Genomic DNA, 55534 nt, shown 5'->3' on the forward strand with positions numbered 1-55534 from the left:
ACCTCTTCAACACCCCCAAGCTGATCGGCGTCAAGCCCTACGCGGACGTGCTGGCCGATCCCTCGTTCCGGCGGGCGCTGGGCAACTCGCTGATCTTCGCTATCGTGACGACCACGCTGCAGACCGTCGGGGCGCTGCTGATGTCGGTGGCGCTGAACAACAAGATCCGCGGCATGGGCTTTTTCCGCTCGGCCTGGTATATGCCGTCCATCACCTCCAGCGTGGTCATCACCCTGATCTTCCTGTGGCTGTTCCAGCGCCGCGGGATCGCCAACTACCTGATCACCCAGTGGCAGTCGTACCAGCCGCTGATCCTGACCTTCCTGGGCGTGCTGATCGCCGTGCAGATCGTGCAGGTGTTGTGGGAGCGCTCCCGGAAGTTCCCGGCCGGCTGGTTCGACCCGGCGCTGGCCGCCACCTCCGCCCTGGTCGCGCTGGCCGCCACGGCCGCGCTGTCGCTGACCGGCGCCGTGCAGCCGCGTGACGTCCAGCTCTTCGACTACCAGTACTTCGCGGACAAGTGGATCTCGGTCGGCGGCGTGCGGATCCTGAGCATCCCGCTGCTGGTCATCATCATCCAGAACACCTTCACGACCATCCCCACGCTGATGCTGTTCTTCCTGGCGGGGCTGCAGAACATTCCCGGCGCGCTCTACGAGGCGGCCGACATCGACGGCGCCACGCCGTGGCAGAAGCTCATGAACGTGACCGTGCCCATGCTGCGCCCCGTGACCTTCTACGTGATCACGGTGGGCCTGATCGGCACCATGCAGATGTTCGACCAGGTGGCGGTGATCGGCTCGGCGGCGCCCGGCGACACCCTGATCACGCTGGCCTACTACGTGTATCAGAACACCTTCAAGGCCGGGGCGGCGCCCGTGAACCTGGCGTCGGCGGCGGCGATCATCCTGGCGGCCATCATCCTGGTGATGGTCTTCGTGCAGCGCAAATTCTTCCCCTCGGAGGCCGTATGACCACCTCGCTGGAACAGGTCAGGCAGACCTCGGCCGACAACGAGCGCTGGCTGGCGCGGCGGCGCTGGGCGCGGGCCGGCTGGCTGTACGCCTTCATGATCGTGATGAGCTTTTTCTTCCTGGGGCCGTTCACCATGGGCCTGCTGAGTTCCATGAAGGACAACCCCAACGAGTACCCGCCCAGCCTGCGGATCGCGCAGCTGACCCCGCAGTTCATCTCGCGCGCCTACAACCTGGGCGTGCAGGGCGGGGGCGACGGCTGGAACGGGGGCCTGACCCCCGGCCGATCCGTGAGCTTCGACGTGCAGGTGCGTTCCCCCCAGGGCGCGCCGCAGGAGGCCCCCAGCGTGGCCCTCTTCCCCTACCAGCCGGTGAGTCTGGTCGCCATCGCCAAACAGGCGCAGGCCAAGGACTACGCGCAGGTGAAGACCGAGGAGGTGGGCCGCGCGGGTGATCTCCGCAGCTACCGCGTGACCGTGACCGCCCCGGTGCTGACCCGCCAGCAGGGCGACATCGTGCGCGCCACCATCGCCACGCCGGACAGCGATGTGCGCGCCAAGTTGCCCAGCGGCGAGATCGTCAAGGTCACGCTGGACACCCCCGAGGCCCAGCAGCGGCAGTACGAGCTGAACGAGACGCAGGCCGTGGAACTGGTCAGGGCCGGGAACGCCTACTACCTGCGCGGCCCGCTGTTCCAGCGCACGCCCATGCAGGTGGACGTGCAGCGCGGCCAGACCATCGTGTCGAGCACCCTGCCCCCCAGCGACCGGCAGAACTTCGGGCGCTCCTTCGCCTACCGCAACATCACGCCGGGGGTCATCGGCTACACCTTCAACAACTACCGCCGCGCCTTCAACGAGACCCTCGATCCCAAGACGGGCCGCAGCCTGTTCTTCTCCTGGGTCCTCAACTCGTTCCTGTACGCCTTCCTGCGGGTCTCGGCCGCCGTGCTGTTCTGCTCGCTGGCCGGCTACGCCCTGGCGCGGCTGCAGTTCCCCGGCAAGTTCCTGATCTTCATCGTGGCCGTGCTGTTCGTGCAGATGGTGCCCGGGCAGGTCAACCTGGTCAGCAACTACGTGCTGCTCAAGGACTGGAACCTGCTGAACATCTGGGGCCTGTGGTTCTCCGGTCTGGTCGCGGCGGGCGGCGTGTTCCTGATGAAGCAGTTCTTCGAGGGCATGCCCAAGGAGCTGGAAGAATCGGCCGCCATCGACGGTGCCGGGCCCTTCACCACCTTCTTCCGGGTGATGCTGCCGCAGGCCGGCCCGGCCCTGATCGCGCTGGCCATCACGCAGTTCCAGGGCGCCTGGAACGACTTCTTCTGGCCGCTGGTGCTGCTGCGCCAGAACACCGACTTCACGCTGACCGTGGGCCTCTCGAACTTCCGCGAACTGTACGGCGGGCAGGGCGACTACGGCCTGATCCTGGCCGGCGCGGTGCTCAGCGCCATTCCGGTGATCATCCTGTTCATCGTGTTCCAGCGCTACTTCGTGGACACCGGAGCGGACAGCGCGGTGAAGGGCTGAGCGCGTACCACCCCACGCCCCCGGCCCGCCCTGTGCCGCCTTGTCCCCGGCGGGCCGTGATAAAGGAATGACCATGCTCGATAGCGAATCCCCCACGCTCACCACCCGCACCGTCCTGAAGGAGAACGACCTGTATCTGGTCGGCAACCGCCACTACAAGGTCGCCCAGGGCGAGAGCGGCCTGTACCGACGCGACACCCGCTTCCTCTCGCGCTACGAGTGGCGCCTCGACGGTCAGCGGCCCCAGCACCTGCTGCAGCACGAACGGTACCCCTTCTGGCTGCACGAGCAGAGTTCGAACGCCAATGTCGGCTACACCATGAAAGTCGGCATCAACCGCGACCTGCAGCTGCTGGCGACCGAGCTGCGCGACACCCTGTGCGTCACGCGCTACGTCGGTGACGGCCCGCATGTCCTGACGCTGGCCCTGAAGGCCGACTTCGTGGACATGTTCGAGGTGCGCGGCTGGCCCGGCGGCGTGGCCGAGCGCACAGTCCAGGTCGAGGAGCGCCCGGGGGGCCTGGAGTTCCGCTATACGGCGCAGGACGGACTGGAACTGCGGGCGGCCGTGGAGGTCTCACCGCCCGCCCGCTGGGACGGCGAGCAGCTCAGCTGGACGCTCACGGAGGCCGTGACCGAGATCCGGGTCAGCGTCTTTCCGCTGCAGGCCGATGAATCCCCCACCCGCGGCGACCCGCACGCGCTGGCGGGCGAGTACGACGCCCTGCGTGGGCGGGTGCGCGGCGACCTGACCCTGCCCGATCCCTATGACCAGTCCGTGCTGGAGCGTTCGGTGGCCGACCTGCGGAGCCTGTCCTTCGCGACCGCGCAGGGCGCCTTCCCGGCGGCGGGGCTGCCGTGGTACGTGGCCCCCTTCGGCCGCGACTCGATGATCATCGCCCTGATGGTCAAAGACCACCTGCCCGAACTGGCCCTCACGGTGGCGCGTTTCCTGGCCGCGCACCAGGGGCGCACCCACGACCCCCGGACGCTGGAACAGCCGGGCAAGATCCTCCACGAGATGCGGAACGGCGAGCTGACCCGTATCGGCCGCACCCCCCACCGCCCGTACTACGCCACGGCCGACGCCACGCCGCTGTTCGTCTGGCTGATCGGCGAACTCAGCGCCGCGCATCCGGGGCTGGCGAGCGAACTTCGCCCGAACTGGGAGGCGGCCCTGCAGTGGTGCCTGACCGACGGCGACCCGGACGGCGACGGGTTCATCGAATACACCCCGGATCCGGGCGGGATCACCAACGCGGTCTGGAAGGACTCCGGCGACAGCACCTTCACCCAGGAGGGCGTGGACGTCAGCGGCCACGTGGCCGTGATCGAGGTGCAGGGCTACGCCTACGCGGCCTACCTCGCGGCGGCCAGGATGTACCGCCTGCTGGGCGAGCCGGAGCGGGCCCCCGAGTGGGAGGAGCGGGCGGCGCGGCTGCGCGAGCAGTTCCACGCGGCCTTCTGGTGGCCCGAGCGTGGCTATTACGTGCACGGCCTGAACGGCGACAAACGTCCGCTGCGGGTGCTGGTGAGCAACCCGGCGCACACCCTCTGGACGGGCATCATCCCGCCCGAATACGCCGCGCAGGTGGCCCGCACCGCGCTGGACAGCGAACTCTGGAACGGCTGGGGCATCCGCACGCTGGGCACCCGGGAGGTGCGCTACAACCCGGTGTCGTACCACAACGGCTCGGTCTGGCCGCACGACACCGCCGCCGCCGCGCTGGGGATGCTGCGCTACGGCCTGACGAGCGAGGCCCGGCAGATCACCCGCGCCCTGTTCGACGCCGCCCGCGCCGCCCACGACGGCCGCCTGAGCGAACTCTTCGCCGGCTTTCCGCGCGAGCAGGACACGCCCCCGGTGCCCTACCCCGCCGCCTGCCACCCGCAGGGCTGGGACGCCGCCATCCCGCTGGCGCTGGCCCACGCGCTGGAGCAGGGCACCCTGACGCCGGCCGGCAGCCTGGGCTGAGCGCCCGCTCTGGGTCACCGACTCGAGAGACCGGCCGCCAGCGTCCGTACGATCTTTAAACGCGCCCTCACCCCGCCCAGGGAGTGGGGGCGCACACTGTAGCCATGCTGGATAACATTCTGAATACCGTCAAACGCGGGGCCGAAAAGGTGCAGCGCCGTGGCGAGGAGGTCGCTCAGGCCGCCCGCCTGCGGGTCGAGGTCTTCCAGCTCGGCCGCGAGCTCGATGGACACTTCGCCCGGCTGGGCCGCTCGTACCATTCAGGCGCCCAGATCGACGTCCTGCAGGGCGTGCAGGAGGACATCCGGCGGGTCGAGGAGGAGATCCGCGCCCGCGAGCGGCTGATCCAGGAGCTGGGCGACCCGGCCGATCTGGTGACCGACGAGCCGGCCTCGCCTCCCGAAGTCCAGCGGCTGGCCCCCGGCCCCCGCCCCGCCTCCGCGGCCTCCACGCCGACCGTCCCCGCCGCCGTGCCGCACCCCGGCCAGGAGGTCTCCATGACCCACTCAGACAAACCCGCCGTGCCCACCAGCCCCAACCCCACCGTGCAGCACAGCGACGAACTGGAAACACCCAAGGGCGACACCGCCAGCATGGGCAATGAGCCCGGCCGCGACCCGGTGCGCCGTGACCACACCCTGGGTCAGGCCGAGGTCATGAAGGGCCACAACGACCCGCTGGACAAGTAACCTCCCAGTCCAACAGGGTTCGCGATCAGGAAGGCCGCCCACATGCTTGGGGCGGCCTTTCCTCCTGTCGGTTCCGTGGCTGCGGCATCTCGCAGAGCGGTGAACGGATACGGCCCGCTCTCCCCTCCTGCACCGTGCCGACGATCCGCGCCCGGCGGCGGGTCATACGCACTGCGCTCTATTCCGCCCCCACCAGGAAAGCACCGGATGTTCCTCCATACCGCACAGCACGTACTCTTTGCTCCTCCCTCTGGTCGGGCCCAGTCGCTAAAGTTTGAGCGACTGGGCCGCAATTGGTATCAGCCCTGACGACGGAACGCCGGCGCCCGCTTCTCCTTGAAGGCCGTCACGCCCTCGGCATGTTCCCAGGAATCGCCGGCGAGCTGCTGCAGCGCGGCCTCCTGATCCAGCGCCTCGTCGAGGGTGGAACTCAGGGCGGCCTGCAGGGCCTGTTTGGTCAGCTTCAGGGCATGGGCGGGGCGGGCCGCCAGCCGCTCGGCATAGGCCTGCACGTCGGCCTGGAAGGAGTCGTCGGGAAAGACCCGCTCGCACAGGCCCGCCCTCAGGGCGTCCTCGGCGGTGACCTTCTCCGCGAAAGCCATGAGTTCGAAGGCCCGCTGGTAGCCCACCGCGCGGGGCAGGAACCAGGTGCTGCCGCTGTCGGGGATCAGGGCGATGTTGGAGAACACCTGGGTCAATGCGGCGCCCTGCGCCCACAGGCGGATGTCGCCGGACAGCGCCAGACTGGCCCCCGCCCCGGCCGCGATGCCGTTCACGGCGCTGATGACGGGCTTCTCCAGGCCCCGGATGGTGCGGATCAGGGGGTTGTAGGTGTGGTTCAGGTGCTCGGTGAAGGTCATGCCCCGCCCCGACACGTCGCCCAGATCCTGCCCGGCACAGAAGCCGCGCCCGGCGCCGGTGATCACCACGACCCGCACCTCCGGATCGGACTCGGCCTTCCTGAGTTCCCCGGTCAGGGTGAGTAGCAGGTCGTCGTTCGCGGCGTTCAGCTTCTCCGGGCGGTTGAGGGTCAGGGTACGCACGCCCGCGTGGGTCGCGGCCAGAATTACGCTCGTGGCGGTCATGGCCCCAGCGTAGCGCGCTACACTCGCCCGCGTGACCCCGCCCCTTCCCACCATCCTGGCACTGGACATCAGCAAGTCGCGCATCGGCTTCGCGGTGAATGCGGGGCGGCTGGCCTTCGGGCGGGGCAGTCTGGATCGCAGGCGGCTGCCGCTGGATCTCAAGGCGCTGCGGCAGAAGGTGGCCGAGACCGGCGCGACCGCCCTGCTGCTGGGCCTGCCCCTGCGCACCGACGGCGCCCCCAGCCCCGCCGCCGACCGCGTGCGCGCCTTCGCCAGAATCCTGCAGGAGCAGGGCTACACGGTGCTCTTCCAGGACGAGCGCTTCACCACCCGCCGCGCCCGCGACCTGGGCGCCGCCGATCTGGACGAGGCGGCGGCCGTGCAGATCCTGGAGCTGTACCTGCTGGGGCTGGCGCGGGTGGAGAACGATGCGGACGATAGCGGCGCGGAGGATGACTCCGACGATCCAGAGAACGCCTGAGTACGCGCCTCACCGCACATCTGTGCTTGCATCTCCGCCGCGTGGAGCGCACCCTGGAGCATGTTGAAGAGACTGAGCGCCTGGTTGCTGCGCCGCGCTGAGCGGCAGGTGGTTGTGCTGGCACCTCAGCGGCCCCGTCGCCCAGGCCCGGACGATGCCGACGACCACGTGGGCGTCCCTGTCCCGGTCGGCCCCGGACCCCGGCGGGGCGGTGCCCAGGCGCGCCCCCCACAGCCCGAAGAGATTCTGGGCACCGACCGCTGAGCAGGGTCATCCGGCAGCTGAGCCCCGGCCTGACGGAGCCGCTGGCCCACCCGTGGCCGCGCCGCCTATACTCTTCCCACTGACACGAACTGCACCGCCGGCCTGACCGTGGGCCGCCTCTTTCGTCTGTCTCGCCAGGAGGGCACGATATGCAAGGCAACATGATGGACGTCCAGCTCGGGGTTCCCTTCATTCTGGAGCGCGCACGCACCCTGTACCGGCACCGCGAGGTCGTGAGCCTGCTGGTCGCCGGCCGCGACGAGGCCGGGAATCCCATTCCCCGCAAGCACCGCACGAACTACGGCGAGGTGGCCGACCGGGCGCGGCAACTGGCGGGCGGCCTGCTCGCGCTGGGGCTGAATCCGGGCGACCGGGTGGCCACGCTGGCCGTCAACTCCTTCCGGCACCTGGAGGCCTATCTGGGCGTGCCCAGCGCCGGGCTGGTGCTGCATACCGTGAACATCCGCCTGCACCCCGAGCAGGTCGCCTGGATCCTCAACCACGCCGAAGACCGCGTGCTGCTCATCGAGAACGTGTTCGCGGCGATGATCCCGGCCCTGAAGGCCGCCTGCCCGAAACTGGAGCACGTCTTCGTGCTGGGGCCGACCCCACAGCCCATTCCCGGCGTGGGCGACTACGACGCCCTGGTGGCCGGCAGCGCGCCCCTGGAACGCTACCCCAAGATCGACGAGAACGCGGCGGCGGCCATGTGCTACACCTCCGGCACGACCGGCAACCCCAAGGGCGTGGTGTACTCGCACCGCTCGACCGTGCTGCACTCGATGGCCAGCGCCCCCAAGGACTGCCTGAACGTGGGCGAGCGCGATACCGTGCTGCCCATCGTGCCGATGTTCCACGTGAACGCCTGGGGCCTGCCCTACACCTGCGCCATGTACGGCGCGCAGCAGGTCTACGGCGGCGTGTTCAGCGACGGCCGGAGCCTCGCGGGGCTGCTGCAGGACGAACAGGTCACCATCACGGCCGGCGTGCCGACCATCTGGATGGGCCTGCTGGGCGAACTCGACCGCGCGAAAAACGAGGGCACCCCCTACGACCTGAGTCGCCTGGACAGCCTGATCGTGGGCGGCAGCGCCGCGCCCGAATCCCTCATCCGCGCCTTCCAGGATCGCCACGGCCTGAGCCTGCTGCACGCCTGGGGCATGACCGAGACCCACCCGCTGGGCACCGCCAGCTCCATTCCGGCGGGGGTCGATCCCCAGAGCGACGAGGCGTACGCCCTGCGCGCCAAGCAGGGCCGCGCCGTGCCCCTGATCGAACTGGAACTCCTCAGCGACGACGGCGTGCGCCTGCCCCACGACGGCAAGACCATGGGCCGCCTGATCACCCGTGGCCCCTGGGTCTCCAGCTCCTACTTCAAGGGCGAGGGCCAGGACAACTTCTTCGAACTGGACGGCGAGATGTGGTTCGATACCGGCGACATCGCCACCCTGGACGAACGCGGATACATGCACATCCAGGATCGGGCCAAGGATCTGATCAAGTCGGGGGGCGAGTGGATCGGCTCGGTGGATCTGGAGAACGCCATCATGGCCCACCCGGCGGTCGCGCAGTGCGCCGTGATCGCCATGGACGACCCCAAGTGGGACGAGCGGCCGCTGGCCGTGGTGGTGCCGCGCCCCGGCCAGACCGTGACCCACGAGGAACTGATGGCGTTCATCGCGCCGAGGTTCGCCAAGTGGTGGCTGCCCGACGCGACCGTGCTCACCGACAACATTCCGATCGGAGCGACCGGCAAGTTCCTGAAGCGTGAACTGCGCGAGGAGTACCGCGGCTACGGCCTGCAGAACTTCCCCGTGCGCGCCGACACGGTGTAGGCCACCCGCTCCACGCAGCGGCCGGGGGTGACCGATTCCCGGCCGCTGCCGTGTCGGCTCCCCTCCCGGCGAAGCAGCGGCAGTGTCGACCGCATCCCACACGCAGACAACGCTATCCTGACAGGATGCGCGTGGCGACCCTGGAGCAGCTGCTGGACACCCTCGACCGGCTGTTCGACGACGGCTCGGACTGGACGAGGCGGAACCCCCGCGAGCCGGTGGCCGACCACAGGGTTGACCACTGGGCCGAGCTGTTCAGCCGCCCGGATCACCCCCTCACCTCCGACCTGCCGGACAGCAACCTGGTGGACTGGCGGCGGCGCGGCCTGCTGCCCGGCGGCGCCGGCCGCACGGCGCTGGGTCTGGGGTGCGGGCTGGGGCGCAATACCCGCTGGCTGGCGCGGCAGGGCTACGCCGCCACCGGCATCGACCTCTCGCCCTACGCGGTGAGGCACGCCCGTGAGCGCTCGCCCGCACCCGACTCGACCTCCGACGCGATCCCCGGCCCGACCCCCGACCCGATCTACGCCGAGTGCGACCTGCTGCGTGAGGCCATTCCCGGCGGACTCTACGATCTGGTCTACGATTCCGGGTGTTTCCACCACCTGCCGCCCCACCGACGGCTGTCCTACCGCACGGCGCTGGCCTCCTGCCTGAAACCGGGCGGCCTGTTCGGCATCTGCACCTTCGCCCCCGGCCGGATGGGCACGGAGGCCGACGACCTGACGCTGCTGAGGCGGGGCCGGCTGGAGGGCGGCGTCGCCTACAGCCCGGACGACCTGCGGGCCGTGTTCGCCGATCTGGAGCCGCTGGACGGCGGCCCCCTGCCCTCTCCTGAAGCGGGAACCGAGCCGGTGTTCTGGATGGACTTCCTGAACGCGGCGCTGTTCCGGCGGCCGGGCTGAAGCGGGGGCTGGACGCGACGCCGGCGGCCCCAGCCCATACAATTCCCCGCATGGCCGTTTCGGTAGATGGGCAGCAGGTGACCTTCACGCCCCCGGCGGGCGCCGTGGGACTTCTCGGAGACATGACGGACTGGCACAAGCAGCCGCCGATCCCCGTGACGGGCGGGCCGGTCACCCTGACCCTGCCGCGCGGCGCGTGGGTCGAGTACGCCTGGGTGGACGCGGCGGGGGAACCCTTCGCCGACCCGGACAATCCGGTGAAGTCCCTCAATCCCTGGTGGCCGTATCCGCGCGCGGCGGTGGTCGGCGAGTACGCAAAGCACCCGCTCTGGCTCTTGCCCGACGCCGCCCGCCGGGGCACCGCGCACCGCCTGAGCTGGCCGGGCGAGGTCTTCCCCGGCACGCGCCGCGCCATCGTGTACACCCCACACGGCCACGATCCGGCCACGCCGACGCCCGTGTACTACGTGCAGGACGGTGTGGCCTTCTACCGCACCGGCCGGCTGGCCGAGGTGATGGATCGGGCGGTGGAGGAGGGGCTGGCGAGCGGCGCCGTGCTGGTCTTCGTGGAGCCGGCCGACCGCAACGAGGAGTATTACCTCAACGACCGCTACCTAGACTTCCTGCGCCAGGAGGTCTTTCCACGCGTGGAAGGCGTGCACGTCTCGCCCGGTGTGCGGGGCCTGTGGGGCGCCAGCCTGGGCGGACTGATCAGCCTGTATCTGGGCAGCCGGCACCCGGAGCTGTTCGGGCGCGTGGTCAGCCACAGCGGCGCGTTCATCGCCCGGCCTGGCGCGGCGTCCCCGGACGGTGTGATCGACACCACGACCGCCGGCGAGTGGCTGCTCTCGGAACTGGCGCGCACCCCGCCCGCCCACCTGCGGATCAGCCTGGACACCGGCACCCTGGAGTGGCTGACCGGCCCGAACCGCCGGCTGGCCGGGCTGCTGGCCGACCTGCGGCAAGTTCACCAGTACCGCGAGTATCCCAGCGGGCACAACTGGGTGACGTGGCAGGGGGCGCTGCCCGAGGCGTTCCTGTTCATGCAGGGGCGCTGAGTCGTCCGGAAGTATTCAGAGGCGCTGGTGTACGGCGCCGGGGCCGGAAAGCTCCTCACCCACGCGTGCGGGCGGCGCGCCATAGTGCGGTGTTCATGAAACTCGCGACCCTTGCCGCCCTGTTCACGCTGGCCCTGCCGGGCAGCGCGGGAGCCCTGACCATGACCTATCCGCACAGCACGACCATCATTCACGAGCGGGCCGCCGACTGGGTGGGAGCGGAGCTGCGGAGCGTGCAGGTGCAGGGGGCCACCCTGGCCCTGACGGCCGGCGCGACCTCCGGCAGCTTCACCTCGCTTCCCCTGACCGTCCCGGCCTTCGACGAACTGGTGCCCTCGTGGAACGGCGTGACCGCCGGCGCCGGCAGCCTGACGGTGGAGGTGCGGGCCCGGGTGGGCGGCGGCTGGTCGCGCTGGTTCAGCTTCGGCACCTGGAGTGCCCGCGGTGACCGCGCCAGTCTGGACGGGCAGAAGGACGCGACCGGAGAGGTGCTCACGGACACCCTGCGCCTGAGCCGCAAGGCCACCACGTACCAGTACCGGGTGAGCCTGCGCGGCGCGGGCACGGCGGTGCGCCTGCTGGCCTTCAGCACCTCCGAGCGCAGCCGGCACGCGGCGGGCCTGGGGCAGGGTGGCAACCGCGCCGCCTGGGGCAAGGTCGTGGACGTGCCCCAGCGCTCCCAGATGATCTACCCCGATGGAGGCGAGGTGTGGTGCAGCCCCACCAGCGTCTCGATGATCCTGGCGAAGTACGGCGTGGACGTGACGGTTCCGCAGGCCGCCAGGGGCACCTTCGACCGGGTGTACGGCGGCACCGGCAACTGGCCCTTCAACACCGCCTACGCGGGCTCGCTGGGCCTGCGCGCCTACGTGACCAGACTGCCGAACCTCGCGGCGGCCGAGGCCTTCACCGCGGGCGGCACGCCCCTGGCGGTCAGCCTGGGCTGGAAGGTGGGCGAACTGCCGGGCGCCCCGATCCCCTCCAGCGACGGTCACCTGATGGTGCTGGTCGGCTTCGACGCCCAGGGCAACCCGGTGCTGAACGACCCGGCCGCGCCGGACAACGCCAGCGTGCGCCGTCCCTACCCGCGCGCCGCCTTCGAGAAGCTGTGGCTGACCCACTCGGGCGGGCTGAGCTACGTGCTGACAACGAACTGAGTGAGGGTCGGGTATACCCCCCTTCGGGTGAATCTCATCCGCTCTTACACGCAGTACTCTGACACAATCATGACAAACCCCAAAAATGCGTCGGAGACGGAAACTGAGGGGTTTGCTCTGGTACTGTCCCTGTTGTTCACAGGCATCGTCCTGCTGATCGTGGCGACCACAGCGGCATCACTGGCAACAGGCACGCGCCAGAGTGGGGCGGACGAACGTCAGGCTTACCAGGCCTTGCTGGTCGCCGAAAGCGGCCTGAATTCGCTGCCCCGCCGGGCAGCGGAGTACGTGCGGGATCATCCCTATCCCGGAACCCCGGTGGTCACGGTTCAGGTCTGGCTCGACGGCCTTAGGAGCTACATCGAGCCCTCGCTGGCTGCCGGCAGCACGTTGACCCTGACAGCGCTGGCCTCTCCCGCCGATTCGTTTACGGCCACCTACCGGAGCGCCAACGGCACGGCCACGAAGGTGATCGCGCAGGATTACACCCTGACGCCGCGTACCCTGCCTCCGGGCGTGCGGCCCCGCTCCGCGGTCACGTCCCTGCCGGGCATCAACGTGGGGAATACAGCCCCGAGTACGGGCAACGGGAACGGCAATGGCAAAGCCGGCGGAGGCAGCAGCGGCAGCGCCTCGGTCTCGGCCGTGTCGGCCAATGGTGGCGTGATCACCCAGGTGGCCAGTGGCTCCCCGGCCATGCCCCTGGTGGGAGGAACCGTCAACGTGACTGTGGCGAGCGCCTCTGGACTCCGGGCAGGCGACTACATCACGATCAAGGGCGCCACGTTCAAGGTCAGTACCATCGTGGCCACCACCCTGGGCCTCACGCGTGTCACAGGGACGACGAGCGCCACGGCCACCACGCTCTCGGGAGACGTTGGCCTGCTGATGAGCGCGGTGGCGGCCGCGTATCCGATCATCAGCTCCCCGACGACCATCCGGCTCTCCAACCCCTCGGACTATCTCGTGGGTGAAATCGTCAGTATCAAGGGGGTGTACGCCACCATCACCTCGATGGACAGGGCGTCCGGACTGGCGACCATCGTCTGGAGTAGCACGCCGCCCACCACCCTTGATGAGGGCACACCGATCTACAGGGATGTCACGGCACTCAGGAGCGGTGGGGTCATCACGCCACCGACGACCCTCAGCGCCTACACAGGCTCCCTGAATGGAACCAGCACGCCTGACTGCACTACCCTGCTCTGTCGGGGCACGTCTGATCCGCTGCTCTCGCCCACCGGCACGTCGGGATCGTTTACACAGATGATGCTCGGCATGAGCGACACGGAACTGAACGACCTCGTGCCCCTGACGACCACGACATTTCCGGCGCTCAACAACGGCATCATGAGGATCAACGGAACCGACTTCGACGCCGCTCTGAAAAACAAGACCGCGTCAGGGGTGTTGATCGTCGACGGTAACATCACCTCCAGCGTCAACGGAAACACGACCTTCAACGGGTTCATCTACGTCCGGGGCTGCACCGCCAAATTCGTGAACGGGAGCTTCACGCTCAATGGAGCCATGGCGATTCGTGGTGATACCACCTGCAGTCCGGCTTCGACGGATATCACCGGAAACCTGAGTGTCAATTACAGCGCCGTCAGTTTGCGGCAGGCCATGCTGAACGCCGCAGGAAGCTACAAACTCGACGTGATCGCAGGCACATGGCGCCAGAACTGATGGGCGTCGCGGGGGCCGAGAGCGGCGTCACGCTGATCGAACTGCTGATGGTGATAGCGGTGGTCGGCATCCTGCTGGCAATCGGGGTGGCCAACTATGCCCGGTGGCGCGCCACCTCGGCCGTGATGCAGGGGGCTCAGGAGTTCACGCAGGCTGTTCGCACCACCCGCAGCGGGGCCAAACGGGCCAATGCCTGCTGGCAGATCTCTCTGATGGCCTCTTCGGCGAGCAACACGCAGTATCAGGTCAAGGAGTACAGCGGATCGAGCTGTCCGACGGGCACAACGCCTGCGCCCACGAGAACCCGCGTCTATGACATGCCGGCGGGCACCCAGCTCATCCGTGTAGACGGTGCCGGAGCACTGTCCACGACCGCCTCCGTCATCAATTTCGTGCCGCCCTACGCCACCTCAGATAGCGTCCCCGATAACTTCCAGTCACGCTGGATCGCCAATACCTCCATCAAGCGGGACATCCGGGTCACCGGTCTCTTCGGCAAGGTGATCGTCCGGTGATCGCGCATCCCGGTGCAGGTCTGACGCTGGTCGAGGTGCTGGTCTCCATCGCCATCTTTACCGTCCTGTCGGTGGCGGTGCTGGGGTCACTCCCCGGCATCCTGAAGGTCAACAGGGCCACCCGCGACGACCAGGGGGTGACGGTGTCGGCCAAGGCGTATCTGGAGAGTGCCCGGGCACAGTTCAATAATCCCACCCGCACGACCAACCCGGCGACCGGGGCAGTCACAACCGCCGGGCAGACGAACTTCGACGCGGGAACGCTGCCAGCCGTGCCGGGCAGCAGCCAGATGAACGGCTACACCTGTGAGCCTGTCCTGAGCGCTCAGGTCACCTCCCCGGCGGCCACCGGGGCGATCGTGACCGTCAAGCGGCTGACCCTGACCTGCGCCCAGACCAGCAAGCCGACCCAGACCTTCGTGATCGACTTCGCGAGGCCGCTGTGAAGTTCCAGTCGGGCCTGACCCTGGTGGAAGTCCTGGTCGCCATGGCGATTCTGGGCATCATCCTGGTGCTGATCACCAACTGGCAGATGCAGACCCTTCAGCTGACCACCAAGACCAATGCGGGGGCCGAGCAGCTGGTGGAGCTGAACGATCTGAGCGGCTATATAGGAGACCGGGTGAGGTCGGCCAGCAGCGTCCGTCGCACGGGGCTGACCGTCAATGCCGCGTCTGCCGTGAACGCTGGCAAGTGCGATACGACCACGCCGTGCCTGGCGGTCCTGGCCCTGGAGGAAAAGGTCGATACGTCGTCTACCCCTCCGACGATCACGCGCAAGTGGATGCGGCTGGTCTTCCGGATGGAGCCCCGTGCCACCTGGAGCGGTGCCGACAAGGTGCCGGACGACTGGGCGGACGATGCGTCGAACAAGGTGATGATCCTCCGTGAGTACCGGGATATCTGCACGATCACCACCGTGCCCGCGCAGACCTGCGAGGCCTTCAAGGCCAGTTTCCTCGATGCGGCCTTCAGTGGCATGAGCCCGGCCCTGGTGACCGACTCCCTGACGTCGGTGGATCAGTCGGGCGCAACGATTCTCCCATTCGACTTCACAGCCACCTCGGCCACGGTGACCCTGAAATTTCAATCCAAACGGAACGTGCGTGGCGTGACCACCTTCTCGCCCGGCGCGGCCCCCTATACCCTGGACGTCCAGGCCCGCAACGTCCCGTACCCGTAGACCGGGCGGCTCGCCTAGACTCCACGCATGGACTTTCCCACCCTCTGCCCGGAGTGTGCCCGCGAGAACCGGGTCGAGTTCGCGGACAGTGCCGTGCATGACGTGAGCTGCCCCCACTGCGGGGCGCGCTACTGCGTCTTTCTGCGCAAACAGAAGTTCGAGGTGCTGTTCGATCTGGGCACCCGCGCCCTGATGGACGGCTACGCCCGCGAGGCGGTGGCCAGCTTCTCGGCCGCGCTGGAGCGCTTCATGGAGTTCTATGTGCGATCGTACGCACTGGAACGGGCGGCGGGAGCCGAGACCGACTTCAGCGTGGCCGTGGGCGCGCTGGACGGCACCTGGCGGCACGTGGCCAGCCAGTCCGAGCGGCAGCTCGGCATGTTCGCCCTGGCCTACCTGCTGCGGGAGGGCCGCGAGCCGGACTTCCTGAGCCCCCGGGCGCTGGGCACCGATTTCCGCAACCGGGTCATCCACCGGGGCTCGCTGCCGACCCGCGCCGAGGTCGAGGGATACGCCGCGCAGGTCTTCGCGCTGATCGACCGGCTGCTGGGCGAACTGGGGCCGGGCGCCGCCCACGCCGAACTGGCCCAGGAACAGGCCTTCGCGTCCCATCTGGCCGGGCTGCCCGACGACGTGACGGTGGTCTTCGAGGAGCATCCGGGCATGTTCCGCGCCCGCCGCTTCGGCACGCTGGCGCCGATGCCCAAGCGGGGCAAGACCTTTCCCCCGGCGGGCGCGGGCGACCGGGTGAACGACGCGCGGGCGTTCCAGAGCGCCCTGTTCCGCCGCGCCCTGGAAGAACGCGGGACGCTGCTCAAGCGCTTCAAGACCCCCGGCGCCGAAGCCACCCCCTCCGGGGAAGAGCCTGCCGTGGACTGAGATGAGGTCCGGTTCGATGCCCTGCCGTCTGTCCGGGCCCCGATCCGACCGGCAGGGTCGGGCGCAGCGGCGGCCCCGCGCCGATCGACGCTCCACCGTGTGACGCGGCCCGCCGGCCTCTGTGGCTGGCGCCTCCACTGCGTACACTGCCGTATGCGAGTCGGGGGGCCAGGCGGAACGGCAGGAGACATGGACGCGGCGGGAGACGCGGAGCGGCGGCGACTGGTGCGGGTGGCGCGTGGGCAGGAGCCCGGCGACCTGCTGATCCGCGGGGCGCAGGTCGTGCAGCCGGCCACCCGGGAGATCTTCGAAGCCGATGTCCTGGTCGCCGGTGGGCGGGTGGCCGCCGTGGGCGCGAGTCTGCAGGCCCGCCGGGTCGTCGAGGCGCGCGGGGCGTACCTGGCGCCGGGCTTCATCGACGGGCACGTGCATATCGAGTCGAGCCTGCTCACGCCGGCGGGCTTCGCGCAGGCGGTGTTGCCCCGCGGCACGACCGGCGTGGTGGCCGAGCCGCACGAGCTGGTGAACGTGCTGGGCCCACGCGGGCTGGAATGGATGCTGGAGGCCGGGGCCGCGTCCGGGCTGCGGGTCTGGGCCTCGGCGCCCTCCTGCGTGCCGGCCAGCGAGTTCGAGACCGGCGGGGCGCGGGTGGGCGCCGCCGAGATCGCCCGGATGCTGCGCGTGCCCGGCGTGCTGGGGCTGGCCGAGATGATGAACTATCCAGGCGTGCTCGGCGGCGACGAGGGGGTGTGGTCGGTGCTGGAGGCCGGGCGCGCGGCCGGGCGGCGGCTCGACGGCCACGCCTCGGGCGTGCGGGGGCGCGACCTGCAGGCCTATGCGGCGGCGGGCCTGCATTCGGATCACGAGGCGACCACCCCGGAGGAGGCGACCGAGCGCCTGCGCGCCGGCCTGTGGCTGATGGTGCGCGAGGGCTCGGCGGCACGCAACCTGGAAGCGCTGCTGCCGGTGCTGCGCGGCCGCCCCCGCCGGGCCATGCTGGTCAGCGACGACGTCAGCGTGGACGAACTGCTGGAACTGGGTCATCTCGACCGGCTGCTGCGGATGTGCGTGGCCGGCGGCCTGCATCCGGCCGACGCGGTAGGGCTGGTGACCTGCAATCCGGCCGAATACTGGGGCCTGCACGACGCCGGCCTGGTCGCGCCGGGCTACCTGGCCGACTTCGTACTGCTGCGTGACCTCGTGGGCTTTGGGGTGCTGGAGACCTTCGTGGGCGGGCGCGAGGCCGCGGCGGGCGGCCCGAGTCCGGCCCTGGGCGGCGGCGGGGTGGCGCTGGGGGAGCGCTGGCCGGCGGCCACCTTCGACATCCCGGCGTCCTGGCCGGTGATCCAGGTTCACGGGGAACAGATCACCACCGGGGTCGGGGCGCCGGGCACCGGCGACGCCCGGCTGGTGATCGCCGACCGCTACGGGCGGGGCGAGTGGTCGGCCTGCTGGACCTCCGGCACCGGCCTGTCGGGCGGCACCCTGGGCATCAGCGTGCTGCACGACGCCCACCACGCGGCCTTCCTGGGCGGCTCGGACGCGGACATCCGGGCGGCGGGGCAGGCCCTGGAGGAGCTGGGCGGCGGCGCCGTGCTGATCGCCGGGGGGCAGGTGCGCGCCCGCCTGCCCCTGCCCTACGCCGGTCTGATGAGCGACCGCCCGCCCCAGGAGGTGGCGAGCGCCCTGCGGCAGATCACGGATGCCGCACGGGCCCTGGGCTGCGTGCTGCCCTACCCGGTCACCACCCTGAGCTTCCTGGGGCTGACTGTGATCCCTGCCCTGAAGCTCACCCCGGCCGGGTTGCTGGACGTGCACGCCTGGACCCTGCTGGGCACTGCGGACACCCAGGCGGAACACCTGCGCTGAGCGGGGGCGGGATGCGGTGCTTACCGTCCGCTGGTGTCCGGTCGCGGACTGAGGTCAGGCCCGTCTGTGAGCCGACCTGCCTGTCCACCAGCCCTATCCAGAACTGAGTTCCATCTAGGGGTCATTTTCGACACCAGACCGCGCATCTCCTCTGTGAGGGTCATGGGCCGGGGATGAACGCCCCTCAGGTAGCGAGGGGGACGAGCGGGTAGACTGTGGAGACGAGGGTATCGCTGCCAACCTGTTTGCCCTGAGCCTGACGGCGAAAAGGTGTCCTGTCCTAAATATGGTTCGCGGCTCTGGGGCCTGCGGCATACCCTTCTGTCCGGGCCGCCAGGCTCCACCTGCTCTCCCTGAAGTCTGCCTGAGGTCATCCCCCCATTCATGAGCCGCGCCATCCCCCCGCCAGATCCCACGCCCCGTACCCTGACGCCCACCCAGGCCCTGCAGGCCACCTTCCGGTCGCGGCTGCTGCTGCTGTTCGCCCTGCTGCTGACCCAGGTGCTGACCGTCTCGGCGGTGCTGTGGGGCGAGCGCCAGAACGCGGAGCGGGCGGTGCAGGCCAGCGCGACCGCCTCGCTGGATCAGCTGGTGCGGGTCACGGCGGACAACATCCGCAGCTACATGCAGTCCGCGACCCAGATCGTGAGCATCAATTCCGAGAACATCCGGGCCGGGCAGCTCAGCGCGGGTGACCCGTCGGGGCTCAGCGTGACCTTCCAGACCATGCTGGACGTGATGCCTCAGCTCAACGGCGTGCTGATCGGGCACCCCGACGGCCGCTTCGTCTTCGTGCGCCGCGACGGCCCGGACGACTCGGGGCGCTTCGTGCGCGTGATCGAGACTCGGCCCGCGCGCACCGTGCTCACCACACGTCTGGACGCCCGGGGGGTGGTCACGGATCAGAGCGCCGCCCCCGACCCCTACGACCCCCGAACCCGCCCCTGGTACCGGCAGGCCGTGGCCCGGCCCGGTGAGGTGGTCTGGACGGCGCCCTACGTGTTCGCCTCCTCCCGGCAGCCGGGCATTACGGTGGCGCGGGCGCTGCCCGACGCGCCGGGCGGGCCGGTGGTGCTGGGCGCGGACGTGCAGCTGCGGAATCTCGCCGTGTTCCTGAAAGGCGTTCAGATCACGCCCCATGGCCGGGCCTTCGTGACCGACAGCGCCGGCCACGCCATCGCCACCTCGCGCGACTGGCCGGTCAGCATCCGCGAGCGCGTGCCCACCCTGGAAGAGGTGGCGGATCCGGCCCTGCGGGTGCTGCTGGGTGCCGGCGGCACCGGCCGGCTGAGCAGCGGCAACCACCGCTACTCGGTCGACGGCCAGCGGTACACGGCGGTGGTCAAGCCGGTGCAGCTGCAGCCGGGCGTGCGCTGGCTGGTGGGCGTCTATGCCCCGGAGTCCGACTTCTCGCTCGGGCTGCAGCCGAGCAACCGCGTCCGGGTGATCTCCATCGCGCTGGCCTGCCTGCTCAGCGCCCTGCTGGCCTGGCCGCTGCTGGCCCGCGCGGTGCGGCCCATGAGCACGCTGCAGCATCAGGCGACCACCGACCCACTGACCGGCCTGCGCAACCGCGCCAGCTTCCTGGCCCAGCTCGACGAGGCCCTGAGCCGCCCCCGCGACACCGACCCGGGGCGCTGCCTGGGCGTCGCCATTTTCGATCTGGACGGCTTCAAGCAGATCAACGACCGTTACGGCCACGCGGCAGGCGACGAGGTGCTGCTTGCCGTGGGCGCGCGGATGCTGGCCGCCGTGCGTCCCGGAGACACGCTGGGCCGACTGGGCGGCGACGAATTCGCGCTGCTGGCCGTGGGCGCCTCGCGCGAGGAGGTGCGGCTGCGGGTCGAGGGCGTGCTGGCGGCGCTGATCCGCCGGCCGGTGGTCGTGGGCGAGCAGGCGCACCCAGTTCGGGCCACAGCCGGGCTGTCCTTCCACGACCCGGCCGAGCCGCTGACCGAGCCGCACCCGCGCACGACCCTGATGGCCCGCGCGGACGCCGCCCTGATCGCCGGCAAACAGCGCGAGAAGGGTCGCGTGTGGGTCGCTGGCGAGAGCACCCTGGCCACCATCTTCCTGTGAAGGCTGTTTCTGACGGCTGTCTCTGACGCCGGCTCTCCCTTCATGGTTTGCTCCCCGGCCTGCGGGCGCTGTCCGGTCTTCAGTGCCTTCGAGGACATGGAGATTGGGCACGGTCTGGACACTGAACCCACCTTCGCCGGCGCTCTCCGCTGAGGCCCCGTGAATGCCCCGCTGGTCGGCGCTGTGCCATCCTGTGCCCATGACCCAGAGCCAGACGACGCAGGACGTGACCATCCAGGTCGAGGGATTCGGCCCCATTCAGGCGCGGGCGGGCGAGCGGCTGGTGCTGGCGCTTGAGCGCGGCGGGGTCGATCTGCTGCACCGCTGCGGAGGCAAGGCCCGCTGCACCACCTGTCGGGTGAGCTTCCAGGAGGGCGAGCCCGGCGCCATGACCGCCGCCGAATACGACAAGCTGAGCGAGAAGGGCCTGCTGGGCGAGGCCCGGCTGTCCTGTCAGATCGAATGCGCGGCCGGCATGAGTCTGACGCCGCTGCAGACCAGAACGAGTACCGGCCTGGAGCCCGGCACCGCCCCCGCCGAACAGATTGAGCCCGACCCCGTCTGGACGACCCGGCCCGGCGCCTCGACCGAAGGATGAGCCCGGAAGGGTGATCCAGAGCGGCATCCATTGGAACGATCAGGGCCAGATATCGTGACCGTCAGCGGCGCCGCTTCCCTTTCCCGGTAGCGTCAGCCACGAGGCGAGCGGGAGGCCAGGCGCCACCCCCGATCCGCAGACGCTGACTGAGGGCCGCTGTCAGGACTCCAGCGCCGGACGGTGGACGATTTCTGGAGCCTTCAGGGCGTCCGGTGGGCACGGTTGACCACCCAGCCGGCCATCAGGACTGTCCTGCCGGGGTTCCGGTGCGGCCGCCGCCATCTTTGCCCGCGTCCAGGCTGGCGCCCCTGCCGGCGCCTGCAGCGCCGAGTGGGTCGGTGGTGGCCGCCGCCCAGCGGCTGTGGCCGCAGGTGCAGTCGCCCAGCAGGCCGGAAGCGGGCTGGGTGCGCCCACAGTGCAGGCAGGCCACCGGCCCCACGGCGAGCAGATCCGGCGACAGGGCGGTGGGCTCCTCCAGATCCCAGGGGGGCACCACCGGCAAGCCGGCGGGAGCGTCCTGGGCGTGGGTGAATACGGTCAGGTTGCCGTCCTGCTCGAAATAGGCGCGCTGTACCTCGCCGAGTTGCCGGACGCCCTGGGCGCGCAGGCGCTCGAACAGATCCTCGCGGCTCAGGTTGGCCGCGCTCAGCGCCGGGTGACTCATCACGCCGTCGCGCACGAGTTCCACCGGCTGACCCTCCACGAAGGTCTCGACCCGCTCCGAGCGGATCACCAGTTTCGAGAGCCAGCGCTGCATCATCACCACCAGGGCCAGCACCAGCATGGCGTGGATCAGCGGCACCTCCGGGTAGAACATGGGGTCGCCCGCCGCCGAGCCCAGACCGATCACGATGGCCAGCTCCAGCGGACTGAGCTGCGCCAGCCCACGCTTGCCCGTGATCCGCAGCAGGAACACCAGCCACAGGAAGATCACCACCGTCCGGAAGACGATCTCCAGCAGGAAGAGCGGCGGGGCGTCGCCCAGGAACATCCGCTGCAGGTCAAAGGGAACGATCTCGGGGGCGCTCATGCGGGGCTGCCCGGGGGGAGTTCGGCGGGGCTCAGGCCCAGGCCGGCGAGCACCCGTTCACGCTTCCAGCCGGTCAGGGCACAGAGATCGCGCACGGCGCCCTCGAAGTCGGGCGAGCCGGGCGAGAGAAGGCGGAGCTGCTGCCACAGCGCATTCCGCCGCATCAGGAACTCACGGGTGGGCATGGAGCCAGTGTACCGGGGCTCCCCGCCTGCTGGACGCGGACGCTGGCCTACTCGCTCACGGGCCCACTTGCTCACGGGCTCAGCGGTAGCGGGCCACGTCGCGCAGATGGGCGGCGTAATCGTGGTTCACGTAGATCCTGCCGTCCAGACCGTGCAGGAAGTACAGGGCGTCGCGGCCGTCGGACATCTTGAGGGTCGGGTTGAGCACGCTGAGCAGCGCGGCCCGGCCGGGGTTGTTGATGGGCCCGGCGGGCAGCCCCTGGCGGGTGTAGGTGGAGTAGGGCGTGTCCCTGGTGAAGTCCCCGGCGCTGCGGTCGAGTTCCGGCAGATCCTTGCCCAGCCCGTAGGCGACCGTGGGATCGGAGCCCAGGGCGATGCCGTCTCTCAGGCGGTTCAGGAAGACCCCGGCGACCACCGGCATCTCGGCGTCGTTGGCGGCCTCGGCCTGCACCATGGAGGCCAGGATCACCCAGTCGCGCACGCCCAGGCCCAGCGCCCGCGCTTTGGCCACATTCTCCGGCGTGAATTCGGAGGCCATGCGGCCCAGCATGGTCTGCACGATCCTCTGCGGCGTCTCCTTGGGCCGGAAGGCGTAGGTGTCGGGAAACACGAAGCCCTCCAGGTTCGGCTGCTTGCCCTTCGCGTACTCGCTGAGAGACGCGTTCTTCAAGACGCTGAGCACGGCGGCGCCGTCGAATCCAGCCTTCTCGAAGATGGCCGGGATGTCCTGAATCCGCCGGCCCTCGGGCACCGTGACGTTCACGCTGGGCAGGCGGGCGGGGCCGGCGAGCCGGGCGGCCACCTGATCCACGCTCATGTCGCCCCGGAGGTCGTACAGGCCCTCCTTGAGCCTGCCCGCCGTGCCGTCTCTGTCCATCACGTAGCGCAGCACGCGGGCGTTTTTCACGATGCCCCGCTCCTCCAGGGTGCGGGCCACCGCCGGCAGCGAGTCGCCGGGTTTCACGGTCAGGGTGTAAGGGGCGCCGCCGGCCGGGCCGAAGAGCGAGCGCACGTAGAGGAAGACGCCCAGCCCCGCGACCACGATCAGGGCCAGCAGCGACAGCAGGGCCCAGACCCACCAGGGCGTGCCGGGCCTGCGGAGCCGGGTCATGCGTCCACCTCCTGGGCGGCCTGGGCAGGCGGGAGGTCTGCGGCGTGGGGGCCGAGCACCCGTTCCAGCCGGGCACGCAGCTCCTCGTCGCCGGGAGCGCGGGCCCCGAAGCGGGAGACCACCCAGCCGCCCACCTGCACGGCCAGCTGCGCGGCGCGTTCGGCGTCGGCGTGGCGCAGCCAGCCGGCCAGAAAGGCGCCCCCGAAGGCGTCTCCGGCGCCGGTGGCGTCGATCAGGAGGTCACGGGTGGCCTCCACGTGCACGCGCGGCTGCGCCGGCCCCTCAATCAGCGCGCCTTCCTCGTCCATCTTCAAGACCACGAGCGCGTGCGGGTAGTGATCCCGCAGCCAGTCCAGGGCGTCGTCGGGGCGGCGGGTGCCGCTCATGGCGTGGGCCTCGTCGTCGTTGGGAAAGATGATGTCGAAGGGCACGTCGTCCACGATCTGGAGGAAGGTCTCGCGGCCGAGCTGCTGGATCATCTGGAACGACCCCGGATCGAGGCTGAGGGTCGCGCCGGCCGCCTTGGCCGCGTGGGCCGCGCGGAGCGCCGCCGCGCGCGGGGGATCGCGGAAGAGGCTCCAGGCGGTCAGGTGCAGGTGCCGCGCCCGCTGCAGGGTGGGCATCGGCAGCTCCTGGGGCAGCAGTTCCCAGTCGGCGCCCTGGCCGGTCAGCATGGCGCGCTGGCCCCGGCGGTCGATCAGCGCCAGGATCACGCCGGTGCGGTGCTCGGCGCTGAGGGTCAGCTCGGTCTGCACGCCCTCGGCCTGCAACTCGGCGGTGGCGAGTTCGCCGAAACGGTCGCGGCCGATCTTGCCCACGAAGGTGGAGGGGTAGCCGCAGCGCTGGGCCCAGACCGCCAGATTCGCGGCGCTCCCCCCACCGGACAGTTCCATACGGCCGGTGGTGTCGCCCCCCGGAAGGAGCATGGTGTCAGGCTTCGCCAGCACGTCCCAGGCGAGGTCGCCCAGCGACACGAGAGGCAAATTGGGGAGGGTCGCTCTGGTCATGACTGCCGCGCAGCATACCGCGCCGCTTCCGGGAATCGCAGGCCCTGGGCCACCCTGCGGCCGCCGGTTCGCAGAGGGCGGCTCAGCGGCCCCTGCCCACGGAATGCGGCATCCTGAAGCATGAGCCGCACGCCGCCCGTATCGGTGCCGGATGTTCCGGTGACACCTGCGCTGATGGGTTCTGCGCCGATCCCGTCCAGGCTGGTGTCCCTTCTGCCGACCGCTGTGGCCCTGGGGACGCTCCTGCTGGCCCCCCACGCCCTGGCCGCCGCCCCGGAGGCCCCGCACAGCGGCCCGCCCGAATTCCTGCTGCAGCTCACGCTGCTGCTGGGTGTGTCCGCGCTGGCGGCCTACCTCTCGTTCCGGCTGCGGCTGATCCCGATCATCGGGTTTCTGGTGGCGGGCGTGCTGGCCGGCCCCGGCGCCCTGGGCCTGATCCGCGATCCCGCGCTGATCTCGGCGGCCTCCGAGGTCGGGGTGATGCTGCTGCTCTTCACCATCGGCATCGAATTCAGCCTGGAGCGGCTGGCGAAGATCGCGCGGCTGATCTTCCTGGGCGGCGGGCTGCAGGTGGGCCTGACGCTGGCGGCCGTGGCCGGCGCGCTGCTGGCCTTCGGCGTGGGGGCCCCCGACGCCGTCTTCACCGGCTGCCTGATCGCCCTGTCGAGCACGGCCATCGTCATGCGGCTGCTGGGCGAGCGCGGCGAGACCGGGGCGCGCACCGGGCAGGTCGCGCTGGGCATCCTGATCTTCCAGGATCTGGCGGTCGTGCTGATGGTGCTCCTGATTCCCATGCTGGCGGGCCAGGGGGGCGGCGTGGGCGGCGTCGCGCTGGCGCTGGCGAAGGCGGCGGGCATCATCGCCTTCGTGCTGGTGGCCGCGCGGCGGCTGGTGCCCCCCGTGATGGAAGTGGTGGCCCGCACCTGCTCCAGCGAGATCTTCCTGCTGACCGTGGTCGCGCTGTGTTTCGGCACGGCCAGCCTGACCGCCTCGGCCGGCGTGAGCCTGGCGCTGGGCGCCTTCCTGGCGGGGCTGCTGGTCAGCGAGAGCCGCTACGGGGCGCAGGCGCTGGGCGAGATCCTGCCGCTGCAGATCCTGTTCAGCGCCGCGTTCTTCCTGTCGGTGGGGCTGCAGCTGAACCTGGGCTTCCTGCTGTCGAACCCTGGCCTGGTGCTGGGCGCCGCCGCGCTGATCGCCGGGCTGAAGGTGCTGGTCACGGGCCTGAGCGTCCGGCTGCTGGGCGAGGACTCGCGCACCGCCCTGAGCACCGCGCTGCTGAGCGCCCAGGTGGGTGAGTTCTCCTTCGTGCTCGCCACCGCCGGCACCGCCCTGGGCCTGAGCTTCGCCGGGCTGGGCGGCCAGGGCACCCAGGTCTTCATCGCCGCGACCGTGCTGCTAATGGCCTTCACGCCGGCGCTGGCGGCGCTGGCCGGGCCGCTGGGGCGCCGGCTGCCCGCTCCCGCCGCGCCCACGCCCGCCGACGAATCCGGGTCGGCCGAGGCGGGCGTACACGGCCTGCCGGTCGAGAACCGCGTGGTCTTCGCCGGCTACGGCCCGCACGCCCGCCTCTCGGCCCGCGCCCTGAGCCGCGCCGGGATTCCCTACTCGGTGATCACCCGCTCCCCGGACGGCGCCAGCGAACTCCAGGGACGCGGCGCCCCGGTGCTGATCGCCGACTACACCCGCGCGGGCCTGCTGCGCGAGCTGAACCTGGGCGCCGCCCGCGCGCTGGTGATCGCCGACGACGACGCCGAGATGACCGAACGCGCGGTGAGCGTGGCCCGCACGGTCGCGCCCGGACTGAGCATCATCACGCAGGCGGGGACGGTCGCGGCCTTCCAGGGGCTGCAGGCGCTGGGCGCCCAGCACGTCCTGAGCCCGCGCAAGGAGATCGCCGCCGGCATCCTGGATCTGCTGACCCCGCCCGAGATGACCCGCGCCGAGATCACCCGCCACCTCGCGGATCACCCGTCCGTGACCCTCAGCGCCGAGCAGCGGGCGCAGTGTGGGCACGCCGCCCTGAGCGCCGGCCCGGTCACGCCGGAGGCCGACGCCTGTCTGGAGTGCGTGGCGGCCGGCGACACCTGGGTGCACCTCCGGGTGTGCATGAGCTGCGGCCATGTGGGCTGCTGCGACTCCTCCAAGAACAGACATGCGACCCGTCATGCCCGCAGCCAGGGCCACCCGGTCATCCACTCCGCCGAGCCCGGCGAAACCTGGGCCTACTGCTACGAGCACGGCTGGACGAAATAGGGCTGAGCCTCAGCTCCAGCTCTACCATCAGACCTGCTTACATCGGCGCTTCGGGCACCTTCTGGAGCTGCACGACCTTCCAGGCCAGCAGGGTGGCGGCCACGTCCAGCAGGGCGTGCATGGCGAAGATGATGGTGGTGGGCAGGTTCGGGGCGCCGCCCATGCCGGCCAGCGGCACCACGTTCACGACCCCGATGGCGAGGTTCAGGGCGGCGGCGGCGTTCAGCCAGCTCATCAGCTGCAGGCGGCCCATGTTGCCCAGCGGCGCCGCCGCCACGCGGGCCAGCGTGCCGTACATGGCGTTCTTGGCCAGGATGAAGCCGAGTTCCACGGTGAGCAGGGCGGTGAGCGCCACCGGACTGGCCTCGGAGGCGCCCTCCCCGGAGAGGGCCAGCACGTTCAGGAACCACAGCGAGAGACGCAGGGCGGTGAGCCACGGAAAGGTCAGCCTGAGCGCCCGCAGCGTGCCGCTCGTCTCCGGCAGGCCCTCGCCCAGCGTGACCCGTGCGAACACCCCGGTCCACCACACCAACACCAGCGCCGCCAGGAAGTAGCGCAGCGCCGCCAGCACCGAGAAGGCCGTGATGGGCTGCGACGACCACAGGGAGAAGGCGCACAGCCCGAAGGTGGCGACGACCAGTGTCCAAAGCGCAGACAGGGCGGCCGGGCGCCACTGGGCGGGCGTGGGCCTCACAGGCCGAGCTTCTGGGTCAGGCGTTCGCGTACCACTTCAGGCTTGGCCTGCCCGCCCAGGGCCTTCATGACCGGCCCGAACAGCGCGTTCATGGCCTTGGCGTTGCCGCCGCGCACCTTCTCGACCGTGGCGGGGTCGGCCTGCATGGCCGCGTCGATGGCCGCGTCGATGGCGCCTGTATCCGTGACCACGCTCAGGCCGCGTTCCCGCACCAGCGCCGCTGGGTCGTGCCCGGCCAACACCTCGGGCAGCAGTTCCTTGGCGACCCGGCCGCTGATGGTGCCGGCGTCGATCAGGCGCACCAGACGGGCGAGGTGGGCGGGCCGCAGCGCGCTCTGCGTGACGCTCTGCTCCTGCGCGGCGAGGGCACCGGTCACGTCGGACAGGAGCCAGTTGGCGAGCTTCTGGGCGTCGGCCCCCTCCTGCAACGCCTCGTCGTAGAACCTCGACAGGGCCACATTCAGGCTCAGGGTCTGGGCATCGCCGGGGCGCACGCCGGCCGCCAGGTAACGCTCCCGCTTCTGGGCGGGCAGTTCAGGCATCCGGGCACGCACCCGCGCGATCCACTCGGGCGTGATGTCCAGCGGGGGCAGGTCGGGCTCGGGGAAGTAGCGGTAGTCGGCCTCGCCCTCCTTGGTTCGCATCAGGAAGGTCTTCTGGCCGCCCTCGTCCCAGCCCAGGGTGTCCTGCGTGACCCGGCCACCACTGTCCAGGACGCGAGCCTGCCGCACGGTCTCGTGCTCGATGGCGCGGGCCACCGAGCGGAAGGAGTTGAGGTTCTTGACCTCGCATTTGGTGCCCCAGGGCTCGCCGGGCCGGTGCAGGCTGAGGTTCACGTCGCAGCGCATCTTGCCCTCCTCGGGCGTGGCGTCGCTGACCCCCAACGCCTGCGCGATGGCCTGCACGGCCTCCAGAAAGGCGCGGGCCTGGGCGGCGCCCGTGATATCCGCCTCGGTGACCATCTCCAGCAGCGACGAGCCCGCGCGGTTGAGGTCGAGCAGCGAATAGGGCGCGTAGGCCGGGTGCATCAGCTTGCCCGCGTCGTCTTCCAGGTGGGCGCGCTTGATGCGAATCCGGCTGACCTCGCCCGACTCCAGGGTCACGTCCAGAAAGCCGTCGCGGGCGATGGGCCGGTCATATTGCGAGAGCTGGAAGTTCTTGGGGGCGTCGGGGTAGAAGTAGTTCTTGCGGTGAAACTGCGTGAAGCCCGAGACGTCGCAGTTCAGGCCCAGGCCGAACATCATGGCGAGTTCCACGGCCTCGCGGTTCAGCGTGGGCAGGGCGCCGGGCAGGCCCAGCGTGAAGGGGTCGGTGAACTCGTTGGGGCCGGCCCCGTGGTAGTCCTGGGGGCACGCGCTGAAGATCTTGGTGCGGGTCTTCAGCTGCAGGTGAACTTCAAGGCCAATGACCGCCTGGTACGACATGGGGGGCAGGATAGCGCCGGACGCGCGGGGGGCACCGGTCTTGGTCTACTGCGGATCACTCGCCGGATCACCGGCCGACCACACCACGGAGAGAGGCCGACGCGAACTCGGTGTTCACGTCAGCCTCTCTCCCGTGTAGGCAGCGTCCGCTCACGACTCGGCGACGCCCCTGTGCTCCGCCCTCAGTCCGCCACGTTCACCGGCCGGGCGCTGTCCAGCCAGCCCCACTCGCGCAGATAGGCGCGGAATTCGCCCAGCAGGGCCTGGGCGTCCTCGCGCTCGTCCTCGTGCAGGGCGCGCAGCCAGGCGGCGCCGGTGGCCCGCGTGTAGGCCAGCAGCGGGGCCGGCTCGCCCAGGAAGGCGTCCAGGGCCGCGAGTAGCTCCTCCCAGCGGGCCCGTTTCCAGGGGGTCTGGCGGGTGACCTCGTTCAGGAACTCGTCGGCGGCGTGCGAGAGCAGCAGCGTGCGGCCCACGATCCATGGCGCCTTGAGGGTCGGCAGCGCTCTCTGGGTCATGCCTTCCACCCGGGAAAGCCCTCGATGGCGACCAGCGTCGGGCGCGGAATCTTCGTGCCGGGCCGGGCGGCGAAACTGCTCCGCAGGGCGTCCAGGCTCTCGCTGTCCTCGCCGGGGTGCTGCACCGACAGGAACAGGGTCTTGCCGTCGGGCGACCAGACCGGGCCGGTCATCTCGGCGTCCACCGGGCCGATGGCGAAACGGTGGGCCTTGCCGGCCTCCGGGCCCTCGGTGGCGAAGAAGAACATGGCGTTGTTGCCGTGGAAGGCCTTGATGGGGTTGGTGGCCAGGTCGGAGTTGTCGGTAACCATCCAGAGGTTGCCGTAGGGGTCGAAGACCAGGTTGTCGGGGCTGGCGAAGCCGCTCTGCGGGCCGCCCACCGCGAAGATTTCCCAGAGGAACTTCTGCGCCGCCCAGTCGTCCTGATCTTCACGGAACTTGACGATCTGCCCGAAGTAGTTGCCGTGCTTGGCGTTGTTGGTCAGGGCCACGTAGACCTCGCCGGTGCGCGGATGGATCTCGATGTCCTCGGGGCGGTCGACCGGGGTGCCGCCCACTGCCAGGGCCGAGGCGCGGGCGTCGGCCAGCACGTCGGCCTGGGAGGCGAACAGGGGCTTGCCGTCGGCAGCCTTGGCGTCCTGCAGGCCCTTGGTCTTCTCGTAGTCGAGCAGCACCCAGGTGCCGTTGCCGAAGTTCGCCACGTACAGGTCGCCGTCGGCCAGCAGCTCCAGGTTCGCCGCGCGGTTCTTCGGGTCGTACTTCCCGCGCGAGACGAATTTGTAGACGCAGGCGTCCTGCATGTCGTCGCCCATGTAGGCCACCACACGGCCGTCCTTGGCGACCGTCACCGCCGCGTTCTCGTGGCGGAAGCGGCCCATGCCCGTGCGCTTTTTGGGCATCCAGGCCGGATCGAAGGGGTCGATCTCGGTGACCCAGCCCTGGTGCATGGCCTCGTAGCCGCTTCCCGCCCAGGCCTTGGTGTAGCCGTCCACGTTCTCCTCACAGGTCAGCAGCGTGCCCCAGGGGGTCTGGCCGCCCGAGCAGTTGCCGACCGTGCCCTTCACGCGGGTCGCGCCCTTCACGGCGGCCGTGCCGCGCACCGGGCCGGTCAGCTCGATCTCGCTCAGGGCGTCGATGCGGCGGTTGCGGGGGTCGGGCACGATCTTCCACTCGGCGCCCTCTTTCTTCACGCGCACCACGCTGACCCCGACCGCGCCCATCTCGGCCGCGATCTGCTTGGGGGTGCGCTCCTTGGTGTCGCCGCCCACGAACATGGGGTTCACGTACTCGTGGTTGATGGTCAGCAGGGCCTCGGTGCTGCTCTGGCCACCTTCGAGCATGTCGATGGGAAAGTAGCCCACGTAGTCGTGGTTGAAGCCGATCTCGCGGCCGTCTGCCGTGAAGACCTCGCCCCAGGGGGCCAGCACCTGCGAGCGGTAGCCGGCGGGCAGGGTCATGGCGTCGGCCGAACCCACCGGAATGGGCTTGAAGGGCGCCACCGTCTGGGGCTTGACCTTCTTGGGATCGACCGTGGCCGGCCCCCCGTTGTTGGCACTCGCCTCAGCAATCGTCAGGGGCAGGCTGACCATCGCGGCCGTCGCGGCGGCGCCGCCCAGGGCGCTGCGGCGGGTCAGACGGGTCTCCAGCAGACGGTGCCAGGGGCTGGTCTCGGGCTTGTCCTTGATGGTCATAGCCTGCAGTCTGGGTCAGCTTCGTCACGCCGGCTTCAGCCCTCTGTCAGATTTCGGTCAGGTGCCGTCCTGGGCGGGCAGGGCCAGCCACATTTCCGCCGCGCTGGCCTGGAAGCCCAGCCGCCCGTACAGGCCCCGCGCCTGGGCGCTGGTGCCCAGGCTGACGCGGCCCACGCCACGCTGCCGGGCCGAGTCCAGGCAGCGGGTCACGAGCCCCTGGGCCAGCCCCCGTCGCCGCCAGTCCGGGTGCGTCCAGACATTCACGATCCGCGCCCGCCACGGCTGCGGGTCGCCGCGCGACGGCCCCCACTCCAGCAGGGTCAGCCCCGCTCCGGCGACGATCTGCTCGGCACCTCTATCCCCGTCCAGCGCCAGGAAACCGGCGTACAGGCCACGCTGGATGGCCCCGGCGACCCAGGCGGCGTAGGCCGGCCGTGCGGCGGCATCCGCCTCGTCCGGGTACCGCTGAAGCGCGATGCACTCGGCGTCCGCAGGAGTGGCGGCCCTGATGATCATCCTCCCCCACCGTCCAGCAGGGTCGTGCCGGCCGGATGGCTCTGGGCGTACTGGTCGTCCGGGTTGAACAGCGCGCAGCGACCCAGCGACAGGCAGCCGCAGGAGATGCAGCCGCTCAGGTCGTCGCGCAGCCTCTGGAGCGTGGCGATCCGGGCGTCGAGTTCCGCGCGCCAGGAACCCGACAGCCGGACCCAGTCGGCGGCGGTCGGCGTGCGCTCGCCGGGCAGGGTCGAGAGCGCCTCCCGGATTTCGGCCAGCGGCACGCCGACCCGCACGGCCGCGCGGATGAAGGCCAGCCGGCGCAGGGTCTCGCGGGCGTAGCGCCGCTGGTTGCCGGAGGTGCGGGCACTGACGATCAGGCCCTCGCGCTCGTAGTAGTGCAGGGTGGGCACGCTCAGGCCGCTGCGCGCCGAGAGCTGGGCCGGGGTCAGGGCGGGGTCAGGGATGGGCGGCACCTCCAGATGAGCCGGCGTGGGGCTTGACCTCAAGCTTACTTGAGGTTCTAGGGTAGGGCATGACGCACCTTCCTATTTTGCCTCCCGTCCTCTTTCCCCGCACCCCACTTTCCCGTGTTCCGTGACCCTCGCCCGCTCTCCCCCACCGGAGTCCCCATGAAGATTCGGAGCCTGACCCTGCCCACCCGGAACCTGGCCGCCCAGCGCACCTTCTACGGCCAGGTTCTGGGCCTGCCCGTTGAGATCGGCGAGACGAATTCCCTGAGCGTCCACATCGGCACCTCGCGCCTGATCTTCGAGCAAGGCGACGGGGCGGACGGCTTCTCCCACATCGCCTTCGATATCCCCCGCACGCTGCTCGCGCAGGCGGAAGACTGGCTACGGGCGCGCGTGCCCCTGCTGGCCGACCCGCAGGGCCGCACGGTGTTCGGGCCGACCGACTCGTGGAATACCACGAACCTCTATTTCGACGATCCGCCGGGCAACATCCTGGAATTCATCGCCCGCCACGACCAGCCGCATGACGGGTCGGGCCCCTTCGGCCCGCGGAGCCTGCCGCACATCAGCGAACTGGGCGTGGTCGTGCCCGACGTGCCGCAGGCGGTCGTGGGTCTGGGCCAGCGCTTCGGCCTGCACGCGTTCAACGGCCAGAGCGAGACGTTCACCGCAGTTGGCGGCCACGACGGCATGCTGATCGTGGTGCGGGAGGGGCGGGGCTGGTTTCCGGTGGGGCGGCCGGCGGTGCCCACGCCGTTTGAACTGAGCTTCGCGGATGGCCAGGGCACACGGTTCCTTCGCCACACCGATCTGGAGCCCCGGTGAGGCCAGCGCTGGACACCACCACCGCTGTACGCATCGCCCGTCCTAGCCTGGATCTGGACGCCGCCGAGCGCTTCTATGCTGGTGGCCTGGGTCTGCATGTCCTGTACCGCAGTACCGACGACGCCTTCGCGGCCCTGCTGATGGTGGGCCTCCCCGGCGCGGCGTGGCACCTCGAACTCACGCGGCCGCTCAGGCATGGGGTCACGCCCACTCCTACAGGGGAAGACCTGCTGGTTCTGTACCTGGGCCGTCCGCCCTCCGACGGGCTGGTGGCCCAGCTGGAAAGGCAGGGCGGGCGGCGCGTTCCGGCCCTGAATCCCTACTGGGAACGCTGGGGCGTGACCCTGGCCGATCCGGACGGCTACCGGCTGGTGCTCTGCGCCCGGGAATGGCCGGGCTGACCCGCCTCCGCCGACCGGCCCCGACCCGTCTGCGCCCTGCGACGGCGCCCTGCTTCAGCCTGCCCCATGCCCTAACCTGCCCCATGCCCTAACCTGCGCTGTGCCCCGCCTGAAGCCCGCCCTGCTCACGGCCGCCCCGCTGCTGTTTGTCCTGCTGTGGAGCACGGGTTTTATCGCCACCAAGGGCGCGGCCCACAACGCCGACCCCTTCGCGTACCTGAGCGTGCGCTTCGCGTTGGCGGCCGGACTGATGCTGGCCCTGAGCGCCGCGTTCCGCGCCCCCTGGCCCACGCGCGCCCAGGCGGGCCACGCCGCCGTGACGGGCCTGCTGCTGCACGCGGGCTACCTGGGCGGCGTGACCACCGCCATCTGGCTGGGGCTGCCGGCCGGGGTGACCGCCGTGCTGGTCGGTATCCAGCCGCTGCTCACCGGGCTGCTGTCGTGGCCGGTGCTGGGCGAACGGGTCACGGCGCGGCAGTGGGCCGGCCTGGGGCTGGGTTTTGCCGGCGTGCTGCTGGTCGTGGGCGGGCGCCAGGCGGGCGGGGGCGCGTACAGCCCAGGTGCGCTGCTGGCCGCCCTGGTGGCCCTGCTGTGCACCACGGCCGGCACCCTGTATCAGCGCCGCACGGGGGCCGAGATGCCGCTGCTGGGCGGCACGGCGGCGCAGTACGTGGCGAGCGCCGGAGCGCTGGGGCTCGTGACCCTGGCGCGTGGCGGGGGCGAGATCCGCTGGACGCCTGAATTCCTGTTCTCGCTGACCTGGCTGGTGCTCGTGCTCTCGGTCGGCGCCATCCTGCTGCTGATGGTGCTGATCCGCGACCTGCCGGCGGCGCGGGTGGGCAGCCTCTTCTATCTGGTGCCGCCGCTGGCCGTGCTGGAGTCCTTCCTGCTCTACGGCGAGCGCCTGAGCCCGCTGTCGCTGGCCGGGCTGGGGGTCTGCGTGGCGGGTGTGGCGCTGGCGGCATCTGCGGTCACCTCTGGCCGGCGGGCCGCGTAGCCTGAGGCATGCCGAAACCCGTGCGCCGCCTTTCCCTCCTGCTCGTCCTCGGTCTGTATGGAGCGGCCCCGCTGGCGGCAGCCCTGCAGACGCCCACCGCCGACCTGTTCTCGAAACTGAGCCCCGCCGAACGGGATCTGCTGCTCGCCAGCGCCGGGGTCTCCAGCGGCGACCAGTTCCGGCCCGGCGTGCTCGCCCCTGGCCTGGTGTTTCCGGTGGCGAGCCTGGCGAACCGCGAGGTGGTGGGCTCGGTGACCCAGCCCCAGTCGACCCTGGTCGTGCTGCGAACCTCCCTGGCCCCGGCGGCCGCCCAGAAGATGGCTCTAGATACCCTGCGCCGGGCCGGCTGGATCGACCAGTACAGTCAGCCCAACCGCGACGTGTTTCAGTCCAGCCCGGGGGCGGGTGAGACCTTCTATCCGCAGTGCAAGCCCGGCGTGCCCGGCTCGCTGACCGTGATGAGCCAGCCCGGAGCGAGGACAGGGAGCGCCCAGGTCACCTACCGCTATTCGGTCTACGCCGGCTTCGACAGCGGCTGCCCGGCCAACAGCGGCAACGATCCCACACGGGCCAACTTCTATTCACCCGAGCGGACGGCGACCTACACCGATCCCCTGAAAGACATGCTCGACCAGGGCCTGAGGCTGCCGCTGCTGGCCGCCCCGGCGGGGGCCGATGTGCAGTCCAGCGGCAGTTCCTACGGCCGGGACGAGTACTCGACCTACGCCACGGTGTACACCACCCTGAGCGCCGAGCAGATCCGCAGCCACTATGTCGGTGCCCTGAAGCCGCAGGGCTGGGCGGCGACCGGCTTCACGACGCTGAACAGCGAGCAGATCACGCGCTTCAAATTCCGGCAGGGAAACCGGGAACGTGAGGGCACGCTGGCGCTGATGCCCCGGCCCGAGCTGGGGCGCGACCAGGGCGGCGTGCGGCAGGCGCGCTACGACGTCCAGCTGCAGATCCGCTGAGGGCCATCCCTGGTTCTGGCATGTCACCATGACCCCATGAGCACCCTTCACGGACGAATCGGTGGAGTGACCCAGGGCTACGACCTGCACGCCGACTGGGACGGCCAGGAGCTACACGGCCGCATCGGCGGGCGCTTCGAGGGCAAGGACATCCACCTGAAGGTGGGCTCCGGCGACGTGGACGGCCGCATCGGCGGCACCTTCGCCGGTTTCGACGCCGACGGCGACGTGACGCCGGAGAGGGTGGACGTGCGCCTGGGCGGGCGGATCGACGGCGACGACCTGCACCTGACCCTCCGGGGCAACCGCGTGGAGGGCCGCTTCTCCGGGCGGCTGGACGGCAAGGACGTGAGCCTGAGCGTGCAGGGTGACCGGCTGCACGGGCGGATCGGCGGCGTGGTCGAGGGCAAGGACGTGAACCTGGAGCTGGGCGGCGTGCCCGTGGAGGTCGCGGCCCTGGCGGCGGTCTGCGCCTACAAGGCGCTGGAGGACGAGCAGGATTCGGCCTCGGCGGCCAACAGCGCCAGCACCTCGGGCTGACCCTGGCGGGGGGCTGTCCCTTCCTTCCAGCGAAGCGACAGATCCCGTGTGGCCTGTGCCGGACGTCCTGGCCCGGCCGCCTCCCCCTGTGTGTGGACTCCCCGCCGATTCCGCCACCGGTCGCACATTCCCGCCCACGGGTGCGTGCTACGTTCCGCCCATCATGACTGCGACTGCAACACAGACCAGGGCCCGGACACTCGCTGAACTGCTTCAGACGCCCGAGTACGCTGGGCGCACGCCCTTCGACGGCCACATCCGTCTGGTGCAGGACGAGGTGCGCGAGAACCTGACCCGTAAACTCCGGGCCGGCGAGGAACTCTTCCCCGGCGTGGTCGGTTACGACGACACCGTGATCCCGCAGCTGGTCAACGCGCTGCTGGCGCGGCAGAACTTCATCCTGCTGGGCCTGCGCGGCCAGGCCAAGAGCCGCATCCTGCGCGCCATCACCGGGCTGCTGGACGACGTGGTGCCCGTCATCGACGGCGTGGACATGCCCGACGACGTGCTGAATCCCATCGGCGCCGAGGGCCGCCACCTGCTCGAGGCGCACGGCCTGGAACTGCCGATCCGCTGGCTGCCGCGTGCCGACCGCTATGTGGAGAAGCTCGCCACGCCCGACGTGACCGTGGCCGACCTGATCGGCGACGTCGATCCCATCAAGGCCGCGCGCCTCGGCACCAGCCTGGGTGACACCAGAAGCATGCACTTCGGACTGCTGCCGCGCGCCAACCGGGGCATCTTCGCCGTGAACGAGCTGGCCGACCTGGCGCCCAAGGTGCAGGTCGCGCTGTTCAACATCCTTCAGGAAGGCGATGTGCAGATCAAGGGCTACCCGATCCGCCTGGAGCTGGACGTCATGCTGGTCTTCTCGGCCAACCCCGAGGACTACACGGCGCGCGGCAAGATCGTCACGCCGCTCAAGGATCGCATCGGCAGCGAGATCCGCACGCACTACCCCACCGACGTGCGGCTGGGCATGGACATCACCGCGCAGGAGTCCGTGCGCGCCGAGCACATCGTGGTGCCGCCCTTCATCTCCGAGCTGATCGAGGAAATCGCCTTCCAGGCCCGCGAGGATGGCCGCGTGGACAAGCAGAGCGGCGTCTCGCAGAGGTTGCCGATCTCGCTGCTGGAGGTGGCCGCCGCCAACGCCGAGCGCCGCTCGCTGGTGGGCGAGGGCGGCGCCGTGGTGCGCGTGAGCGACGTGTACGCCGGCCTGCCCGCGATCACCGGCAAGATGGAGCTGGAATACGAGGGCGAACTGAAGGGTGCCGACTCCGTCGCCAAGGACGTGATCCGCAAGGCCGCCGGTGCCGTGTACGGCCGCCTGCTGGGCAGCGCCGACACCAAGGAACTGGAGAAGTGGTTCGAGTCCGGCAACGTCTTCCGCTTCCCGCAGGGCGGGGATGCGGGCGCCGCGATGAAGGCCACGAAGGAGGTGCCGGGGCTGACCGAACTGGCCGCCGAGGTCGCCGCCAGCCCCGACGACGCCGTGCGCGTGTCGGCCGCCGAGTTCATTCTGGAAGGCCTGTACGGGCGCAAAAAGCTCTCGCGCGCCGAGGAACTGTACGCCGCGCCGGAGCCCGAAACCCGTCAGCAGCGCGGCGGCCGCTGGAACTGAGCCGCCGGGCCGAGCAGCAGCGCCCCCTCTGAACCCACGCCACCCATCCACCCCACACGGCCGTCAGGCGAGCGCACCCTCAGCGGCTCGCCTGACGCCTTTCTCTGGCTGCATGAGCGGTCTGGCTGCACGGTTCATCCGACCCCACGCGCTGGATGATCCGGCTGAACCTCCCAGGCTCGTGAGGCTGGATGGACAGGTTCCCGGGTCATATCGGATCTTCCGCACATTCCGGCCCTGGAATCCCCTACCTTGCAGGGAATGATCAGAGGCTTCTGTCTGGCGGTTCTCCTGCTGACTCCCACCGCCCACGCTGCAGAAGCGTCGCCCTTCTCGCTGGGCAGTCAGTGGACACTGCTGTTCCGCTCGGCGGGCAGCGGAGGGATGGGCAGTGGAGGAGCGGCCACCCCAGGCCAGCCGGGCGGCACCACCTTCACAGTCGTGAGCGTGGAACAGTCGGCGGGCACGGAGCGCGGCTTCGGTCTGGTGGCCGGGCAGCGGAAGTACAACACCCTGACGGTGCTCAGCACCACGGATGGCTCCCTGATGGTGGCGGACCTGACCGTGAGCGCCGCGAACCAGGGCAAGTTGCGGGTCTGCGCCTTCGGGACGCTGCGCCCGCCGCAGCGCAGCGGCCTGAAGCTGCTGATCCCGCCGGGCCAGCTCGATCAGGCGATGGCCGCCCTCAGGAAGAAGCTGGGGACTCTCCGGTCGACCCAGCCCGGCATCAACGCCCTGACGGCGCTGCGCCGGGCCGCCGGCCCCTCGGCCGACGGTTCCACCTGCACGCTGCGCCGGCTGCGCTGATCGGGCCGGGGCGGTGGGCGAGTGCCGAGGCAGGCTACCCGTTCAGGTCGGTGCCGCTCCGGGCGCCCAGCGTCCGGTACACGGCCCCGGCCGCCACGCCTCCCAGCGTGTACCACGCCACCGTCAGGCCGCGCGTCATGGACGTCTCGCCCGGCTGATGCCCCAGCCCCAGCCTGGGCGGCAGGAAGGCGCCGCCCAGCCCCGCCGCCAGCCCGAGTGCGGCGCCCCGGCCCAGCGCCCCCCCGTCCCCACCCAGGCGCTGCCCACCCAGGCCGACCAGCGCGTAATACAGCGAATTGCTGGCCAGATCGGCGGCCATCGTGGAGAGGTACAGGGCCTCGCCGCGTGGAGGCTGTACCCCCGTTGCGCGCAGGGTCTTGCTCAGGCCGCGCTCCCCAATCACGTCCATGCGGGGCGCGTGGGGCAGGGCGCGGCGCACGCCCTCGTTGAGCAGCGTCACGGTGACGGCGCCCGCCAGACCACTCAGGGTCAGGCGCAGCCAGGTCGGCAGGGGGCGCCGGATGGCCGGGGATTCGTGGGCCGGCGGGCGCGGCACGGGCTCGTTCGTTCGCTCATCGGACATAGGGTCATCGGAGCACAGGGGCCCGGGAGCGGGATGTGGGCACGGTCAGTCCATGCTTATCCGGACGCCGCCCCAACCGGTCGGTCTGGGATTCGATCCGGGCAACAGGGCCCGCAGCGCTGCGGAACAGAGGGGAAACCAGGCGGGATGCCGGGCGATGGACGAACATGCGGCGATGTCTCCAGCGTCCGGGAGTCGGGCGCATTCCGGCTGAACCGCCACGCTCCCGCCCCGGCCATGCTCTAGCCTCGGCCCATGCTGCCCGCGCACCTGCACGAACTCGTGGAGTTCCATGCGCCCCTCTCGACCCTGCAACGCGGGCAGGGCGGCGCCGTGACGCTGCTGACCCCCGGCGTGAACGTGCTGGCGCTGAACGCGACCTTTCTGCCCGATGATCTGGCCGGTGCTGATCTGGACGGCCCCGATCTGGACGCGGTGCGGAACGGGCACGAGGGCCAGGGACTGCCGGCGCTGATGGCCTCGGGTCGGCCTCTCGCCGGAGCCAGGGAAGTGGCGCGGCTGGTGGTCGGTGCCTGGGCTCCTGCTGCGGTGCCGGCCCCCTCCGACGTGGTCGTGGAGCAGGTCTCGCGCCTGCACCTGGGCACCTGGGCTGCCGTGCTGGCGAGCGCCCACGGCACGCCCGGCTGGGCGCAGGCCCTGGCCCGGCACCTCGCGCCCCGGCTGGAAGGCGACCGCCAGAGCGTACTGCTGATGGCCTACCGGGCCGGCGAGGCGGTGGGCGCGCTGCTCTGGCGGCGCGGCGCGGCGCACCTCTGGGGAGCGGCCGATGGACATGCGGCGCGACCCCTGCTCGACGCGGCCTTCGCCCTGGAAGGAACGTTGAGGGTGTCGGTCGCGGGGGCTGAGCCGCTTCAGTTGACCGACCCGCGCCCCGTCATCTATTCCGTGCTGGACTGAGCTGGTCTCGGCTGAGAGCGGCGGGGTCGCCTAGGCCCGCACCTGCAGCATCTCCAGCAGTCTCAGGTAGGCCTGGGCCGTCACCTGCACGTCGCCGAACGAGCGGTGACGGCCGCCGGGCGCGAAATTCAGGCCCAGCCGGTCGGCCAGCACGGTCAGGTTGTGGGCGCGCTCCTTAGGGAAGGCGCGGCGCGAGAGCTGCACGGTGCAGAGTTCCGCCGCCGGTTTCCATTCCAGACCCAGGCGGCGGGCGTTCTCGCGCATGAAGCCGCCGTCGAAGCCGATGTTGTGGGCCACGACCGGCGAGCCGGCCACGAAGTCGAGGAATTCCGGCAGCACCTGCTCGATGGTCGGCGCGCGGCGCACCATCTCGTTGCTGATGCCGTGGACGCGCTCGGCGTGCCAGGGGATGATCATGGGCTCGCCGGCCGCGTTGGTCGGGCGCACCAGGGTCTCGTATCTCAGGTCTTCCTCGACCCGGCCGTCCACCACCCGCACGGCGCCGATCTCGACGATGCCGTCGCGCTCGGGCGAGAGGCCCGTGGTTTCCAGGTCGAACACCACCACATTCACGCCCCGCAGCCTAGCGCGCCGGAAGCGCTCACTCCACCCGCCCGGTGAGCGCGGCGATGGCCTCCTCCTTGCCCTTGGCCTCGACCTCGATCCAGGGCACGTCGGCGTAGGCGCTGGGCAGATGCGTGATCAGGTGGCTGTGGCGCCGATCAGCGGGGCCGTCGATGCCGTTGCTGAGGTGCACGATCTGCCACTCGGGCGGCTGCCAGGTGGAGCGGGCCGCCAGCACCCACTCGCGCACGCTGGGATGCTCCTGGTCGGGCAGGGCCTCATGGACGACGTGGTGGTGGGCGTCGAAGACCATCGGCACGCCGGTCAGCAGGCAGACCGGCAGCAGGTCGGCGGGGCCATAGGCGCGTTCGTCGTTCTCCAGGCCCAGGCGCAGCCGCACGCCGTCCGGCAGGTCGGGGATTACGGCGGCCAGTTCGGCGGCGCGGCCCCCCTTGCCGCCGTGCAGCAGCAGCAGGTTCCAGGGGCTGCGTTCCAGGCCCAGGCCGTCCATGACCCGGGCGTGGGCGACCAGGGCGCGCACGCTCGCCACGCGCACCTCGGGCCGGTCGGAGTTCAGCACGATGAACTGCTCCGGGTGCATCAGCACGCGGATCCCGGCGTCCTGAAAGGCCTGCCCGGCCGCCCGCAGGGACGGGGCCAGCTCGCCGAGCACCTCCTCGCCGGTCGGGTCGTCATCCAGGTCGAGCATGGGGAACAGGCTGGAACTCAGGCGGTACAGACGGATGCCGCGCGCCGCGCAGTACGCGGCGGCCGCGTGCGTGCGGGCGATGTTGTGCGCGTAGAGGTCGAGCAGCTTCGCCCGTCGCTCCTCAGGCGCCAGTTTGCGGTAGTTGGTCAGCGTGACCGTCCGGAAGCGCAGTTCCGGGCCGACCGTCATGCACACCAGACCGTAGGCGGGCGTGACCAGGGTCACGCGCCTCCCTTCTTCGCGGCGGCGCGGCAGCGATCCGAGCAGTACACGACGTTGTCCCAGTCGCGCTCCCACTTCTTGCGCCAGGTGAAGGGCAGGCCGCACACCGGACAGACCTTGCTGGGCCGCTCGCTGGGCCTGCGCCCGCCCCCGAAATTGCGCTCCTTGCGTGTGCCCGCCATCACTGCAGTCTGCCGGGCTGGACTGGCGCGGACTGTGGGATCGACTTAACCGAGACCTGTGGTTTGGCCGTCACTCTCACCGTTTCAGGGCCTCAACAAAGCCAGGCACCTTCAGCGCGCGGGGGGTTAGCCCCTCACCGCCTCGCGGCCCAGTGCAGCGTGGGCCTCCAGTAGCAGTTCCTCGGTCTCGTCCCAGCCCACGCAGGCGTCGGTCACGCTCACGCCGGGGATCAGCGCCCCCAGATCGGCGGGAATGGCCTGCTTGCCGGGCCGCAGGTTGCTCTCGATCATCAGCCCCCGGATGGCGCTCTGACCGGCGGCGCGCTGGTGCATCACGTCGCGCCACACCAGGCTCTGGCGGGCGTGATCCGACCCGGAATTGGCGTGGGAGCAGTCCACCATGACGGCGGGGGTCAGGCCGGCGGCCGTCATCAGGTCGGCCGCCTCCTTAACGAACTGGGGCGCGGCGTTCGGGCCGCCCCGGCCGCCGCGCAGGATCACGTGCCCGTCGGGATTGCCCTTGGTGTGCACGATACAGGCCTGCCCGTCGTCGTCCACGGTGAAGAAGGCGTGCGGCGCGCGGGCGGCCACGATGGCGTCCACCGCGAGCCGGATGCCGCCGCCGGTGCCGTTCTTGAAGCCCATCGGAGCGCTGACGGCGCTGGCCATCACGCGGTGGGTTTGGGACTCGGTGGTGCGGGCGCCCAGGCAGGCCCAGGCCACGGCGTCGAAAAGGTACTGTGGCGCGAAGGGGTCGAGCAGTTCCGTGGCGACCGGCAGCCCCAGTTCGGAGACCCGGATCATCAGGCTGCGGGTCAGCTCCAGACCCCTGTTGATGTCGTTGGCGCCGTTCATGTCGGGGTCGAGCAGGTAGCCGCGCCAGCCCACCGTGGTGCGCGGCTTGTCCACGTACACCCGCATGTGGATCTCCAGCCGGTCGTTCACCCGTGCTCGCAGCCCGGCCAGGCGCGCGGCGTACTCCAGCGCCTGCCCCTGGTCGTGGATCGAGCACGGCCCGACCACCACCAGCAGCCGGTCGTCGCGGCCATGCAGGATGTCCTGCGCGTCCCGGCGCCCGGCGAGCACGGTGCGCTCGGCGGCCGCGCTCAGGGGATGGGCCGCCTTCAGCGCCCGTGGCGTGACCAGCGGCGTGAAACCCGACACGTTCAGGTTCTCGGTGCGGCCAGCTTCGATGATCGGATCGGGGTGGGTCATGGCAGGGAGAGTCCTTTGGGAGAGAGGGGCCTGGAGGGAGGAACGAAAGAGCGCCCGGCGGCCTTGTCGGGCTCACCGGGCGGCGGGTCGTGAACGGCGCGACGCTAGGCCCGGCAGGGCCGGAACCAATAAAAGGATGCGCCGCGACGCTGCATAGGGGCAGTGTAGCCGCGCCCTGCGCCCGGCCCGCGCGGGTGGTCTAGGACAGGGCCCGGCCCTGCAGCGTCCCTGGGGCGACCGGATACTGCAAGGTTGGATGAAGGCCCGGACAATCATCGGCAGGGCCGGTTCTCAGCAACCTTTGCCCCCTGCAGCGCGTACTGGAACTGATGAAGCGTTCCCTCACCGTCATGCTCATGTCCCTGGCCCTGCTGGGCGGTCTGGCCGACGCGGCCCGCCGCAGCGGGGGCGGCTTCGGTGGCAGCCGGAGCCTGCCGCGCAGCAGCCCCTACTCGGCGCCCAGAACCACCTTCCCCCGCCCGGCCCCGCCCCAGGCGCTGCCGCAGAACAACTCGGCCGGCAGCGCCTACACCGCGCCGCGTTCCTCCAGCCGCGCGCCCTCGGCCGCCCAGCGCTCGGCCGCGCTGCCCAGCACCGCCAGCGTGCGGAATACCCCCGCAAACCGCTCGGCCCTGTCCCGCGTCACGCCCTCGCAGCTGAGCGCCTGGAGGAGTGCTCCGCTGCCGCCCGGTGTGCCCAGAAACGCGCTGATCTACAGCGCCACGAAGAGCAGCGCCTATCAGTACCAGCTCCAGAACGGCCGCTACTACCCCTATCCCCAGAGCTACTACCGCAACAACGGCATCGGCTCCAGCCTGTTCAAGTACGCGCTGATCTTCATGGCCGTGGACGCCGTGACGGACGCGGCGGCGCTGAATCGGCCCGTGAACGGCACAGCGTTGTCTCCGGAAGTTGGGGGTTCAGGCGACCTGAGCGACGTGCCGGCGAATCCACCGGTGGTGGCGCCGCCCGCCCAGGGGCCAAACGTCTGGGGCTACGCGGGCGTGGGCCTGCTCGCCGCCGGCGCGGCATGGTTCACCTTCGGCCGCCGCAAGTCCACGCCGCGCCGCTGAGCGCGGGTGAATACAGAACGGACGGGAGGCGCGCAAGGCCCTCCCGTCCGGCGTATCAGAGCAGGTGTGTTACGGCGTCTTCAGCGCGTAGCCGATCCCGCGCACCGTGCGGATGATGCCGTAGCCGTCCAGATCGCGCAGCTTGGCGCGCATGTTCGCCATGTGCACGTCCACCACGTTGGAGTTGCTCGGTAGCTCGCCGTTCCAGACCTCGCGTTCGATCTCCTGGCGGGAATACACCCGGCCGGGCTGGCGGGCCAGGAAGGTGAGCAGGTCGAACTCCTTAGGCGAGAGGCGAACCTCGTGGCCGTTGTAGTGGCACAGCCGCTTCTGCGGGTGGATCTCCAGCGCCCCGATGGAGATGACCTCGCCGTGCTGCTGGTGGCGCAGCTGCACCTTCACGCGGGCGACCAGTTCCTCGGGGTGGAAGGGCTTGGTCATGTAGTCGTCGGCCCCCGCCTCCAGCAGATTCACCTTGCGGTCGACGGCGTCCATGGCCGTCAGGATGATGATCGGCACCGCGCTGGTCTTCCGCAGACGACGGGCGATTTCCGCTCCATCGAGGTCGGGCAGGCCCAGGTCGAGAATGACGAGATCAGGGCTGCTCTCGCGCGCCGTGGTCAGCCCGGTCACGCCGTCCGGGGCGCTCAGCACGGCGTAGCCCGCCTGCTCCAGCTCGTACTGAACGACGCGCGTGATGTCTGGATTGTCCTCGATGAGTAAGATTCGTTGCTCCATAAGTGCCCTGGTGTCTCCTTCGCGCTGGAGGGCCGGAGCAGCACGGCAGACCGTGCTTTGCCGTACCCGTGGCGCTTCCCCGACGTGCCCATCAACTTTGGGTCATGGTAGGGGCCGGCATGAGGGCGCACGCGCAAGTGTGGTTTAGGCTCCCTTAACAGCCGACTTCGGCGCCCGCGCGCAGCAGGAGGGGATTTGCCGAAATCCGACATGAGAGTTCGGTTCTTCTGGTTAACCTGCTGCCGGAGCGGGGCCGCTTCCTGGTCGCGGGTGGGGACGCCCGGTGGCCTGCCCAGGGAAAGGCGGCGCGGCCGAACCAGGCGTGTGGGACGGAATCTGCCGGATTGCCGACACTCTGGTCAGCTCCGGTCGATCGTCCAGCCTCCTCCAGGCAACCCGAAAGGGGGTGGAAGCCTCAGGACTCGCCGGGCACGTGGATGGAGTCGACCTGTACGCCATGCCGCAGCAGGATGGTCTTGAGCCGCTGCATGGCACTCAGGGCCAGCGGCCGCTCCTCGGCCCCGAACACCAGCGTGAGGCGGGCGGCCTGTCCGGGCCTGGGCTCCTGGGCCTGCACCTGCAGCGGGCGGCCGAAGGCGGCGTCGTGCATCAGGTCGTTCAGGATGCGCGTAAAGCCCAGTTCGTCGACGCCGTCCAGGGTGAAGGCGATGCCCTGGGGCGCGGGGGGTGGGAGGGTCATGGGCGCAGGGTAGCGCGCCGCCAGACCGGCGGAACCGGGGCTGTGCCGGGATCGGGCACGGAGCCGCCGGACGACCCGGCGCGTTCAGGGCAGCAGCGCGATTCTGCGGGCCTGCAGGAAAGCCGGCACCTGGGGAGCGTCCAGCGCGGCGGCGTACAGGTAGCCCTGGCCGGCCTCGCAGCCCAGGTCGCGCAGCATGCGGGCCTGACCGGGCGTCTCGATGCCCTCGGCCAGCACCTTGAGGTTCAGCTGCTTGCCCAGCCGGATGATGGTCTCGGCGATCCCGGCCGCCTCCAGACTGCCGGGCAATTCCCGCACGAACGAACGGTCGACCTTGATGGTGTGGATGGGCAGCCGGTGCAGATAGCTCAGGCTGGAGTAGCCCGTGCCGAAATCGTCGACCGCCACCTTGAGGCCCAGGGCGGAGAGCCGGCTCAGCGTGCCGTAGGCGTCGAGATCAGGGGCGCCGCTCATCAGCAGGCTCTCGGTGATTTCCAGGATCAGGGCCTGCGGGGGCAGCCCGTGGAGTTCCAGCAGGGCCTCGATCTGTCCGACGATGTCGTCCTGCAGCAGCTGCGCCGCGCTGAGGTTCACCGCCACCGGGATGCAGACCCCCGAGTCGCGCCAGACGGTGATCTGGGTCGCCACCTGGGAGAGCATCCAGTGGCCCAGCTGGGTGATCAGCCCGGCCTCCTCGGCGATGGCGATGAAGATGTCCGGGGAGATCTCGCCGCGCGTCGGGTGGGTCCAGCGCAGCAGGGCCTCGAAGCCGCAGACCTCCTGGGTGTGCAGGTTGACCTGCGGCTGGTACGCCACCCCCAGCCCGGTCTGGCGACCCGACACCGGGCAGGGGCCGCCCTGCGACAGCGTGTCGCGCAGATCCTGTTCCAGCTGCAGGCGCTCGACCCGGGCGGCGTTCATGTCCGGCTGGTAGGCGATGACCCGGCCCGGCCACTGCTGCTTGACCTGCTCGGTGGCCAGGGCCGCGTAGCGCAGCAGGGTCTCGGCGTCCCGGCTGTCGTCCGGGGCCACACTCAGGCCCGCGCTCACCCCCGGGTGGAAGGTGTGCCCCTGGATCTGCACCGGCTGCCGCAACGCCTCGCAGACCTGCTCGGCGTGAACCTCCAGGCTGGCCCGGTCGCTCAGATGGGTGATCATCAGCACGAATTCGTCGCTGCCCAGGCGGGCCGCCTGGCCGCCCGTCAGGGCCGCGCGCTGCAGGCGCTCGGCGCTCAGGCGCAGCAGTTCGTCGCCGGCCGCGTGGCCCAGCAGGTCGTTGAGGCGCTTGAAGCGGTCGAAATCCACGTGCAGCAGGCCCACCAGCGAGCCTTCCCGGCGCGGCCCCTGACCCAGCGGACTCCCCAGGTGGCTCCCCAACGGACTGCCCAGCTGACTGCCCAGCCGGCTGCCCAGGTGGCGCAGCAGGCCACGCCGGTTGAGCAGGCCGGTGAGTTCGTCGTGGAAGGCGTACTGGGACAGCTCCTGGCGCAGCCGCTCCTGTTCGGCCGCCACGCCCAGCAGGTCGGCCATCCAGGCGGCCTCGGTGGTGATGTCCGGGGGCAGGTGGTCGGGGAAGGTCAGGCGCAGCAGGGCGTCCCGCGGGGCCCCCCGGCTGCGAACCGGCACCAGCCAGGTCGGCCGGGTCGCGCCCGGCAGCATGACGTCGGCGTCCGGGAACAGCTCGGCGTAGGCGCCGGGGTAGCGCCGCTGCAGGATCGTCCGGATGGCGCCGAGCACATCGTTGACCGTGCCGCTCTGCACCACCAGCCGCATCACGTCGGCCTGGCTGCGGTGGGCCTCCTGATCCTGTCCGAGCTGCCCCAGCAGGCCGTTGAGGGCCGTGGCGGCCCGCGCCAGATCGTCGTCCTGTCCGGCCAGCTGCAGCCGGGCCAGCCGCCCGGGGGACCGCAGCGCCTGTTCCAGAAACCGTCTCAGGTCGCCGATCCGGCGGTGGATGAAGTGATCCAGGCACCACACCAGCGCAACCACCACCAGACCGCTGGTGAGCAGCATCAGCAGCATGGAGCGCAGGGACGCCGGGCCGACTCCACCCGCCAGCCAGGTCGGGCCGATCAGCCACAGCGACAGCCCATGCAGCGCCACGCCCAGCAGACTCAGGACGATCAGGGTCGTCAGGAGTTGGGCGCGCAGGCTGGCTCGGGGTCGGAACGGCTGGTCTGGCATCACAGAAAGTCCCCTCAATGCGAACTATGTCACATCCGTGGATGAGTCCGGTATGGCGGGCCGGTGGCGATGGTCGGTCGGTGGAGCGTGTCCTGCGGGACATCCAGGCCAGAGGCCGGGGAAGGGAGACGGGCGGCGCACATTACAGGACGCGCATCATAGGAACGGTGGAGAGGGAGGGCTGCAGGTGCAGAGTGTTCGGGTGGACGCCGGGAACCCGAAACCGCACACCCCCGGTGGATCGCTCCGATGCTGAATGGTTTGACGTCCGATGTTATACATCAAACCGCTTCCAGAATGAAGGCTTCATGAAGATGGCGACCGGATGGATGGGCACCCGTCTGTGGGCGGGTTCGGAGCGGCCCGGCGGGTCGCAGCGGCTGCTCTGGCCCCCGGCCCCTGCCCGAGTCCCCTGCGCTCTCTAGAATGCCGCCATGTCCTCCGACCTTCCCCCCGCCGAGTCCTCGGCCGACCCTGGTGACTCCGCCGAGGGTCGCGGCCAGAACCTTAGCTCATCCGCAGACTCCGCAGATTTGACGGATACCGAGCAGATCTATATGGAACGCCTCAACGGCGCCGACCTGTATTTCGAGACGAGCGGCGCCGTTCAGGGAGGCGCCGGCGGCGGGAACCCGCCCGTGGTCTACCTGCACGGCGGCCCCGGCTACAACAGCCACTCCTTCCGCGCCCTGTTTGGCGAGCGTCTCGACGCGCTGGGGCCGGCGGTGTACCTCGATCAGAGGGGAGCCGGGCGCAGCGGCCCGCTGGAGGAGACGGAGCAGGGAGCCGACACCCTGGATCTCGACACCCTGGTGGCCGACGTGGAGGCCGTGCGCGAGTTTCTGGGCGCCGAACGGATCGTGCCGCTGGGGCACGGCTTCGGGGCGCTGGTCGCGCTGGAATATGCCCGCCGCTGGCCCACCCGCACGGCCCGCGTGATCGTGGTCAACCCCTGGGTGCATTTTCCGGGGCTGGCCCTGACCCTGCTCGCGGAGGCCAGCGCCCGGCGCGGCGTGCCCCTGGACGATCCGGCCGGGGCCGTGCGCGCCCGCACCCCAGAGGGCGAGTATCCGCCGGTGGGCAGCGCACGGGTCGAGCAGGCGTTCTCGCTGCTGAATGCCCGCGACCTGCTGAACGTGCTGCATTTCAAGGACGCCCCCAGCCGGATGCACCTGGAATTCGCGGACGCCGAGGGGCAGCTCAGCGGCGCCGGCGAGGTGCAGGAGGCGCTGGTCAACCAGGGGCTCTGGGAGTTCGAGTACCCGCCGTTCCTGCAGGACATCGTGCGCCCGGTCTTCGTGATCGCCGGGGCCCACGACCGCAGTTCCTACCCCGAGCAGGTGCAGTGGCTGGCCGACCTCGCCGGCGCCGACGTGAGCGTGCTCGATGCCGGCCACTACCCCTGGCTCGACGACGAGGACGCTTTCGCCGAGGCGCTGGAGGACGCCCTGCGGCGCTGAGGGCGGCCCGGGCGGGGGCGGCAGGGCGCTGTCTCCCCCGTCCACACGGCTCTCCCATCCAGGGGAGCGCGGGGCCGCTATAGTGCACACGATCTCATGAATGGCCTGATTCTCGCTGCCGGACGCGGCAGCCGCCTGCTGCCCGTCAGCGCCACCCGGCCCAAGCACGCCGTGCCGGTGGCCGGGGTACCCATCATCGTGCGGGCCGTGCAGGCGCTGCGCAGCGCCGGGGTCTGTCAGATCGGCGTGGTGGTGAGCCCATCGAGCGAACAGGATCTGCGCGACGCCACCCAGGACTGCGGCCAGCTGCACTTCATCCGCCAGAACGAGCCGCTGGGCACCGGGCACGCCGTCCTGGCGGCCCGCGACTTCCTGGAGGGCCAGCCGACCCTGCTCTACCTGGGCGACAACCTCTTCGCGGACTCGCTGATGCCGGTTCGGGCGGCGCTGGAGGGCGCGGACGCCGTGATCGGGGTCAAGGCGGTGCCTAATCCTCAGGCCTACGGGGTGGCGATCGTCGAGGGGGGCCGGCTGGTGCGGCTGGTCGAGAAACCGGCCCAGCCCGAGAGCCGTCTGGCCGCCTGCGGGGTCTTCGCCTTCCAGCCGGAGGTGCTGCGCCACGTGGCCGAACTGCTGCCCAGCGAGCGCGGCGAACTGGAGTTCCCGGAAGCCCTGAGCGCCCTCATCGCGCAGGGCGGCACCGTGCGCGCCGTCGAGTTTCCAGGCTTCTGGAGCGACGCCGGCACCCCCGCCGACCTGCTGGTGGCCAACACCCAGTTCCTGGGGCAGCTGCGCGGCCGCCTGGACGGCCGGGTGCTGAGCAGCGAGCTGCGCGGCGAGGTGGTCATCGAGGTCGGCGCCACCGTGCAGGACAGTGAACTGATCGGGCCGCTGTGGATCGGGCCCCACGCCAGCGTGCGCGGCTCCACGCTGGGGCCCAACGTCAGCGTGGGCGCGCACGCCCGCATCCACGGCGCCACCGTGCGGAGCAGCCTGATCGACGACTTCGCCCGCATCCTGCACCCCGAGCGCGTGCTGGAGCAGGCCATCGTGGGCCGCCACGCCAGCGTCACGGCGCCGGGCAGCGGCACGCCCCAGCTGGTCATCGGCGACCGCAGCGTGGCCCAGTATTAACCCGTCTTCATTCAGCCTGAGCACTTCCCCGCCCCGGAACGGCCGCCGCGTATGCTGGCCCCATGACCCACCTGGAGCGTCCAGCCCCCCTGCCCCCGCAGCGGCCTGAAGTCGTCATCAGCGGCGTGGACACCGGCCCCAGCAACGAGGAACGCGGCAACCTGACCCCCACCGAGGATCACGCCCGCTTCCAGCCAAACCTGCATCCCCGGGACGAACCGGACGACGAGGACGGCTGACGGCCCAGCCGGCGCCCCGGCGCTGGCACCGGGCCATGAGCCCGCATCCACTGGTTCCCGCGCTGCGGGGCGAGCAGGTCATCCTGGCGCGCCTGCGCCGCGAGGACATCCCGGCCCTGGCCGGCTATTTCCAGAACCTGGAACTCAGCACCTACCTGGGCGGCTCGGGCGTGGCCTACAGCCTGGAAGACGAGCAGGCCTCCTTCGAGGGGGTCAGCCGCAGCCGCCCCGACGGGGTGAGTTTTGGCATCTACGAGGCCAGCACCGAGCGCCTGATCGGCGGCACCGACCTGCGCGACATCAACCACCGGCAGGGCACGGCGGAGCTGGGCGTCAGCCTGCACGACCCCGACTGCTGGGCCCGACTGCTGGGCCCGACTGCTGGGGCAGCGGCCTGGGCAGCGAGGCCACCTACCTGATGGTCGCCTACGGCATGTTCCACCTGGGGCTGCACAACATCATGCTGCGGGTCTATACCTTCAACGAGCGGGCCGTGCGCGCCTACCAGAAGGTGGGCTTCCGCGAACTGGGCCGGCGCCGGGGCAGCGTGCGGCTGGGCGCGGAGCGCTTCGACACCGTGTTCATGGACATCACGGCCGACGAGGTGGACACCAGCGCCCTGCGCGCCCAGATCCGGCTGCTGCCGCCGGCCCCCGGCACACCGGGCGTCTGATCGCCGTGACTGCCCTCCTGCTCGCTGAAATCCCCTTGCCCCGCCCGGGCCGGGACTGACGCCCGGTTTGTTTCATGCACTAGAATGCCGGCCGTCACGCGCCGCCCCCGGGTGAGCGCGCTTGTCCTGCAAGGAGAGGGGTAAACGCATGGCCGGTCATAGCAAGTGGTCTCAGATCAAACGGAAGAAGGGCGCCAACGACAAGAAGCGCAGCGCCATGTACAGCAAGCACATCCGCGCCATCCAGGCGGCGGTGCGCTCGGGCGGCAGCGGCGACCCGGCGGGCAACCTGAGCCTGAAAAACGCCATCGCGGCGGCCAAGACCGACACCGTGCCGGTGGACAACATCGAGGGCGCCATCAAGCGGGCGCTGGGCGCGGAGGCTGGCGCCGCCGAGTTCAAGGAAGTGACCTACGAGGGCTACGGCCCCGGCGGCACGGCCATCTTCATCGAGGCGCTGACCGACAACGTGAACCGCACGGTGGCCGATATCCGGGCCGTGTTCAACAAGCGGGGCGGGGCGCTGGGCAACTCCGGCTCGGTGGCGTGGCAGTTCGAGAAAAAGGGCGTGCTGCTGGTGCGCGACGCGAGCGAGACCGTGCAGGAACTCGCCATCGAACACGGCGCCGAGGACATCCAGGAGTCCGAGGACGGCCTGGAGATCAGCACCGCCCCGAACGACCTCTACCCCGTGCAGGACGCGCTGGTGGGCGGCGGTTTCGCGGTGGAGAGCGCGCAGATCACCATGATCGCCACGAACACGGTGGCGGTGTCGGGCGACGACGTGCGGAAACTGCTGACCGTGATCGACGCGCTGGAAGAGCTGGACGACGTGCAGAACGTCTACTCGAACGCCGACCTGCCGGACGAGGACGACGAGTAGAACCCAAACGCTTAGCGTCGCCCTCCGTAAGTGTTCCGATTTGACAAGGTCTCCAGTGTCCAGTCTGGCAGGGACATAAACTTGAAAAAGGCCTGAGCGGCGAATAAAAACGACATTTGGCTCGATCCGACGATATCGTGGGCCGCAACGGTGATTTGAAGCTCTCCTGATGGGAGGGCTTCTTGCTCTGTCAGACCCCGTATAAAGAAAGATCGGTATTCATCAGGCAGTCCCAGCCGCTCATACGGTTGTTCATAGGCGGTGAGGTCATCCACCACAAGTTCGGGTAAGAACACGCTGAATTGCTCGCTGTCATTGGGGGTAAAAGTGCCGCCCAGTAATCCGAACTGTCTGATATTACCTGGCCACCATTGACTGAGCGCACCAGTGCGCGCTTCCCATGCTCCAGTAGCTGCAAAAACGAATGGGATGGTCGCAGCACCTACTTGATAGTGTTCTGGCAATTCATCACACCAGAGTTGAGCGGTAAAGCCGGCAGGAGGCCAGTTCAGTGTGTATTGCATCTACAGCACCAGCGCCCGGGCGTTCCCTCCCAGGCGATCCCAGAGGGTGAAGGCCGCGCGGGCGCCGGGGCGGATGACGCCCTCGTCGTCCCAGCCGGCGGCGAGGGCGGGGCCGCGGGTGTGGGCCCAGAGCACGTCCAGCTCGCTCAGGGCTTCAGCGGGCGCCAGGCGCTCGCCGCCGTCGTCCACCCGGCTGATCGCCGCAGCGAAGTTGGCGCGGTAATCGGGCGGGGCGATCGGGGCGTCGCTGCCGAATGCCAGGATCGCCCCGGCGTCCTTCAACGCCTTGAAGGCGTAGCTGCCGGCCTCCAGATGCGGGAGCAGGCTGCGGATCATGGGGCCGTCGGCCTGCAGGTGGATGGGCTGCACGGAGGCGGTGAGGCCCCGGAAGCGCGGGGTGTCCTGCGCTCTCAGGTGCTGGGCGTGCTCCACCCGCAGGCGGATATTCCGCGCCCGCGCCGCCTCCCGCAGCCGGTCGTAGGCATCCAGCACCTCGGTGTTCGCCCGGTCGCCGATGGCGTGGGTGACCGGGGTCAGGCCCAGTGCGATGGCCTCCAGGCCGCGCTCCACGATCAGTTCCGGCGGGTCGAGGGGAATGCCGGTGCCCGAGCCGTCGGCGAAGCCCGGAGTGTGCAGCCAGGCGGTGCGGCTGCCCAGGGCCCCGTCGGCGAAGAACTTCACGCCGCCCCACTGGAACAGGCCGCCGGGCCCATTCCTGGCTACGCTGAGATGCAGGCCCAATGCGCGGGCGTGCTCCAGGCGGTCGTGGGGCAGACAGGCCCACACCCGCAGGGGCAGCTCGCCCCGCGCCGCCAGCGTCTGCAGGGCGCGCGGGGCGCCGGCTTCCTCGTAGGCCATGGTGTGGGCGCTGACATAGCCTTTCTGCGCGAGGTCGTCCGCGCCGGCCTTCGCGTGGGCCAGCCACTGCGCTTCGGTGGGCTCGGGCAGATGCGCCACGACCAGATCGGAGGCCGCCTCCAGCAGACAGCCCAGGGGACGCACGATCCGGCCGTCCTGCGGGTCGGGCGTGGCCTCGCTGACCCCGGCCAGCCGCAGCGCGGCTGAGTTGACCCAGGTCATGTGGTGGTCGCGCGAGTACAGCACCGCGGGGTGGTGCGGGCTGACTTCGTCCAGCAGCGCGGCCGAGGGGTAGTCCGTGAGGCCCAGTTCGCTGAGCAGAAAACCGCCGCCGCGAATCCAGCTCCCGGCGGGCGTGTCCAGTACCCGCTGCGCGACCCTGGCCTGCACCTCGGCCACCGAGCGCGCCCCGGCCAGGTTGACCTCGCCCAGCGACGCGCCGTACATCACGAGGTGGATGTGGGCGTCGGCCAGACCGGGCGTGAGCAGCAGGTCGCGGTGGTCGAGCAGGTCGGCCTTTGGGGCCAGGGCCAGCAGCTCATCACGTGTGCCCACCGCCAGCACGCGGCCGCCGCCCACCAGCACTGCCTCGGCGTCCGGTCGGGCGCTGGGCTGGGCACCGTCCAGCGTGAGGGTTCGGGCGAGGATGATGGTTAGGGGAACGGACATGCCGCCAGGGTAAAGCACGGCGCAGCCGAAAGGCAGAGCGGAGCAGGAGGGTGTCCAGGTCGCCCACATAGGGGTCGGCGCGCCCTCCCCTCACCTGTTAGACTTCCCCAATGCCCCGGATTCTGGTCGTGGATGACGATGCCGCCATCCTCAAACTTGTCAGTGTGATTCTGTCGCGAGCCGGACACGAGGTGCGCACCAGCTCTCATCCTGTCGAGGCGCTGGATCTGCTCAAGGTCTTCGTGCCCGACCTGATCGTCAGCGATGTGGTCATGCCGTACATGACCGGCCTGGAATTTCTGGAAAAGACCCGCGAGATTCCCACGCTCGCCTCGGTGCCCTTCATGCTGCTCTCCAGCCACGCCGAGCGCGGCGACGTGCGGCGTGGCATGAACCTGGGCGCCGACGACTACCTGCCCAAGCCCTTTACCCCGCAGGATCTGACCACCGCCGTGGACGCCCGGCTGCGCCGCGCCGGCCTGACCCTGCAGGGCGAGAGCGGCATGCAGGCCAAGGGTCTGGGCACCGCCCAGGTCATCTGGAAGGGCGCGCCGGTCTCGTGGGTGAGCCGCAAGGCGCTGGAACTGTTCTTCTACCTGCTGGAGCACAAGGAAGTGACCTCCTGGGAGGCCGCCGAGGCGCTGTGGCCGGAAAAGGACGAGGCCCGCGCCAGTTCGCTGTTTCACACCACCCTGCACCGCCTGCGCCGCAGCCTCAGCAACGAGGCCGTGGTCAGCGCCAACCGCCGCTACGCCCTGGCCGGCGACCTGAACCCCGAGTACGACGTACAGCGCTTCGAACTGCTCTCCGCGCAGGCCGAGCAGGGCACCCTGGGCCTGGAGGAGCTGCGCGAACTGATCAGCCAGTACGGCTCCTTCCTGCCCGGCGCCGACAGCCCCTGGGTGGACGACGTGCGCTCGCGCCTGGAGCAGAAGCAGTTTTCCCTGCTGGGCCTCGCCGCCCGCGCCGCCACGACCGCCGGCAAGGCCAAGGACGCCGCCCAGTTCCACCAGCGCGCCCTGGCCCTCGACCCCATGAGCGAGGGCGACTGGCAGGGGCTGGCCAAAGCCCTGGACACCATCGGCGACCCCCGCGCCCGCCTCGCCGCCCAGCGAGAGGCGTGGTGGGCCGTGGACATGGACTGAGGCGAAGAGGAGACGGTGGAGGCCCCCTTCACCGGGGGCTTTTGCTTTGGAGCCGTGGTTCCACCGAACATGTGTGTCCAGACATTCTGGCGAGATTGAAAGCCGAAGCGTCCCAACTTCCGACGCTGACGAACGCCATCGTGCGCGCAGCGCGCGGGCCAGAGCACGAACCCGGTCGATGCACTTCCACAGCCCACGCCAACGATGCGACGACTCGAGGCCACACGACTAGCATGGCGACCACATGCCGAGCGCAGCGCTTCGCTCCCCCTGCCCCTTTGGGGTAGGGGGCCGGGGGGTGGGGCAGCCCGCGGCAGGCGCCCACCTTCCACCCCGGCCAACCCACCCCGCGCTAGACTCGCCGTTATGACTGGCCCGCTCTCCACCTCCGACATCCGCGAGAAATACCTGCAGTTTTTCGAGAGCAAGGGGCACCTCCGGCTGCCCAGCTACTCGACCGTGGCCCCCGATCCCACGACCCTCTTCACGGTGGCCGGGATGCAGCCCTTCAAGGAGCAGTTCATGGGCGCCCCGGCCGTGTTCGACGGCGTACCCAGCAAGCGCGTGACCACCGCCCAGAAGTGCCTGCGGATCGGCGATATCGAGAACGTGGGGCGCACGCTGCGCCACTGCTCGCTGCTGGAGATGCTGGGCAACTTCAGTTTCGGCGACTACTTCAAGCGCGAGGCGCTGACCTGGGCCTGGGAATTTCTGACGGGCCCGGAGTGGATGGCCCTGGACAGCTCCCGCCTGTACGCGACCATCTATCAAGACGACGAGGAAGCCTTCACCATCTGGACACAGGAGATCGGCCTGCCGCCCGAGCGGATCCTGCGCTTCGGCGCCGACGAGAACTTCTGGCCCGCCGACGCGCCCAAGGAAGGCCCCAACGGCCCCTGCGGCCCCTGCAGCGAGATCTTCTACGACCGTGGCCCGACCTACGGCGACGACACCTGGGCCGACTACGCCGACACCCGCGAGAGCGCCCGCTTCCTGGAGATCTGGAACTGCGTGTTCCCCCAGTACGACCGCCAGGAACCCAGGGAAGACGGCACGC

General features: G+C 70.2%; 56 protein-coding genes (2 of these 56 cut by a window edge). 35 read left to right on the forward strand and 21 right to left on the reverse strand.

Annotated elements, in window-relative coordinates:
• The 4 genes from CVO96_RS01555 to CVO96_RS21355 form a co-directional block, all read left to right on the forward strand.
• Positions 1–974 carry the 3' portion of a carbohydrate ABC transporter permease gene (locus tag CVO96_RS01555; RefSeq protein ID WP_103309562.1) on the forward strand. 121 nt of this gene lie to the left of the window's left edge, so only the last 974 of its 1095 coding nucleotides appear in the window; its start codon lies off the left edge, out of view; it ends in the stop codon at positions 972–974.
• The gene (locus CVO96_RS01560; protein WP_103309564.1) at positions 971–2500 is read left to right on the forward strand and encodes a carbohydrate ABC transporter permease; all 1530 of its coding nucleotides are present in this window, start codon (positions 971–973) and stop codon (positions 2498–2500) included. The genes CVO96_RS01555 and CVO96_RS01560 overlap by 4 nt, the downstream gene beginning before the upstream one ends.
• A gap of 67 nt (positions 2501–2567) precedes the next feature.
• The gene (locus tag CVO96_RS01565) at positions 2568–4475 is read left to right on the forward strand and encodes an amylo-alpha-1,6-glucosidase (protein ID WP_243398116.1); all 1908 of its coding nucleotides are present in this window, start codon (positions 2568–2570) and stop codon (positions 4473–4475) included.
• Between the two features lie 104 nt (positions 4476–4579).
• Positions 4580–5164 (forward strand): hypothetical protein, encoded by a 585-nt coding sequence (locus CVO96_RS21355; RefSeq protein WP_243398117.1) that lies wholly within the window; start codon positions 4580–4582, stop codon positions 5162–5164.
• A 299-nt stretch (positions 5165–5463) separates the two neighbouring features.
• Here CVO96_RS21355 and CVO96_RS01575 read toward each other — a convergent pair whose 3' ends face one another.
• A complete protein-coding gene (locus tag CVO96_RS01575) occupies positions 5464–6249 on the reverse strand; it encodes an enoyl-CoA hydratase-related protein (protein WP_103309568.1) in 786 nt (261 codons plus the stop codon).
• A gap of 31 nt (positions 6250–6280) precedes the next feature.
• On the opposite strand from CVO96_RS01575, the gene CVO96_RS01580 reads away from it, so the two are divergent.
• From CVO96_RS01580 to CVO96_RS01640, 13 genes are all read left to right on the forward strand, one after another.
• Positions 6281–6730, forward strand: a complete 450-nt coding sequence (locus CVO96_RS01580) for a RuvX/YqgF family protein (protein WP_103309570.1) — start codon at positions 6281–6283, stop codon at positions 6728–6730.
• 413 nt (positions 6731–7143) lie between these two features.
• Positions 7144–8829 (forward strand): long-chain fatty acid--CoA ligase, encoded by a 1686-nt coding sequence (locus tag CVO96_RS01585; RefSeq protein ID WP_103309572.1) that lies wholly within the window; start codon positions 7144–7146, stop codon positions 8827–8829.
• Positions 8830–8954: 125 nt separating this feature from the next.
• Complete coding sequence (locus tag CVO96_RS01590) at positions 8955–9734, forward strand: class I SAM-dependent methyltransferase (RefSeq protein WP_103309575.1); 780 nt, start codon at positions 8955–8957, stop codon at positions 9732–9734.
• 50 nt (positions 9735–9784) lie between these two features.
• Positions 9785–10792, forward strand: a complete 1008-nt coding sequence (locus tag CVO96_RS01595) for an alpha/beta hydrolase (protein WP_103309577.1) — start codon at positions 9785–9787, stop codon at positions 10790–10792.
• A gap of 95 nt (positions 10793–10887) precedes the next feature.
• Positions 10888–11949, forward strand: coding sequence for a peptidase C39 family protein (locus CVO96_RS01600; RefSeq protein ID WP_103313235.1), 1062 nt, complete (start codon positions 10888–10890; stop codon positions 11947–11949).
• Between the two features lie 69 nt (positions 11950–12018).
• The gene (locus CVO96_RS01605) at positions 12019–13638 is read left to right on the forward strand and encodes a pilus assembly PilX N-terminal domain-containing protein (RefSeq protein ID WP_133161723.1); all 1620 of its coding nucleotides are present in this window, start codon (positions 12019–12021) and stop codon (positions 13636–13638) included.
• Positions 13623–14153 (forward strand): pilus assembly FimT family protein, encoded by a 531-nt coding sequence (locus tag CVO96_RS01610; protein WP_103309583.1) that lies wholly within the window; start codon positions 13623–13625, stop codon positions 14151–14153. The genes CVO96_RS01605 and CVO96_RS01610 overlap by 16 nt, the downstream gene beginning before the upstream one ends.
• Positions 14150–14599 (forward strand): type II secretion system protein, encoded by a 450-nt coding sequence (locus tag CVO96_RS01615; RefSeq protein ID WP_103309585.1) that lies wholly within the window; start codon positions 14150–14152, stop codon positions 14597–14599. The genes CVO96_RS01610 and CVO96_RS01615 overlap by 4 nt, the downstream gene beginning before the upstream one ends.
• Positions 14596–15336, forward strand: coding sequence for a PulJ/GspJ family protein (locus tag CVO96_RS01620; protein ID WP_165795169.1), 741 nt, complete (start codon positions 14596–14598; stop codon positions 15334–15336). The genes CVO96_RS01615 and CVO96_RS01620 overlap by 4 nt, the downstream gene beginning before the upstream one ends.
• Positions 15337–15363: 27 nt before the next feature.
• Positions 15364–16215, forward strand: coding sequence for a hypothetical protein (locus tag CVO96_RS01625; protein ID WP_103309590.1), 852 nt, complete (start codon positions 15364–15366; stop codon positions 16213–16215).
• Between the two features lie 189 nt (positions 16216–16404).
• Positions 16405–18084, forward strand: coding sequence for an adenine deaminase (locus tag CVO96_RS01630; RefSeq protein WP_165795170.1), 1680 nt, complete (start codon positions 16405–16407; stop codon positions 18082–18084).
• Between the two features lie 384 nt (positions 18085–18468).
• Entirely contained in the window at positions 18469–20163 is a 1695-nt protein-coding gene (locus CVO96_RS01635; protein WP_103309596.1) for a GGDEF domain-containing protein, read from the forward strand.
• A 199-nt stretch (positions 20164–20362) separates the two neighbouring features.
• Positions 20363–20761 (forward strand): 2Fe-2S iron-sulfur cluster-binding protein, encoded by a 399-nt coding sequence (locus CVO96_RS01640; RefSeq protein WP_103309598.1) that lies wholly within the window; start codon positions 20363–20365, stop codon positions 20759–20761.
• A 241-nt stretch (positions 20762–21002) separates the two neighbouring features.
• Here the strand turns inward: CVO96_RS01640 and CVO96_RS01645 are convergent, their stop codons facing one another.
• From CVO96_RS01645 to CVO96_RS01660, 4 genes are all read right to left on the reverse strand, one after another.
• Positions 21003–21791 carry a DUF421 domain-containing protein gene (locus CVO96_RS01645; RefSeq protein WP_103309600.1) on the reverse strand — a complete coding sequence of 263 codons (789 nt, stop codon included), beginning with the start codon at positions 21789–21791 and terminating at the stop codon, positions 21003–21005.
• Positions 21788–21976 carry a hypothetical protein gene (locus CVO96_RS01650; protein WP_103309602.1) on the reverse strand — a complete coding sequence of 63 codons (189 nt, stop codon included), beginning with the start codon at positions 21974–21976 and terminating at the stop codon, positions 21788–21790. Before CVO96_RS01650 ends, CVO96_RS01645 begins: the two co-directional genes overlap by 4 nt.
• A 79-nt stretch (positions 21977–22055) precedes the next feature.
• Positions 22056–23087, reverse strand: coding sequence for an endolytic transglycosylase MltG (gene mltG / locus CVO96_RS01655; RefSeq protein WP_103309604.1), 1032 nt, complete (start codon positions 23085–23087; stop codon positions 22056–22058).
• Positions 23084–24094 (reverse strand): carbohydrate kinase family protein, encoded by a 1011-nt coding sequence (locus CVO96_RS01660; RefSeq protein WP_103309606.1) that lies wholly within the window; start codon positions 24092–24094, stop codon positions 23084–23086. Before CVO96_RS01660 ends, mltG begins: the two co-directional genes overlap by 4 nt.
• Before the next feature lie 204 nt (positions 24095–24298).
• Between CVO96_RS01660 and CVO96_RS01665 the strand changes: the two genes are divergently transcribed.
• Positions 24299–26347 (forward strand): cation:proton antiporter domain-containing protein, encoded by a 2049-nt coding sequence (locus CVO96_RS01665; RefSeq protein ID WP_243398118.1) that lies wholly within the window; start codon positions 24299–24301, stop codon positions 26345–26347.
• Between the two features lie 37 nt (positions 26348–26384).
• On the opposite strand, the gene CVO96_RS01670 is transcribed toward CVO96_RS01665, so the two are convergent.
• The 6 genes from CVO96_RS01670 to soxR all read right to left on the reverse strand — a co-directional run bounded on the left by CVO96_RS01670 (position 26385) and on the right by soxR (position 31675).
• Positions 26385–27041, reverse strand: a complete 657-nt coding sequence (locus CVO96_RS01670) for a hypothetical protein (RefSeq protein WP_103309611.1) — start codon at positions 27039–27041, stop codon at positions 26385–26387.
• Positions 27038–28465: an Asp-tRNA(Asn)/Glu-tRNA(Gln) amidotransferase subunit GatB gene (gene gatB / locus CVO96_RS01675; RefSeq protein ID WP_103309614.1), complete on the reverse strand. Its 1428-nt coding sequence runs from the start codon at positions 28463–28465 to the stop codon at positions 27038–27040. Before gatB ends, CVO96_RS01670 begins: the two co-directional genes overlap by 4 nt.
• A gap of 182 nt (positions 28466–28647) precedes the next feature.
• On the reverse strand, positions 28648–28980 hold the full coding sequence (locus CVO96_RS01680; RefSeq protein ID WP_103309615.1) for a hypothetical protein: 333 nt from the start codon (positions 28978–28980) through the stop codon (positions 28648–28650).
• Positions 28977–30671, reverse strand: a complete 1695-nt coding sequence (locus CVO96_RS01685; protein WP_103309618.1) for a PhoX family protein — start codon at positions 30669–30671, stop codon at positions 28977–28979. The genes CVO96_RS01680 and CVO96_RS01685 overlap by 4 nt, the downstream gene beginning before the upstream one ends.
• Positions 30672–30728: 57 nt before the next feature.
• A complete protein-coding gene (locus tag CVO96_RS01690) occupies positions 30729–31187 on the reverse strand; it encodes a GNAT family N-acetyltransferase (protein WP_103309620.1) in 459 nt (152 codons plus the stop codon).
• Positions 31184–31675 carry a redox-sensitive transcriptional activator SoxR gene (gene soxR, locus CVO96_RS01695; RefSeq protein WP_243398119.1) on the reverse strand — a complete coding sequence of 164 codons (492 nt, stop codon included), beginning with the start codon at positions 31673–31675 and terminating at the stop codon, positions 31184–31186. Before soxR ends, CVO96_RS01690 begins: the two co-directional genes overlap by 4 nt.
• Before the next feature lie 123 nt (positions 31676–31798).
• Between soxR and CVO96_RS01700 the strand changes: the two genes are divergently transcribed.
• The 7 genes from CVO96_RS01700 to CVO96_RS01730 all read left to right on the forward strand — a co-directional run bounded on the left by CVO96_RS01700 (position 31799) and on the right by CVO96_RS01730 (position 37804).
• Complete coding sequence (locus CVO96_RS01700) at positions 31799–32464, forward strand: VOC family protein (RefSeq protein ID WP_243398120.1); 666 nt, start codon at positions 31799–31801, stop codon at positions 32462–32464.
• Complete coding sequence (locus CVO96_RS01705; protein WP_103309626.1) at positions 32461–32865, forward strand: VOC family protein; 405 nt, start codon at positions 32461–32463, stop codon at positions 32863–32865. The genes CVO96_RS01700 and CVO96_RS01705 overlap by 4 nt, the downstream gene beginning before the upstream one ends.
• A 100-nt stretch (positions 32866–32965) precedes the next feature.
• Positions 32966–33862: a DMT family transporter gene (locus tag CVO96_RS01710; RefSeq protein ID WP_103309628.1), complete on the forward strand. Its 897-nt coding sequence runs from the start codon at positions 32966–32968 to the stop codon at positions 33860–33862.
• A gap of 8 nt (positions 33863–33870) precedes the next feature.
• A complete protein-coding gene (locus CVO96_RS01715) occupies positions 33871–34833 on the forward strand; it encodes a hypothetical protein (protein ID WP_103309630.1) in 963 nt (320 codons plus the stop codon).
• Positions 34834–34869: 36 nt separating this feature from the next.
• Positions 34870–35373, forward strand: a complete 504-nt coding sequence (locus tag CVO96_RS01720; RefSeq protein WP_103309632.1) for a hypothetical protein — start codon at positions 34870–34872, stop codon at positions 35371–35373.
• Positions 35374–35536: 163 nt separating this feature from the next.
• Positions 35537–36997 (forward strand): sigma 54-interacting transcriptional regulator, encoded by a 1461-nt coding sequence (locus CVO96_RS01725; protein ID WP_103309634.1) that lies wholly within the window; start codon positions 35537–35539, stop codon positions 36995–36997.
• Between the two features lie 261 nt (positions 36998–37258).
• The gene (locus CVO96_RS01730) at positions 37259–37804 is read left to right on the forward strand and encodes a hypothetical protein (RefSeq protein ID WP_103309636.1); all 546 of its coding nucleotides are present in this window, start codon (positions 37259–37261) and stop codon (positions 37802–37804) included.
• A 34-nt stretch (positions 37805–37838) separates the two neighbouring features.
• Here the strand turns inward: CVO96_RS01730 and CVO96_RS01735 are convergent, their stop codons facing one another.
• Positions 37839–38387 (reverse strand): hypothetical protein, encoded by a 549-nt coding sequence (locus CVO96_RS01735; RefSeq protein WP_103309638.1) that lies wholly within the window; start codon positions 38385–38387, stop codon positions 37839–37841.
• 255 nt (positions 38388–38642) lie between these two features.
• Between CVO96_RS01735 and CVO96_RS01740 the strand changes: the two genes are divergently transcribed.
• A complete protein-coding gene (locus CVO96_RS01740; RefSeq protein ID WP_103309640.1) occupies positions 38643–39305 on the forward strand; it encodes a hypothetical protein in 663 nt (220 codons plus the stop codon).
• Positions 39306–39335: 30 nt separating this feature from the next.
• On the opposite strand, the gene CVO96_RS01745 is transcribed toward CVO96_RS01740, so the two are convergent.
• From CVO96_RS01745 to CVO96_RS01760, 4 genes are all read right to left on the reverse strand, one after another.
• Positions 39336–39878 carry a 3'-5' exonuclease gene (locus CVO96_RS01745; RefSeq protein WP_103309642.1) on the reverse strand — a complete coding sequence of 181 codons (543 nt, stop codon included), beginning with the start codon at positions 39876–39878 and terminating at the stop codon, positions 39336–39338.
• Between the two features lie 28 nt (positions 39879–39906).
• Positions 39907–40803 (reverse strand): UV DNA damage repair endonuclease UvsE, encoded by an 897-nt coding sequence (gene uvsE, locus CVO96_RS01750; protein WP_423739352.1) that lies wholly within the window; start codon positions 40801–40803, stop codon positions 39907–39909.
• Positions 40800–40982 carry a DUF2256 domain-containing protein gene (locus CVO96_RS21360; RefSeq protein ID WP_103309646.1) on the reverse strand — a complete coding sequence of 61 codons (183 nt, stop codon included), beginning with the start codon at positions 40980–40982 and terminating at the stop codon, positions 40800–40802. Before CVO96_RS21360 ends, uvsE begins: the two co-directional genes overlap by 4 nt.
• A gap of 126 nt (positions 40983–41108) precedes the next feature.
• A complete protein-coding gene (locus tag CVO96_RS01760; protein WP_103309648.1) occupies positions 41109–42197 on the reverse strand; it encodes a 3-deoxy-7-phosphoheptulonate synthase in 1089 nt (362 codons plus the stop codon).
• A 329-nt stretch (positions 42198–42526) separates the two neighbouring features.
• On the opposite strand from CVO96_RS01760, the gene CVO96_RS01765 reads away from it, so the two are divergent.
• Positions 42527–43270: a hypothetical protein gene (locus CVO96_RS01765; protein ID WP_103309650.1), complete on the forward strand. Its 744-nt coding sequence runs from the start codon at positions 42527–42529 to the stop codon at positions 43268–43270.
• Positions 43271–43339: 69 nt separating this feature from the next.
• Here the strand turns inward: CVO96_RS01765 and CVO96_RS01770 are convergent, their stop codons facing one another.
• From CVO96_RS01770 to CVO96_RS01780, 3 genes are all read right to left on the reverse strand, one after another.
• Positions 43340–44008: a response regulator transcription factor gene (locus CVO96_RS01770; RefSeq protein ID WP_103309652.1), complete on the reverse strand. Its 669-nt coding sequence runs from the start codon at positions 44006–44008 to the stop codon at positions 43340–43342.
• Between the two features lie 415 nt (positions 44009–44423).
• Complete coding sequence (locus tag CVO96_RS01775) at positions 44424–44708, reverse strand: hypothetical protein (RefSeq protein WP_103309654.1); 285 nt, start codon at positions 44706–44708, stop codon at positions 44424–44426.
• An 84-nt stretch (positions 44709–44792) separates the two neighbouring features.
• A complete protein-coding gene (locus tag CVO96_RS01780) occupies positions 44793–46892 on the reverse strand; it encodes a putative bifunctional diguanylate cyclase/phosphodiesterase (protein WP_103309656.1) in 2100 nt (699 codons plus the stop codon).
• Between the two features lie 557 nt (positions 46893–47449).
• On the opposite strand from CVO96_RS01780, the gene CVO96_RS01785 reads away from it, so the two are divergent.
• The 6 genes from CVO96_RS01785 to CVO96_RS01800 all read left to right on the forward strand — a co-directional run bounded on the left by CVO96_RS01785 (position 47450) and on the right by CVO96_RS01800 (position 51281).
• Entirely contained in the window at positions 47450–48352 is a 903-nt protein-coding gene (locus CVO96_RS01785; RefSeq protein ID WP_103313238.1) for an alpha/beta fold hydrolase, read from the forward strand.
• A gap of 96 nt (positions 48353–48448) precedes the next feature.
• Positions 48449–49486, forward strand: coding sequence for a sugar phosphate nucleotidyltransferase (locus tag CVO96_RS01790; RefSeq protein WP_103309659.1), 1038 nt, complete (start codon positions 48449–48451; stop codon positions 49484–49486).
• A gap of 62 nt (positions 49487–49548) precedes the next feature.
• Entirely contained in the window at positions 49549–49725 is a 177-nt protein-coding gene (locus CVO96_RS20960; protein ID WP_165795171.1) for a hypothetical protein, read from the forward strand.
• A gap of 35 nt (positions 49726–49760) precedes the next feature.
• Positions 49761–50144, forward strand: coding sequence for a GNAT family N-acetyltransferase (locus tag CVO96_RS21540; RefSeq protein ID WP_279326985.1), 384 nt, complete (start codon positions 49761–49763; stop codon positions 50142–50144).
• The gene (locus CVO96_RS21545) at positions 50141–50398 is read left to right on the forward strand and encodes a GNAT family N-acetyltransferase (RefSeq protein ID WP_341476183.1); all 258 of its coding nucleotides are present in this window, start codon (positions 50141–50143) and stop codon (positions 50396–50398) included. Before CVO96_RS21540 ends, CVO96_RS21545 begins: the two co-directional genes overlap by 4 nt.
• A 148-nt stretch (positions 50399–50546) precedes the next feature.
• Positions 50547–51281, forward strand: coding sequence for a YebC/PmpR family DNA-binding transcriptional regulator (locus tag CVO96_RS01800; RefSeq protein ID WP_103309661.1), 735 nt, complete (start codon positions 50547–50549; stop codon positions 51279–51281).
• Between the two features lie 11 nt (positions 51282–51292).
• On the opposite strand, the gene CVO96_RS20680 is transcribed toward CVO96_RS01800, so the two are convergent.
• Positions 51293–51805 carry a hypothetical protein gene (locus tag CVO96_RS20680; RefSeq protein WP_133161724.1) on the reverse strand — a complete coding sequence of 171 codons (513 nt, stop codon included), beginning with the start codon at positions 51803–51805 and terminating at the stop codon, positions 51293–51295.
• Positions 51806–53332, reverse strand: a complete 1527-nt coding sequence (locus CVO96_RS01805) for an amidohydrolase (RefSeq protein ID WP_103309664.1) — start codon at positions 53330–53332, stop codon at positions 51806–51808. It abuts the gene before it with no gap.
• 110 nt (positions 53333–53442) lie between these two features.
• Here CVO96_RS01805 and CVO96_RS01810 point away from each other — a divergent pair, with 110 nt between their 5' ends.
• Entirely contained in the window at positions 53443–54477 is a 1035-nt protein-coding gene (locus CVO96_RS01810; protein ID WP_103309667.1) for an AfsR/SARP family transcriptional regulator, read from the forward strand.
• A gap of 366 nt (positions 54478–54843) precedes the next feature.
• Positions 54844–55534, forward strand: the 5' end (the start) of a protein-coding gene (gene alaS, locus CVO96_RS01815) for an alanine--tRNA ligase (protein ID WP_103309670.1). It continues 1985 nt past the right edge of the window; only the first 691 of its 2676 coding nucleotides appear in the window; the start codon lies at positions 54844–54846; its stop codon lies beyond the right edge, outside the window.

The organism is Deinococcus koreensis, from assembly GCF_002901445.1.
GTDB lineage: Bacteria > Deinococcota > Deinococci > Deinococcales > Deinococcaceae > Deinococcus > Deinococcus koreensis.

Bases quoted from the DNA above. Each gene is read 5' to 3' on its own strand.
- CVO96_RS01735 (WP_103309638.1), bottom strand. From the start codon at position 38,387: ATGTCCGATGAGCGAACGAACGAGCCCGTGCCGCGCCCGCCGGCCCAC.
- CVO96_RS01780 (WP_103309656.1), bottom strand. From the start codon at position 46,892: ATGCCAGACCAGCCGTTCCGACCCCGAGCCAGCCTGCGCGCCCAACTC.
- CVO96_RS01625 (WP_103309590.1), top strand. From the start codon at position 15,364: ATGGACTTTCCCACCCTCTGCCCGGAGTGTGCCCGCGAGAACCGGGTC.
- CVO96_RS01765 (WP_103309650.1), top strand. From the start codon at position 42,527: ATGAAGCGTTCCCTCACCGTCATGCTCATGTCCCTGGCCCTGCTGGGC.
- CVO96_RS01680 (WP_103309615.1), bottom strand. From the start codon at position 28,980: ATGACCCAGAGAGCGCTGCCGACCCTCAAGGCGCCATGGATCGTGGGC.
- CVO96_RS01805 (WP_103309664.1), bottom strand. From the start codon at position 53,332: ATGTCCGTTCCCCTAACCATCATCCTCGCCCGAACCCTCACGCTGGAC.
- CVO96_RS01800 (WP_103309661.1), top strand. From the start codon at position 50,547: ATGGCCGGTCATAGCAAGTGGTCTCAGATCAAACGGAAGAAGGGCGCC.
- CVO96_RS01650 (WP_103309602.1), bottom strand. From the start codon at position 21,976: ATGCCCACCCGTGAGTTCCTGATGCGGCGGAATGCGCTGTGGCAGCAG.
- gatB (WP_103309614.1), bottom strand. From the start codon at position 28,465: ATGTCGTACCAGGCGGTCATTGGCCTTGAAGTTCACCTGCAGCTGAAG.
- CVO96_RS01590 (WP_103309575.1), top strand. From the start codon at position 8,955: ATGCGCGTGGCGACCCTGGAGCAGCTGCTGGACACCCTCGACCGGCTG.
- CVO96_RS01730 (WP_103309636.1), top strand. From the start codon at position 37,259: ATGATCAGAGGCTTCTGTCTGGCGGTTCTCCTGCTGACTCCCACCGCC.
- CVO96_RS01720 (WP_103309632.1), top strand. From the start codon at position 34,870: ATGAGCACCCTTCACGGACGAATCGGTGGAGTGACCCAGGGCTACGAC.
- CVO96_RS01785 (WP_103313238.1), top strand. From the start codon at position 47,450: ATGGAACGCCTCAACGGCGCCGACCTGTATTTCGAGACGAGCGGCGCC.
- CVO96_RS21355 (WP_243398117.1), top strand. From the start codon at position 4,580: ATGCTGGATAACATTCTGAATACCGTCAAACGCGGGGCCGAAAAGGTG.
- mltG (WP_103309604.1), bottom strand. From the start codon at position 23,087: ATGACCCGGCTCCGCAGGCCCGGCACGCCCTGGTGGGTCTGGGCCCTG.
- CVO96_RS01600 (WP_103313235.1), top strand. From the start codon at position 10,888: ATGAAACTCGCGACCCTTGCCGCCCTGTTCACGCTGGCCCTGCCGGGC.
- CVO96_RS01605 (WP_133161723.1), top strand. From the start codon at position 12,019: ATGACAAACCCCAAAAATGCGTCGGAGACGGAAACTGAGGGGTTTGCT.
- CVO96_RS01810 (WP_103309667.1), top strand. From the start codon at position 53,443: ATGCCCCGGATTCTGGTCGTGGATGACGATGCCGCCATCCTCAAACTT.
- CVO96_RS01760 (WP_103309648.1), bottom strand. From the start codon at position 42,197: ATGACCCACCCCGATCCGATCATCGAAGCTGGCCGCACCGAGAACCTG.
- CVO96_RS01635 (WP_103309596.1), top strand. From the start codon at position 18,469: ATGAGCCGCGCCATCCCCCCGCCAGATCCCACGCCCCGTACCCTGACG.
- CVO96_RS01690 (WP_103309620.1), bottom strand. From the start codon at position 31,187: ATGATCATCAGGGCCGCCACTCCTGCGGACGCCGAGTGCATCGCGCTT.
- CVO96_RS01630 (WP_165795170.1), top strand. From the start codon at position 16,405: ATGGACGCGGCGGGAGACGCGGAGCGGCGGCGACTGGTGCGGGTGGCG.
- CVO96_RS01610 (WP_103309583.1), top strand. From the start codon at position 13,623: ATGGCGCCAGAACTGATGGGCGTCGCGGGGGCCGAGAGCGGCGTCACG.
- CVO96_RS01645 (WP_103309600.1), bottom strand. From the start codon at position 21,791: ATGAGCGCCCCCGAGATCGTTCCCTTTGACCTGCAGCGGATGTTCCTG.
- CVO96_RS01740 (WP_103309640.1), top strand. From the start codon at position 38,643: ATGCTGCCCGCGCACCTGCACGAACTCGTGGAGTTCCATGCGCCCCTC.
- CVO96_RS01770 (WP_103309652.1), bottom strand. From the start codon at position 44,008: ATGGAGCAACGAATCTTACTCATCGAGGACAATCCAGACATCACGCGC.
- CVO96_RS01640 (WP_103309598.1), top strand. From the start codon at position 20,363: ATGACCCAGAGCCAGACGACGCAGGACGTGACCATCCAGGTCGAGGGA.
- CVO96_RS01660 (WP_103309606.1), bottom strand. From the start codon at position 24,094: ATGACCAGAGCGACCCTCCCCAATTTGCCTCTCGTGTCGCTGGGCGAC.
- CVO96_RS21540 (WP_279326985.1), top strand. From the start codon at position 49,761: ATGAGCCCGCATCCACTGGTTCCCGCGCTGCGGGGCGAGCAGGTCATC.
- CVO96_RS20960 (WP_165795171.1), top strand. From the start codon at position 49,549: ATGACCCACCTGGAGCGTCCAGCCCCCCTGCCCCCGCAGCGGCCTGAA.
- CVO96_RS01585 (WP_103309572.1), top strand. From the start codon at position 7,144: ATGCAAGGCAACATGATGGACGTCCAGCTCGGGGTTCCCTTCATTCTG.
- CVO96_RS01725 (WP_103309634.1), top strand. From the start codon at position 35,537: ATGACTGCGACTGCAACACAGACCAGGGCCCGGACACTCGCTGAACTG.
- CVO96_RS01595 (WP_103309577.1), top strand. From the start codon at position 9,785: ATGGCCGTTTCGGTAGATGGGCAGCAGGTGACCTTCACGCCCCCGGCG.
- CVO96_RS01575 (WP_103309568.1), bottom strand. From the start codon at position 6,249: ATGACCGCCACGAGCGTAATTCTGGCCGCGACCCACGCGGGCGTGCGT.
- CVO96_RS01715 (WP_103309630.1), top strand. From the start codon at position 33,871: ATGCCGAAACCCGTGCGCCGCCTTTCCCTCCTGCTCGTCCTCGGTCTG.
- CVO96_RS01685 (WP_103309618.1), bottom strand. From the start codon at position 30,671: ATGACCATCAAGGACAAGCCCGAGACCAGCCCCTGGCACCGTCTGCTG.
- CVO96_RS01560 (WP_103309564.1), top strand. From the start codon at position 971: ATGACCACCTCGCTGGAACAGGTCAGGCAGACCTCGGCCGACAACGAG.
- CVO96_RS01700 (WP_243398120.1), top strand. From the start codon at position 31,799: ATGAAGATTCGGAGCCTGACCCTGCCCACCCGGAACCTGGCCGCCCAG.
- CVO96_RS01790 (WP_103309659.1), top strand. From the start codon at position 48,449: ATGAATGGCCTGATTCTCGCTGCCGGACGCGGCAGCCGCCTGCTGCCC.
- CVO96_RS21360 (WP_103309646.1), bottom strand. From the start codon at position 40,982: ATGGCGGGCACACGCAAGGAGCGCAATTTCGGGGGCGGGCGCAGGCCC.
- CVO96_RS01775 (WP_103309654.1), bottom strand. From the start codon at position 44,708: ATGACCCTCCCACCCCCCGCGCCCCAGGGCATCGCCTTCACCCTGGAC.
- CVO96_RS01565 (WP_243398116.1), top strand. From the start codon at position 2,568: ATGACCATGCTCGATAGCGAATCCCCCACGCTCACCACCCGCACCGTC.
- CVO96_RS20680 (WP_133161724.1), bottom strand. From the start codon at position 51,805: ATGCAATACACACTGAACTGGCCTCCTGCCGGCTTTACCGCTCAACTC.